We start from the raw sequence: 55,925 nt of genomic DNA on the forward strand, positions 1-55,925 counted from the left end.
GGCGGCGGTCGTCCCGGTGCTCCCTTCCAGCAGCGTCCCGGCGGTCCCGGTCGTCCCGGTGGCGCCGGTGGCGGATTCCAGCGTCCCGGCGGCGCGCCCGGCGGTTTCGCCGGTCGGCCCGGCGGGGGCGGCGGTCGTGGCCGCGGTCCCGGCGGCGGCACGGCGGGAGCGTTCGGCAAGGGCGGCGGCAAGTCCAAGCAGCGCAAGTCGCGTCGGGCGAAGCGGCAAGAGTTCGAGATGCGGTCGGCGCCGGTCGTCGGCGGCGTCAACGTCCAGAAGGGCAACGGCGAGATCATTCGCCTGCGCCGCGGCGCATCGATCGCCGACTTCGCCGACAAGCTCGAGGCGCTCAACGGCTACACGGTCCAGCCCGGCACGCTCGTGACCATCCTCTTCAACCTGGGGGAGATGGCCACGGCCACGGAGTCGCTCGACGAGGCCACGTTCGAGGTCCTCGGAGCCGAACTCGGCTACAAGATCCAGATGGTCTCGCCCGAGGACGAGGACAAGGAGCTCCTCGAAGGCTTCGGTCTCGACCTCGACGCCGAACTCGAAGCGGAGAGCGAGGACGACCTCGAGATCCGTCCGCCCGTCGTCACCGTCATGGGTCACGTCGACCACGGTAAGACGCGGCTTCTCGACGCGATCCGTCAGACGAACGTCGTGGCGGGCGAGGCCGGTGGCATCACGCAGCACATCGGTGCCTACCAGGTGTGGACCGAGCACGACAACATCGAGCGCGCCATCACCTTCATCGACACCCCCGGTCACGAGGCGTTCACCGCCATGCGTGCCCGTGGTGCGCAGGTCACCGATATCGCAATCCTCGTGGTCGCCGCCGACGACGGCATCATGCCGCAGACTGTCGAGGCGCTCAATCACGCCCAGGCGGCCGAGGTTCCGATCGTCGTGGCGGTCAACAAGGTCGACAAGCCCGAGGCCAACCCGGCCAAGGTGCGCCAGCAGCTCACGGAGTACGGTCTGGTCGCCGAGGAGTACGGCGGCGACGTCATGTTCGTCGACGTGTCGGCCCGACAGGGCACCGGCATCCAGGATCTCCTGGACGCTGTGCTCCTGACCGCCGACGCCGGACTGGACCTCACGGCCAACCCGAACAAGGCGGCGCGCGGTGTCGCGATCGAAGCGAAGCTCGACAAGGGCCGCGGTTCGGTCGCCACGGTGCTGATCCAGTCCGGAACGCTCCGCGTCGGCGACGCGATCGTCGCCGGTACCGCCTACGGACGCGTTCGCGCCATGATCGACGAGAACGGCGAGCCGGTCGAAGAGGCCTACCCGTCGCGTCCCGTGCAGGTGCAGGGTCTGAACTCGGTGCCGCGTGCCGGTGACGTCTTCATCGTCACGGAAGAGGACCGCACGGCGCGGCAGATCGCCGAGAAGCGGGAAGCCGCCGAGCGCAACGCCCAGCTGGCCAAGGCGCGCAAGCGTATTTCGCTCGAGGACTTCACCCGCGCTCTCGAAGAGGGCAAGGTCGAGTCGCTCAACCTCATCATCAAGGGCGACGTGTCCGGTGCCGTCGAGGCGCTGGAGGAGTCGCTCCTCAAGATCGAGGTCGACGACTCGGTGCAGCTGCGGATCATCCACCGCGGTGTCGGTGCGATCACCGAGTCCGACATCAACCTGGCCACGATCGACAACGCCATCGTGATCGGCTTCAACGTCCGCCCCGACACCAAGGCCCGCGAGCGTGCGGCCCGCGAAGGTGTGGACGTGCGCTTCTACTCCGTCATCTACAACGCGATCGACGACGTGGAGCAGTCCCTCAAGGGTCTCCTCAAGCCGGAGTACGAAGAGGTCCAGTCGGGTGTCGCCGAGATCCGCGAGGTGTTCCGCTCCTCCAAGTTCGGAAACATCGCCGGTGTCATCGTGCGCTCGGGAACCATTACCCGCAACGCCAAGGCCCGCGTCATCCGCGACGGCGTCGTCATCGCCGATGGCCTGGCCATCGAGTCGCTGCGTCGTTTCAAGGACGACGTCACCGAGGTCCGTACCGACTTCGAGGCCGGTATCGGGCTCGGCAAGTACAACGACATCCAGGTGGGCGACGAGATCGAGACCACCGAAATGGTCGAGAAGCCGCGCGGCTGACCACCCCGGTCGCTCGGCTATGGCTTCCGGATTCGGATGCCCGCCCTCGGCAAGAGTGGGGCCCCGGCCCCAATTGCCTCGGTCGGGCATCCGAATCCTCCAGCCTCCGCCGAGCGCCGCGATGTATCTCGCCGGGCAGGCGGGGCGAGTGGAAGAAGGAGAAGGAAATGGCTTCGGAACGTCAGGCTCGACTGGCTGACCGCATTCGCGTGCTCATCGCCGAGCGTCTCGAGAAGGGGCTGCGCGACCCGCGGCTCGGGTTCGTGACCATCACCGACGTGCGCGTCACGGGCGACCTGCAGCACGCGTCCGTGTTCTACACGGTGTACGGCTCCGACCAGGAGCGTGCCGACTCCGCCGCTGCCCTGACCGCGGCAACGGGAATGCTCCGCAGCGAAGTCGGTCGCAAGCTCGGTGTGCGGCTCACTCCGACGCTGGAGTTCATCCACGATGCGCTTCCGGAGAACGCCGGTCACATCGAAGACCTCCTCCGCGAGGCGCGGGAGCGAGACGCTGCGGTGGCGGGAATCGCGACCGGCGCCAGCTACGCCGGCGATGAGGACCCCTACGTCAAGCCGCGCGAGGCCGACGAGGACTGATCCGTCCCGCGTCAGCGCGACACGGACTCAGCGCGACAGCTCGCGGCCCCACGCGGTCGCCCGGTCGAGTTCGCCGGGCTCCAGCGGGCCGCTCTTGCCGGTCACGAAGAAGTCCACGTTCTCCGCGGGAACGGTGGCGTGTTGGCGGACCGCTTTCGCTGCGGCTGCTGCCGCCGACCCGCCCCAGCGGCTGTGACCCTGCTTCGTGCCGAACGTCGCGATGCGGGGCACCGGAAGCGGCGTGGGCAGGGAGTCCAGCCACTCGCGGATGCCCGTCGGAGTTCCCGCGCCGCCGTCGGTCTTGGCTGCCTCTCGGGTCGCCGGGCGCGACATCGAGAATGCGTGCGTCGGTCCGCCCACGAGGAGCAGATCGATGTCGTCCGGCAACGTCCTCGGGGCTTCGGCGACCGGTACGACCGTGGCCGATCCCGTCTCCCGAAGACCGGCCGCGACCGCCTCGGCCACCTCGAGCGTGTTCCCGAACTGAGACTCGACCACGATGAGGGTTCTCATGCCGCGCAGGTTACGCCCTACCTCGGCGGCATCGATGGCTCACGGGCCGGGAAAACCAGCCGACGGAGCTCAGCGCGGGAGCCGCGCCACCCCGCCCTCCACCTCGATCAAGCCGTCGGCTACGAGGGAGTCGATGGCGCGGTCGCGCTGACCGGCGTCGGGCCAGTCCGTCGCGAGTTGGTCCAGCGGGTGGGCGTCCGGCGCCGCATCGCGCAGCGTCTTCAGCACCGCGCCGCGGGCCTGACGGTCGCTCCCTTCGTACCGCGCCTGCTTGCGGCGGGTGTCGCCGGTATCGGGGTAGCCGGCGGCGCGCCAGGCGCAGAATGCGGCGAGCGGACACCGGTCGCAGTGGGGCACTCGCGCGGTGCAGACGACGGCCCCGAGCTCCATGGCGGCTGCATTGACGACGGCTGCCGCTGTGTCGTCGTCGGGGAGGATCGCGGTCATCGCGGCGAGATCGCCGCGGCTGGGCGGGCCGGGCTGTGCGCGCCCGTCGACAGCGCGAGCCAGCACCCGCCGCGTGTTCGTGTCGACAACGGGATGTCGGTCGCCGTAGGCGAAGACCGCGACCGCCCGCGCCGTGTAGTCGCCGATCCCGGTCAGCGCGAGGAGGGCGTCCACGTCGCGCGGCACGACACCGCCGTGTCGTGAGGTGATCTGCACCGCGGCTCGGTGGAGCCACAACGCCCGACGGGGGTAGCCGAGGTTTGCCCATTGCATCACCGCGTCCGCGGGTGGCGCGGCGGCCAGTGCCGCCGGAGTCGGCCAGCGGTCCAGCCACGCCTCGAGTCGGGGAATGACGCGGGCGACGGGCGTCTGCTGCAGCATGAACTCGCTGACCAGCACGCCCCACGCCCCGAAGCCCGGAGCGCGCCACGGCAAGTCTCGCGCGTGATCCCGGTACCACGCGATCAGCGGCGTCGCGAGGTCGGGCATCCTCTCAGCCTACGTCCCGTCGCCTAGGCTGGTCGGGTGCGCCTGCCCGTCACCCCCGCTGCCACGCTGTGGCGTGCCCTCCGCGACGAAGCCCGCCGCACGTACCCGCGCGGGCGCGTGATGATCGCCGTGGACGGCGAAGACGGCGCCGGCAAGACGCGCTTCGCCGACAACCTCGCGGCGGTGTTCCGCGAGGACGGATCGGCGGTCTTCCGCGCGTCGATGGACGACTTCCACCGCCCCCGCGCCGAACGCTATGCCCGGGGCCGCACCTCGCCCGAGGGTTTTTACCGTGACTCATACGACGAGGCGACCTTCCGGCGTGTGCTGATCGACCCGTTCCGCTCCGGGGCAACCCCCGACGCGGGCTTCCAGCTGGCCGCGTTCGACCTCGTGCGTGACGAGCCCCGCCCCGCCGAGTGGGTCACCGCTCCCCGCGACGCCGTGCTCATCGTCGACGGGATGTTCCTGCACCGTCCGGAACTGCGCGGCATCTGGCACTGGTCGATCTGGCTCGATGCCCCTCTCGACGTTCGATATGCCCGCATGGCGGAGCGGGACGGAACCGATCCCGACCCGGCGGCCGAGAGCAACCGCCGCTACCGCGAGGGTCAGGAACTCTATCTGAAGGACGCCCGCCCCCGCGCTGCCGCATCGGTGATCGTCGACAACACCGACCCCGCCGCCCCGTCCCGCGTCTACCAGGACTTCTGTTGAGCGCCTCGACGGCCGGGGAGCGAAGTGTGCCGCGGGGCATCGCCCTCGTGGACAAGCCCGGCGGCATGACCAGCCACGACGTCGTCGCCCGCGCGCGTCGCGCGCTCGACATCCGCAAGATCGGCCACGCGGGCACGTTGGATCCGATGGCCACGGGGCTTCTCGTCCTCGGAGTGGGAAGCGCCACGCGCCTGCTCACCTTCATCGTCGGACTCGACAAGACCTACGAGGCCACCATTCGCCTCGGGGTGAGCACCGACTCCGACGACGCCGACGGCGCCGAGACCGCGCGGGCGTCCGCCGAGGTGGTGGCCGCGGTCTCCGATGACGCGATCGCTGCGGGCGTCGCGACGTTGACCGGGAGGATCTCCCAGGTGCCCAGCAGGGTGTCGGCCATCAAGATCGGGGGGAAGCGGGCCTACGACCTCGCCCGCTCCGGCCAGGACGTCGAGTTGGCGGCGCGCGAGGTCACCGTGTCGCGCTTCGCCGTCTCCCGCGTCCGCCGTGACGCTGATGCCGGCACGATCGACCTCGACGTGAGCGTCGACTGCTCCAGCGGCACCTACATCCGCGCCCTTGCGCGGGACCTCGGTGCTCACGCGGGGATCGGTGGGCACCTCACGGCGCTCCGCCGCACGCGGATCGGACCGTTCGCGGTGGCGGACGCAGCGACCGACGTCACCGCTGACCTGCCGCTTCTCGACGAGGCGGACGTCGCTCGACGCGTGCTCGGTGCGCTCGAGGTCTCCTCCGACGAGGCACGAGACCTCCGCCACGGGAAACGGCTGCTCGGCGCCGCCGATCGCATCCCGGGCCCCATCAGCGCCGCGATCGACCCCTCGGGGCGACTGGTCGGGATCCTCGAACGGCGGGGGAGCGACCTCAAGAGCCTCATGAACATGCCCGAGGAGGCCGGATGATCCTGTGGTTCACGCTCGTCCTGATCGGCGTGGCGGTCGTGGTCGGGCTCGTGTGCGTCGTCGCGGGACTCGCGGGCAGACGCCCCGGCGATGTGACCGTCGGCGGGCTCGCACTGATCCTCCTGCTCCTGATCGCGCAGGTCGTCATGAGCATCATCGCTCCGTTCGCCGGTAACCCGGCGACGGGAAGCCCGCTGGAGTTCTGGGTCTACCTGGTGTCGGCTGTTCTCCTCCCTCCCGCCGCCGTCGCCTGGGCGCTGCTGGAGCGCAGCCGCTGGAGCACGGTGATCATGGGCATCGCGGCCCTCGCAGTGGCGGTGATGGTGTGGCGCATGCAGGTCATCTGGACCGTGCAACTGGCGTGATCGCCCGCGCATTCTCCGGACCGGGCCTGTGACGCCCACGGCAGCGACGCCCGCCTATCATTGACTGGTCATGTCTTCGTCGCGCCCCCGAATGACCGGAATCGGTCGTGTGCTCGTCGTCGTGTACGCCATCATGGCGCTCGCCGCCACGGGCCGTTCGTTCGTGCAGATCGTGCAGGACTTCTCGGCCGCCCCCGTCGCCTATCTCCTTTCGGCGGCGGCCGCTGTCGTCTACATCCTCGCGACCGTCGCGTTGGTGAAGTCCGGGTCCCGCGCCTGGTACGTCGTCGCCTGGGTGGCGATCTGCTTCGAGTTGGCGGGGGTCGTGGTCGTCGGGACCTTGAGTCTCGTGGTTCCCGAGCTGTTCGCCCACGACGCCACGGTGTGGTCAGGGTTCGGCTACGGCTACTTCTGGGTGCCGCTCGTCCTCCCCGTTCTCGGCCTGTGGTGGCTCGCCCGAGGCGGGAGAGAGACGTCCGCCGAGCCTGAGCTGGTTGAGGAGAGGTCGTCCTGGTGATCGTCTTCCATGATGTCGCCGAGGTCCCCGCAGACTTCGGCCGGACGGTCGTCGCGATCGGCAAGTTCGACGGCGTGCACTCCGGACACCGCGCCGTGGTCGCCCGTGCTCGGATCGAGGCGGCGGGCACCGATGCCCGCGTCGTCGCCGTGACCTTCGACCGCAACCCGCTCAGCTTCCTCAGCCCGGAGCGCTGTCCCGAGCCCCTGTCGAGCCTCGTTCAGAAGCTCGACCTCCTCGCGGACGAAGGCGTCGATGCGACGCTCGTGCTGCGTTTCGACGCGGAGCTGGCCGGTCTCGGGGCGAGGGAGTTCGTCGAGCGCGTGCTCGTCGAGGGGCTTCGCGCCGTGACCGTCATGGTGGGCGACGACTTCCGCTTCGGTCGGGGCGGGGAGGGCGATCCGGACTTCCTCGCACGGATGGGCGCCGAGCACGGTTTCGCCGTCGACGTCGTCGGAGACGTGCAGGGGGCCGGGCGTCGGGTCTCGTCCACCTGGGTGCGCGAATCTCTGCGATCGGGAGACGTCGAAGGTGCGGCGCGGCTGCTGGGTCGAGCTCACACGATGCGCGGGCGCGTGGTGCACGGGCTCCAGCGCGGGCGCGAGCTGGGATATCCGACCGCCAATCTGTCGGCCGACGCCGAAGGCTTCGTTCCCGCTGACGGGGTCTATGCGGGCTGGCTCGTCGACGAGGGCGCGCCGGGAGAGGCAGGGCACGCCGTGACCCGGTATCCGGCGGCCATCTCCGTGGGCACCAACCCGACCTTCGACGACGTCGAGCAGCGGCAGGTCGAGGCGTACGTGCTCGACGAGAGCGACCTCGATCTCTACGGGCACCGCGTACAGGTGCAGTTCTCGCAGCGCATCCGCGGCATGGTCGCCTTCGAGGGCGTGGAGGCCCTCCAGGCGCAGATGGCCGACGACGTGGACCGCACGCGCGTCGCGCTCGGCGTCTGAGTCCGACCCGCTTCGCGCACGGGCGTGGGCCTTTCCTCCCACGCCGCGGCCGGACAGGCGCTACAATCGTCGAGAGGTTTCGTTCCGCCGTCGCCGCAGCTCGCAGAAGCGAGTACCCGCAGCCGGGGGGATCAGATCCCGCCTCACGACGCGGCATCCCGCCGCAGACCCGACCGCCCGATCGTGGCACGACGGGCATCACCGGCTTCGGCCGGTCTCTACGCTCAGGAGGAGCATGCCGACCACGGCACTTTCCGGAACCTCGACCGCCGCCAAGGCAGGCGCGCGCCGTCGTCGGGGATCTTCGGCCCGTCGAGACGACGAGGCCCCCCTCATCCCGATTCTCGCGCGCAAGGTGCGCGAGGTGGAGGCCAAGGCCCAGCGCGGCAAGCTCGGCCCGACCAACCGCGTCAAGTTCCAGGTGATCGCGTTCCTCGTGCGCGAGGAGCGGGCCCGGGTGAAGGCGGAGGCCGAGATCCCCGCCGCGACCCGTGCCGAGCTGCTCAAGCGCCTCGATGGCGTCGCGACGATCCTCGCCAAGACGGCCGCGCGAGACACCTCGCTGATCCAGCTGCTCGAAGTGGACCAGGCCACCTCGCCGGTGGCCCGCCGCATGCGCCGAGACTGGCTGTTGGAGTCGGGCGCCGAGCTTGCCGACGACGAGCTCATCATCACCGACGTCGCGCCGGTGCAGGCTCCTGTCGTGCCCGCCGCCCTGGCCGACCGGCAGGTGGTGCCGCCCCAGATCGAGGCGCGCCGTGAGGCCAACCCCTTCCTGGCGCCCGACCTCGCGCTGCGGGCGCCCGCCGAGGCGCCGCGTCGCCGTCTCGACGGCTGGGAGCTCATGGGTCCCCTCTACAAGGCGTTCGAGATGGGTGCCGGGGGTGGAGCCGCGTCGATGGAGCTTCCGCCGGTGCCCGAGTTCGACCGCCTCTCTCCCAAGGGGCTGGAGATCATGGCGCACCAGTCCCGCTTCCTGGAGGCGGTGCGAGCCGGACATCGGTCGTTCCTGCTGGCCGACGAGCCGGGTCTGGGGAAGACGGCGGAGTCCGTCCTCGCGGCCTCGGTGGCCGACGCCTATCCGCTCCTTGCCGTCGTCCCCAACGTCGTGAAGATGAACTGGGCGCGCGAGGTGGAGCGCTGGACACCGCAGCGGCGGGCGACCGTCATCCACGGCGACGGCGACACGGTGGATGCGTTCGCCGACGTGTTCATCGTCAACTATGAGGTCCTCGACCGGCACCTCTCGTGGCTCGGCTCGTTGGGTCTGCGAGGGATGGTGGTCGACGAGGCGCACTTCATCAAGAACCTCACCTCGCAGCGTTCGCAGAACGTGCTCGCGCTGGCCGGCCGCATCCGTGAGCAGGTCCGCGACCCGCTGATGCTCGCGCTGACCGGCACGCCGCTCATCAACGACGTCGAGGACTTCGACGCGATCTGGCGCTTCCTCGGCTGGACCAACGGCGAGAAGCCCGGTCCGGAGCTCATGGCCAAGCTCGACGCGACCGGCCTCACTCCGGCCGACAAGGCCTTCTACCCCGAGGCGCGCGACGCCGTCATCTCGCTCGGGATCGTGCGGCGCAAGAAGAAGGACGTCGCCGCCGACCTGCCCGACAAGCTCATCGCCGACCTCCCGGTGGAGCTCGACGACGAGTTCGGTCGCTCCATCCGGGCCGCCGAGCAGGAGCTCGGTCAGCGCCTGGCCGCCAAGTACCGCCGGATCATCGAGGCGCGCGGCGACACCGTCGTCCTCGACGACATCGACGAGGACATCGTCCGGCTCGTCGCCCACGGCGAGCTCGAGGAGTCCAAGGCCGCGGGAACCGGTGCCGACAACGTGTTCACGATGGTGCGCAAGATCGGTCAGGCCAAGGCACTCCTGGCGGCCGACTACGCCGTGCAGCTGCAGCGCTCGGTCGGCAAGGTCGTCTTCTTCGCGAAGCACATCGACGTGATGGATGCCGCAGAAGCGCACTTCGCGGCGGCAGGCCTGCGTACCGTGTCGATTCGAGGCGACCAGTCCACCCCGGCCCGCCAGCAGGCGATCGACGCGTTCAACGGGGATCCCGACGTGGCCATCGCCGTCTGTTCGTTGACGGCGGCCGGCGTCGGTCTGAACATGCAGGCCGCCTCCAACGTCGTCCTGGCGGAGCTGTCGTGGACGGCGGCCGAGCAGACGCAGGCGATCGACCGGGTGCACCGGATCGGTCAGGACGAGCCGGTCACGGCGTGGCGGATCATCGCGGCCCACACGATCGACACGAAGATCGCCGAGCTCATCGACTCCAAACAGGGCCTCGCGCAGCGCGCCCTCGACGGCGATCAGCTCGACCCGACCTCCAGCGACTCGGTCCAGTTGTCCGCACTCATGCACCTGCTCCGGCAGGCCTTGGGGGCGTTCTGAGCCCCGCCGTTTATCGACGGCGGGCTCGCTGGCACCGCCACGCATCCGGCGATAGGGTCGGTGCGAGGCAATGGTGCCGCTCGGAACACCCGAATCATCGACACACCCGAAGGATCTCCCCATGAAGATCGGCATCCTCACCAGCGGCGGCGACTGCCCCGGTCTGAACGCCGTCATCCGCGGCGTCGTGCTCAAGGGCACGACCAACTACAACATCGAGTTCGTGGGAATCCGCGACGGCTGGCGAGGCGTCGTCGACGGCGACTTCTTCCCGCTCACGCGCCACGAGGTGAAGGGTCTGTCCAAGGTCGGCGGCACGATCCTCGGCACCAGCCGCACCAACCCCTACGAGGGACCGCGCGGCGGCGCCGAGAACATCGCGAAGACGCTCTACGGGCACCACATCGACGGAATCATCGCGATCGGTGGCGAGGGGACTCTCGCGGCAGCCAACAGGCTGTGGGGCGACGGGATCAACGTCATGGGCGTCCCCAAGACGATCGACAACGATCTGCGGGCGACGGACTACTCGTTCGGCTTCGACACGGCCGTCAACATCGCGACCGACGCCATGGACCGCCTCCGCACCACGGGCGACTCCCACCAGCGCTGCATGGTCGCCGAAGTCATGGGCCGCCATGTCGGATGGATCGCGCTGCATTCGGGGATCGCGTCGGGCGCCCACGTCATCTGCATCCCGGAGGTGCCCATGTCGCTCGACGACATCGCGGCCCAGGTGCAGAAGGCCCACGATCGCGGGCGTGCGCCGCTGGTGGTGGTCTCCGAGGGATTCAAGCTCATCGGTCAGGACGAGGCCTTCAGCGACAAGGGGCTCGACGCCTTCAACCGGCCGCGCCTCGGTGGCATCGGCGAGGTGCTCGCTCCGGAGATCGAGCGCATCACGGGCATCGAGACCCGCGCCACGGTGCTCGGCCACATCCAGCGGGGCGGGTCACCGTCCGCGTTCGACCGCGTCCTTGCGACTCGTCTCGGTCTCCATGCCGCCGATGCCGTGGTCGAGGGTGCGTGGGGCGAGATGGTCTCGATGAAGGGCACCGACATCGTCCGGGTTCCCTTCGCCGAAGCCCTCGGTGAACTCAACACCGTGCCGCTGTACCGCTACGAGGAAGCAGCCGCCCTGTTCGGCTGAGCGGGACCAGCGCCACGCAGGCGATCTCTGCTGCACAGGACTCTCCGCTGGAGAGTCTCCTGTCCAGGAGAGATCGCCTGCGGTGTGTGTGCCCGGCGGCTCCCCACGGCCGCGGCGTCGGCTCCTCCCCAGGGCGGGGCGGGGCGGAGTGTCTGCGTGACGTGCGGACTGCGCACCCACGGGAGTGGAGAGGCCCGCGGGCGGAAGAACTGGCCAACCGCCGCCGATCAGGCAAGATCCGCTGATCAGGTCGCCATGGTGAAGAGGCTCCTGCAGTCCGGAGAACTCCTGCGCACCCGTGCGGACGGGATGGGTCAGTCGGCGACGCCCAGCACGTCCAGGAGCCACGCGAGCTCGAAAGCGCGCTGGTGCCACGCGTTGTACCGACCGCTCACGCCACCGTGGCCCGCGACCATCTCGCACCGCAGGAGCGCGTCGGCGCCCACCTCCCGAAGACGCGCCACCCACTTGGCCGGCTCCACGTACAGCACCCGCGTGTCGTTGAGCGAGGTGGTCGCGAGGATGCGGGGATAGGAGACGCCCTCTCGCACGTTCTCGTACGGGGTGTACGACTTCATGTAGGCGTAGACCTCGGCGTCGTGCAACGGGTCTCCCCATTCGTCCCACTCGATCACGGTGAGGGGGAGAGACGGGTCGAGGATCGTCGTCAGCGCGTCGACGAAGGGCACGTCGGCGAGCACGCCCGCGAACAGCTCCGGGGCGAGGTTGGCCACCGCCCCCATCAAGAGCCCGCCGGCCGAGCCGCCTTCGGCCACGAGGCGGTCAGGCGTGGTCCAGCCGCCGTCGACGAGATGACGGGCGCACGCGACGAAGTCGGTGAAGGTGTTGCGCTTGTGCAGCAGCTTGCCGTCCTCGTACCATTGCCGGCCCAACTCGCCTCCGCCGCGCACGTGAGCGACCGCGAAGACGACACCGCGATCCAGCTCCGAGAGTCGGGCGACCGAGAAGCCCGGCTCGATCGAGTGCTCGTACGAGCCGTAGCCGTAGAGGTGCACGGGGCGCGGGGAGTCACCGGGAGCGCCGAACGAGCGCTTCCAGACGAGCGAGAGAGGGATGCGGGTGCCGTCGTCGGCCGTCGCCCAGATGCGCTCCTGGCCGTAGTCGGCGGGGTCGTAGCCCCCGAGCACCGGCTGCTGCTTGCGTAGCAGCAGCTCGCCGGTGGCGATGACGTAGTCGTAGACGGTCCCGGGCGTCGTGAACGATCCGTACCCGATCCGCAGGAGCGGGGGCGCCCACTCGGGGTTGCCCGCGGTGCCGACGGCGTACAGCGGCTCGTCGAAGGCGATCTCGGAGACCGCCGCGCTCACGTAGTCGAGCACGCCGAGCCGCGGGAGCCCGTCGCGGCGGTAGGACACGACGCCCCAGTCGCGGAAGGCCGCGACATCCAGCAGGCGGCGACCCGGAACGTGGGGGAGGACCACCCGGCGCGCCCCGGAGGGATCGGCGACCGACACCTGCACGAGCTCGAAGTCGAGCGCGTCGTCGTTGTGCAGCACGTAGAGGACGTCTTCGCCGTCGACGATCGCATGCGTCGCGGAGTACTCCACGCCCTCCCGTCGCGGCCAGACGACGCGCGGTTGCGCACGCAGGTCGTCGGCGGGCACCAGGAACTCCTCAGAGGTGATCGAAGACCCCACCTCGATCATGAGGTAACGGTCACTCCGGGTGAACCCGGCACCGACCCAATAGCGCTCGTCCGGTTCGTGGAAGAGGCGCTGGTCACTGTCGGCGGAGGTGCCGATCTCGTGCAGCCAGACCGTGTCGGGACGCCACGCGTCGTCGACCGTCGTATAGACGACGAACCGGCCATCGGGGGAGAACGAGGCACCGGCCGACGTGTTGGTGACGACGTCGTCCAGGTCCGTCCCGGACGCCAGATCGCGGATCCGCAGGGTGTAGCGCTCATCGCCTTCGACATCCACGCCGTAGAGCAGGAGGCGGCCGTCGGTGGAGACCTCGAGGCTGCCGAGGGAGAAGAACTCGTGGCCGTCCGCTTCGACGTTGCCGTCGAGGAGAACCTCCTCCCCGGCGATGGGAACGTCGGCGGCGAGCTCCGGCGGCGTCCAGTCATCGGGCGAGGCGAGGGGCGCCCGGCAATGGATGCCGTACTGCTTGCCCTCCACGGTGCGCCCGTAGTACCACCAGTCGCCGCGGCGCGCCGGGACGGACAGGTCGGTCTCGAGCGTTCGGCCCTTGATCTCGTCGAAGATGCGGGAACGCAGCCCCGCCAGGTGAGCCGTGCGCGCCTCGGTGTAGGCGTTCTCGGCCTCGAGATGCGCGATGACATCGGCGTCGTCCTTCGCGCGGAGCCACTCGTACGGATCGACGACGTCGTCTCCGTGGTGGCTGCGAGTGGTCGGTCGGGCGGGGGCGACGGGAGGCTGCGCGGTGCTCACCGTCCCACGCTAACGGAACGGAAATCACCGGTCGCCCCGTGTTCTGAGATCCCCGCCTGATGTGCGAGGATTTTCCTCGTCCGGTTGCCGGAACCTGAACCCACGGTGAACTCTTCGTTCGCTGCCGCCGACAGTGGTCGGCCCACCCCACTCCTCCTGACGGAAAGCGAACTGTGGAAGCCGCAGTCTTCATCGTCGTGCTGGTGATCGCGCTGGCACTCTTCTTCGACTTCACCAACGGATTCCACGACACGGCGAACGCCATGGCGACCCCGATCGCCACCGGCGCCCTCAAGCCCAAGGTCGCCGTGCTCCTGGCCGCCGGCCTCAACCTGGTGGGGGCGTTCCTGTCCACCGAGGTCTCCAAGACCATCTCGCATGGGATGATCCGTGAGGACGGCATCGACGCGTCGACCTTCCTCCCGATCATCTTCGCCGGCCTCATCGGCGCCATCACGTGGAACATGCTCACGTGGCTTCTGGGCCTTCCCTCCAGCTCGTCCCACGCGCTGTTCGGCGGGCTGATCGGCGCGACCCTGGTCGGAACGATGAGTGCGGCCGCGATCGACTTCGGCGTCGTTCTGAGCAAGGTCGTGCTGCCGGCGCTCATCGCGCCGTTCACGGCGGGAGTCATCGCGTTCGTCGTCACCAAGATCGCCTACGCCGTCACACGGCGGTACGACAACAAGCCCGATGGCCGCGACGGTTTCCGCTGGGGGCAGATCTTCACCTCCTCCCTCGTGGCGCTCGCGCACGGCACCAACGACGCCCAGAAGACGATGGGTGTCATCACGCTGGCGTTGATCACGGCCGGAATGCAGGATCGTGAGCACGCAGATCCGCAGTTCTGGGTCATCTTCGCGTGTGCCTTCACGATCGCCCTCGGCACCTACATGGGCGGGTGGCGGATCATCCGCACGCTCGGCAAGGGCCTCACCGACGTCAAGCCGGCGCAGGGCTTCTCGGCGGAGTCGTCGACCGCGTCGACGATCCTCGCTTCCAGCTTCTTCGGCTTCGCCCTCTCGACGACGCAGGTCGCGTCGGGGTCGGTGATCGGCTCGGGCCTCGGCCGCCGCGGCTCCAAGGTGCGCTGGGGCACGGTCGGGCGCATCGCGGTCGGCTGGGTGCTGACGCTGCCGGCGGCCGGCGCCGTCGGCGCGGCCGCGGCCCTCATCGTCGTCTGGCTCGGCGACATCTGGGGTGTCACGGTGGGCGCGCTGATCGCGCTCGTGATCATCCTGGCGATCTTCGCCCGGTCGCGCCGCAACGCGGTCCACGCCGGCAACGCGATGAGCGAGGTCGCCGACTCCGGCCACGCCGTCAAGGTCAAGCGAAACCCGCCGCCGACGCGCCGCCAGCGCGCGATCCTGCGTGAGCAGGCGCGACAGAAGGCGGAAGAGGAGGCTCGGCAGAAGGCCGAACGGAAGGCGAAGGCGAAGGCCGACGCCAAGAAGGCGGCGGGCGAGAAGAAGAAGGCCGCCGACGACAAGCGCGCCGCCGAGAAGGCCCGCGCCGCCGCATCGAAGAGCCAGGCCCCCGAGAAGGGCTCGCACGGCAAGGGGGGCAAGAAGTGATCGTCCAGATCGACTGGGCCGCGTTCCTCGCGGTCTTCGCCGCTGCGCTCGTGGGTGCCTCTCTCGTCGTCGGTTTCTACGCCATCGGTCTCCGACTGCTCGTCCGTGCCGGCCGTGCACCGGTGGTCGCGCCCGCCGAGTTCACGGACGCCATCACCGTCATCAGCGAGAAGGAAGCCCGCCGCGCCGCCAAGGCCGCAGCGAAGGCCGCGAAGAAGAGCCCGCTCACCGACGGGCAGAAGCGTGTCGCGCTGATCGGTGCGTACGCCTCTTTCGGCGTCTGCGCCCTCGCGGTGCTGGGCGGACTCCTCCTCCTGGTGCTGCACTGATCGCACCGCGCCGGCGCCCCGTGACTGTCCCGGGCGGCTTCTAGGCTGGGAGCATGGACGGCACTGCTGACGACACCGCGCGACGCGACGCGGCACCGACTGGGGCCGCGCGGAGCGGATCGCACCCCGAGGTGCAGTTCGGCCGCCATCCCCGCGCGGCGAGGACCCTCATTCATCTCAGCGACACGCATCTGCTCGCGGGCAACCCTCCGCTGGGAGGCCGGTACGACACCGCCACGAACCTCGAGGCGACCCTCGCTGCGATCGAGCGGACCGGGATCCGCCCCGATGCCCTCGTCTTCACGGGCGACCTGACCGACCTGGGCGAGCCGGAGGCCTACCGCGACCTCCGCCGTCGAGTGGAGCCCTTCGCCGCACGCCTGGGTGCCCCCGTCGTCTGGGTGGCGGGCAACCACGACGAGCGGCCGGCCCTGCGATCCGCGCTCCTCGACCAAGAGGCCTCCGACGCCCCGGTCACCGGGGTGTGGGATCTCGACGGCCTCCGTCTCATCGCGCTCGACACGTCGGTGCCCGGCTGGCACCACGGCGACCTCGACGAGACGCAGCTCGCGTGGCTGCGCGATGTGCTGGCCGAGCCTGCCCCCCACGGCTCGCTCATCGCCCTCCACCACCCGCCGCTGCCCACACACATCCCCTTCTTCGACATCCTCGAGCTGCGCCGGCAGGACGAGCTCGCCGCCGTGCTGCGGGGTTCCGATGTACGCGGCATCCTCGCCGGCCATCTGCATTACTCCACCAGCGGCACGTTCGCGGGGATCCCGGTCAGCGTCGCGGCCGCGACCTGCTACACGATGAACCTGCAGCGCCCGCCGTCAGCGGTCAACGGCATGGACGCCGGCCAGTCCTTCCACCTGGTGCACGTTTATGACGACGTGATCACCCACGCCGTGGTGCCGGTGGTGGCCGCCGAGACCGCCGAGCACTTCTCTCCGGAATGGGTGGCGAAGATGGCCGAGCTGACACCCGAGGAACGGCTGGCAGCCTTCTCTCGAAAGGCGCCGCATCCCCCCGCTTGACCTGGAGTGCACTCGAAGTTCTAGCGTGAGGGCATGACGTTCCTCCACGAAGGACTCTCGATCTCCGAGGCCGCTGCGGCAACCGGATTGTCGACTCACACGTTGCGCTACTACGAGCGCGCCGGGCTCATGCTGACGCCTGTCGACCGGGCGTCGTCGACACACCGCAGATACAGCACGGCGGACGTCACGTGGGTGCAGTTTCTCACCCGGCTCCGCTCCACGGGCATGCCGATCTCGGCCATACGCAGATACACGGAGATGGTGCGGGCGGGGGAGTCGTCGGTGGAGGAGCGCCTCGACCTGCTGCTGCGACATCGCGCGGACGTGCTCGCCCAACTCGACGAGATCACGGCGAGTCTCGCCGCCATCGACCACAAGATCGCCGTCTATCGGCAGAAGGAGACACACGGATGAAGACCATTCACCTCGGCGCCGCAGGCCCTCGCATCGGCCGTCTGGGACTGGGCCTCATGGGCATCAGCGCGTTCTACGCGGGGGCGCGCGAAGACGACGAGGGCGGCGTGCGCACGATCCACCGGGCCCTGGAGCTGGGCGTGAACTTCCTCGACACAGCGGAGATCTACGGTCCGTACGTGAACGAGGAACTGCTCGGGCGCGCGCTCGCCGGGCGGCGCGGCGATGCGATCGTCGCCACGAAGTTCGGCACGATCCGGCACACTGACGGCGATCGGCCGGGGCTCGACGGCTCTGCGGCCAACGTGAGGCTGTCGGTCGAGGGGTCGCTGCGGCGCCTCCGCACCGACTACATCGACCTCTACTATCAGCACCGCATGGACCCGGACACGCCGGTCGAGGAGACCGCGGGCGCGCTCGCCGAGCTCGTGCAGGAGGGGAAGATCCGCGGATACGGGCTGTCGGAGGCGGGGGTCGAGACGATCCGTCGAGCCCACGCGGTGCATCCGGTCACCGCGGTGCAGACCGAGTACTCGCTGTGGAGCCGCGATCCGGAGGCGGAACTGCTCCCCGTCCTGCGGGAGCTCGGGATCGGCTTCGTCCCCTACTCGCCGCTCGGCCGCGGCTTCCTCACGGGCGCCATCCGGTCGGTCGACGATCTGCGCGACGATGACTTCCGCAAGACGAACCCCCGCTTCGTCGAAGGCGCCCTCGAACAGAACCTCCGGATCGTCGAGGTCGTGGAGGAAGTCGCTGCGGAGGCCGAGGCGACTCCCGCTCAGGTCGCCTTGGCGTGGCTTCTCGCCCAGGGTGACGACATCGCTCCGATTCCGGGCACCCGGCGCGTGGAACGCCTCGAGGAGAACGTGGGCGCCGACGCGCTCACGCTGACGGAGGCGCAACTCGGTCGCCTGGGCGCCCTCGACGCCCCCGTCGGTGACCGCTACGCGGACATGACGCCTCTCGGTCGCTGAGTCCGGCCGAGCCACGTCGCCTCGCGCATACCGCCGCGACGTACAGAGGGCGGGACGACGATGTACATGCAGTACATCGTCGTCCCCGTCGGAGCGGGCTAGGCTCGGAGGGACTCCGCCACCCTTCGAGACCCACAAGGACTCCCACCCATGGCTCAGGACGCAATGACGCGCACTCGCACCGAGACCGACTCCCTGGGATCGATGGAGATCCCCGCCGACGCGTATTGGGGGATCCACACCGCCCGAGCGCTCGAGAACTTCCCGATCTCGCAACGACCCATATCCGTGTACAAGGATCTCGTCACGGCGCTGGCGATGGTCAAGCAGGCCTCGGCTCGCGCCAACCGGGAGATCGGCGTGCTCGACGGCGAGCGTGCCGAGCTCATCGATCGCGCCGCCCAGCGGGTCATCGACGGAGAGTTCCACGACCAGTTCGTCGTCGGGGTGATCCAGGGTGGTGCGGGGACCTCGACGAACATGAACGCGAACGAGGTCATCACCAACATCGCCCTGGAGATGGCGGGGCGCGACAAGGGTGACTACGCGTTCCTGTCTCCGATCGATCACACCAACCGGAGCCAGTCGACCAACGACGTCTATCCGACGGCCGTGAAGATCGGTCTGAGCCTTGACCTCAAGACACTGCTGGAGGAGCTCGACCTGCTGCGCCAGTCGTTCCTCGCCAAGGCTGTCGAGTTCCACGACGTCCTCAAGATCGGCCGCACCCAGCTCCAGGACGCCGTGCCCATGACCCTCGGGCAGGAGTTCCACGGCTTTGCCACGACGCTCGGGTACGACCACCAGCGCCTCACCGAGAACGCCTACCTCCTCTACGAGATCAACATGGGCGCCACCGCGATCGGAACGGGCATCACGACGCACCCCGGGTACTCCGCCGCCGTGCTGCGGCATCTGCGGGAGATCACCGACCTGGACCTGGCGACGGCGGCAGACCTCGTCGAGGCCACGAGCGACACCGGATCGTTCATGTCCTTCTCGTCCTCGCTCAAGCGCAACGCCATCAAGCTCTCCAAGATCTGCAACGACCTGCGCCTGCTCTCCTCGGGGCCGCAGGCGGGCTTGGGTGAGATCAACCTGCCCGCGCAGCAAGCCGGGTCCAGCATCATGCCGGGCAAGGTCAACCCCGTCATCCCCGAGGTGGTCAATCAGGTGGCCTTTGCCGTCGCCGGTGCCGACCTCACCGTGACGATGGCGGTCGAGGGCGGCCAGCTCCAGCTGAACGCCTTCGAGCCGGTGATCGCCCACTCGATCTTCCAGTCGATCACCTGGATGCGGCGCGGTATGCGCACCCTCCGCCTCAACTGCGTCGACGGCATCACCGCCAACCGGGACCGTCTGGGCGCGATGGTCGGCTCCTCGGTGGGAGTCGTGACCGCCCTCACGCCGTTCATCGGCTACGCGGCCTCGGCGGCTCTGGCCAAGACCGCGCTTCTGACCCACCGCAACGTCGGCGACCTCGTGGTCGAGGCGGGACTCATGACGCGCGAAGAGGTCGACAAGCAGTTGTCGCCGGCCCGCCTGTCGGGGTTGGAGGCGATCACGCAGGCGATTCCGATCGTCCAGCCCGCCGAGAACGTCGTCGAGGGCTGAGGGCGCGACGGGAGTGATCGCCGCGCCGCCCACTCCGTGCGCGGACTCCCCTTTGCGCGCGGGTTTCCGATGGCGCTAACGTCATCGTTGCCGGTCGACCGGCACGACCCCCGAGGAGAACCGATGACCGATCCCCAGAATCCGCAGCAGCCGCAGACCCCGCCCGCGTACAACGCGCCGCCCGCGGCACCCGCCTACAACGCGCCGCCTGCCGCGCCCGCCTACAACGCCGGTGGGTATCCGGGGCCGGATGCGCCGGTTCCCGGCAAGACCCTCGGCATCGTGGCCCTCGTGGTCGTCTTCTTCGCGTCGGTGATCGGTCTGATCCTCGGCTATGTGGCACGCTCGCAGAGCAAGACGGCCGGCGTCGAGAACACCCCGGCGAAGGTCGCGATCATCCTGGGCTGGATCTTCACCGCGCTCTACATCATCGGTTTCATCGTCGTCGGCATCCTCATCGCGATGGGCGTCGGCATCTGGCAGAACGCGTGCGCCGATCTCGGTTCCGGCGTCTGGGAGCTCACCGACGGCACCACCGTCACCTGCCCCTGACGACGTCTGCACGAAACCCTGACGCCGTCTGCACGAGACGCCGGGCCCACGGGTCCGGCGTCTCGTCGTAGGACGGGTGGCCCGGTCAGCCGACGATACGGCAGTGAGTCGTCAGCGCTCCGATGCCGTCGATCCCGACGGTCACGGTCGAGCGGTCGCGGAGGAAGATCTGCGGATCCCGGGAGTATCCGGCGCCTCCGGGGCTGCCGGTCGAGATGAGCGTTCCGGGAAGGAGCGTCGCCGACTGCGACAGATGTGACACGAGCGTGGCCACGGACCGGATCATCTGGCCCGTCGTGGCATCCTGCACGGTCTGCCCGTCGACGACCGCCCAGATGTGGAGGTCCTGCGGGTCGTCGATCTCGTCGGCAGTGACCACCACCGGACCGGTCGGGGTGAAGCCGTCGAACGACTTGCACCGCGACCACTGAGCTTCCGAGAACTGGATGTCCCGCGCCGTGATGTCGTTGACCACGGTGTATCCCCACACATGGGCCAGCGCATCCTCCTCGGACACGTCCTTGGCGGGGCGCCCGATCAGCACGCCGAGCTCGGCCTCGTAGTCCACCGACTCGCTCAGCGTGCGGGGCCAGGTCGTCGTGGCATCGTGCCCCGTGAGGGAGCCCGGCCACAGGACGAAGACCGTGGGGGCTTTGTCTGCCTTCAACCCGAGTTCGCTGGAATGCGCGGCGTAGTTCAGCCCGACGGCCAGGACGACGGGAGGGCGACTGACGGCGGAGGTCCATCCCACGTCGGCGAGCGGAGTGCCGCGCGTCGCCTCCGCCGCGGCCGCTGCGTCGCGCACTCGATCAAGCAGCGCATCGCCACCGTCGATGAGCGACTGGAGGTCATCGGGGGCGCCATCGAACAGTCCGGCCACGGGGAGGACGTCGTCGTTGCGCACGATGGCGAGGTGAGGAGCGTCGGACGCGGCCGAGGTCACGTGGGCGAAGCGCATCAGTCCAGGCTAGCCGGTGCGGCGCTGATCGCCTCGGATCGCGGTGTCATCGGCCGCGAGGACCGTGCCACCCGAGGCGCCACGCCTAGGCTGAGCAGCATGGCCTTCCCGTCCCCCCTGGCCCAGCCGCCTCACGCCGCGCCGGCACCCCTGCCCGCGGCAGCGCCTCCTCTGTCGGCTCCTTCTGCGGCGGTGCAGCCGCCCGCGCCGCCCCGACGCGGACGCTCCGCGCCGCTCTGGCTGTTCGCGATCGTCATCGTCGCCGCCCTCGCCCTCGCGGCCTACCTCCTGACCTTCCTCGGTGTGGCGGCTTCGGTGGTGGGGATGATCCTTGCCCTCCTTCCTCTGACGGGCGTGCTGTTCGCTGTTCACCTCGTCGATCGCTGGGAGCCCGAGCCCCGCAGCCTCAAGATCGCGGCGGTCGCCTGGGGCGCCGTCATCGCCGTCGGGCTCGCGCTCCTGGTCGACCTCCTCGTGGCACCCGCTCTCGGCGTCATCGACCCGGCGCGTGCCGATGCCCTCTCGGCGGTCATCCAGGCCCCCATCGTGGAGGAGGCGGCCAAGGGGCTGGGGGTCTTCGCCATCTTCCTCGTCGGCCGTCGAGCGTTCGACGGTCCTGTCGACGGCGTGGTCTACGGGGCACTGGTGGGCGCAGGGTTCGCGTTCACGGAGAACATCCTGTACTTCGCGACGAGCCTTCTCGAAGGGGGAGTCGGGGGTATCACGACGACGTTCGCCCTACGGGGGATCCTCTCGCCGTTCGCCCACGTCATGTTCACGTCGGTCACCGGTTATGCCCTGGGTCGCGCGGCGCGAGCGGGCGCGCGACCGGCGGCTGCCCTCGGTCCGTGGATCGCGGGGATGACCGGGGGTATCGTCCTCCACGCGCTGTGGAACGGCTCCGCGGTCTTCGCCGACTTCTTCGCGCTGTACGTGACGCTCCAGGTGCCGTTGTTCGTCGCCTTCGTCGTCGGCGTTCTCCTGCTTCGGCGAGAGGAGTCACGGCTCACGTGGGAGCGGTTGGACGACTATGTCAGCGCCGGGTGGTTCAGCCCCGGCGAGCGCGACATGCTCGCCACCGCCCGGGGCCGACGGGCCGCGGTCGCCTGGGCGCGCACGCTGCCGGGTGACCGCTCCGCCCGCATGAAGGCGTTCATCCGGGAGTCGACGTCACTGGCCGCGGCGCGCCAACGCGCGATCACGGGACGAGACCCACGCGCGATCGACGACGAACGGATCTACCTCGCCCGCGCAGTTGCTGCCCGGGCGACCCTCCTTGGGCCCTGACCGCGACATGTCGTCGGAGCCCCCTCGCGCGCGGACCACGACCGCGGGGATTCGGGACGAAGGAGAAAGTCCCGAAGAAGGACTCAGCGCCCGGTGCCGCGGCGATGCCTGCGTGACTCCCGGGCGCTGAGTTGGCCTACGCTCATTGTCGCGGCGCCCCGTCTGGGCTGTCAAGAGGGGGCGCCCGTCGCCGTCGACCGCTCCTGGCGTGCTTGGATAGGGGGATGACTGACGACCGCACCAAGCCCGAGTTCGACGCCCCGTCCGGCCCCGCACCGTCGGAGCTCGTCATCCGCGACATCATGGTCGGAGACGGCCCGGAGGCCGCCGCGGGCGACACCGTCACCGTCCACTACGCGGGGGTCGAGTACGACTCCGGCGAAGAGTTCGACTCCTCGTGGGGCCGAGGCGAGAGCATCCAGTTCCCGCTCCGTGGTCTCATCCAGGGCTGGCAGGACGGGATCCCGGGCATGAAGGTCGGCGGCCGGCGTGAACTCGTCATCCCGCCGCACCTCGCATACGGTCCTGCCGGCAGCCACTTCCTCGGCGGCAAGACTCTGATCTTCATCATCGACCTGCTGGCCGTCGGCTGACGACGCTGGCTGAGGAGGGGGTGGTGCTCGCGGCACCACCCCCTCCTCGCGTCTGCCGCGGGGCCATGACGGAGCCGCAACCGTCGTCGCGAGTTTTTTTGCATGCATGGGAATAGATCGCGTCGGCGCGCGTTTCATCCCGCACACGACCTCTGTCACGAAGGGCAAGAACCAATGACCGAATCCACCGCTTCCGCCACCATCGACATCCCCGGCTACAAGGCCGGTACGTGGGTGCTCGACCCCTCCCACAGCGAGGTGTCCTTCAGCGTCCGCCACATGATGATCTCCAAGGTGCGGGGCACGTTCGCCGTGAAGAGCGCCACGATCATCGCTCCGGAGAACCCGCTCGAGGCCCGCGTCGAGGCCACGGTCGATGTGGCGTCGATCGACACGAAGGACGAAGGCCGCGACAACCACCTCCGCTCCGCCGACTTCTTCGACGCGGAGACCTACCCCACGCTCGAGTTCGTCTCGACCGGTGTGCGCTACGAGGGCGGCGACTTCCTCGTCGACGGCGACCTGACCATCCGCGGCGTCACCAAGCCCGTCACGTTCGAGCTGGAGTTCGGCGGCTTCGGTAACGACCCGTGGGGCAACTACAAGGCCGGCGCGACCGCCAAGACGGTCATCAACCGCGAGGACTTCGGTCTCACGTGGAACGCCGCACTGGAGACCGGTGGGGTGCTCGTGGGCAAGGACGTCACGATCACGCTCGACCTTCAGGGATCGCTTCAGGCCTGACAGCGACGCCGCTCAGAGCGTCCCGACGGGGTGGGTGGCTTCGGCCCCCGCCCCGTCGCCGTGTCGCCGGGTCTCCGCCCCGTGTAGTCTTTCCGCGACCACAGGGCGCGCCCGAGCGCCCGGGAAGCGACTCATGTCCCGCTCCTCCGTTCTGCGCACGCTGGCGATCGCCACGGCGATGGTCGTGGCGCTCGCCGTCGTGCCCCAGACCGCCGTCGCGGAGGACGGCGTCCCTTCGCCGTCGCCGAGCATCAGTCCGGCAGCGACGCCGACAGCACTGCCGACGCCCACCCCTGCCCCGACGGCGACGGCGCCGACGCCGAGCGTGTACGGGTATTTCACGCTGCCGTGGGTGACCGGGGCGGTCTACCAGTCGTGGACGGATGGCACGGTGCGCTCCCTCAGCAGGGCTCAGTGGCAGAAGACGGGAGCGTCATCGCGGGTCGCGCCCATCCGTTACGTGAAGGCCGCGTGGTCGTCCTCCCGGTACGCGCTCGTGACCTTTCCCCACCGTGCCGATGACCGGGCGGTCGATCGTGTCGTGACCCTCACGACCGCCCAGTACGCCAGCGCCGGCAAGCCCCGCGTGACGACCGTCGCCGAGGTGCCGACCTCGACGTACTTCCGCTACGCATCCAGCGGCTCTGACCGCTACGTGCGCACGCCGGACGGAAAGGGCCACAAGCTCACCGCTCGCGAGTACGCCGCCGCCGGCAAGCCGGCGGCGAAGACCGTCTACGGCGGGTACTACCGGCTGAAGTGGAGCAAGAGCGTGTCTTTCGTGGCCCCGGACGGGTCCCGACGGGCACTGTCGAGCGCGCAGTACAAGAACGCGGGCTCTCCGCGGGTCGCCGTCGCTCCGACCGTGTACGTCAAGACGAGGTGGTCGGGCCCGTACGCCCTCGTCACGTGGCCCCACAAGAAGAACGACTCCGCCGTCGACCAGGTGGTCCGCTTGTCGTCGGCGCAGTACACGGCCGCGGGTTCGCCCCGCCTGGCGCTGAGGCCGCGGATCCCGGGCGACTCGTTCGTCCGTCTGGACGTCGGTCGGCAGATCTTCCATCGGTTCCGCGGCTACCTCACCCCGGTCACGGCGACGCAATGGCGCGCGGCCGGCTCGCCCCGCGTGACCACTGTCGCGCCCGCCACGCCCACCTACATCCGGGGCATCCTCATCGTCAACAAATCGTTGCCTCTGCCATCGACATTCGGCAACGGCCTGCGTCCCGAACTCACTTCGGCGTTCGCGAAGATGAAGGCAGCCGCCCGAAAGGCCGGAGTGCCGTTGCGTATCATCTCGGGCTTCCGCTCGTACGCGTCCCAGAAGTCCGTCTATGCCGCCAAAGTGCGCCAGTACGGCTTCGCCACCGCGCAGCTGCGCTCCGCGCGCCCCGGTCACAGCGAGCATCAATCGGGTCTGGCGATCGACGTCAACTCGATCTCGCAGTCGTGGGGCGACACCGCGGCGGGAAAGTGGGTCGCACGCAACGCCCACACGTACGGCTTCATCGTCCGTTACCCGCGCGGCAAGACCGGTGTCACGGGGTACGCCTACGAGCCGTGGCATCTCAGGTACGTCGGTGTGGAGGTGGCGTCGCACCTGTACGCCAAGAAGCTGACCCTCGAGGAGTATCTCGGCGTGCCGTCGGTCTACTGACCCCGTCGGGGGCGTGCGGCGACATCCGCGGCGCACGCCTCAGGGCTCGGGGTGTTCGGCGTCGTACTGACGGAATCGCGGGCTGAGTCGGGCGGCGAGGGCCACGATGCCGATGATCGCCACGCCGCCCAGCAGCGGCGGCACCCACAGCGCTGCGACCGTCGCGAGCGTTCCCGCGTACAGCGCCCCGACGCGCGGCCCGCCGGCGACCACGACGATGAAGATGCCCTGGAGTCGCCCGCGCATGGCATCGGGGACCGCCGCCTGGACCATCGTGTTGCGGAAGATCGAACTGACGTTGTCGCAGGCGCCGGCGGCCGCCAGGGCGAGCATCGACAGCGCGATGACGACGACGTTGGGGTGTCGCTCGTCTACCGGTCCCGTCGCGAAGGCTCCCGCCGCACCGAGCACGAGGGTCGCACCGAACACGCCGATCGCGATGCCGTAGCCGATGATGGCGCGCTCGATGCCCAGGCCGTGGCGACGAACACGGGCGACCGGCCCCGAGAACACGCTCGAGAGGAACGCCCCCGCGGCGATCGCGGCGGTGAGCAGTCCGGTCGTGATCGGGCCTCCTCCCAGCAGCACCGCGCCGAGCGCCGGGAAGAGGGCGATGGGCTGGCCGAACGTCATCGCCACGATGTCGAGGAGGAACTGCAGTCGGATGTTGGAGGCGCGACGGAGGAATCGCCATCCATCGCGGAGGGACGCCAGGCCGGGGCGGACGATCTCTCCTTCGGGGCGGATCGCTGGGAGCGCCCACAGGCCCGCGAAGTTCGCGAGCATGAGGAGGACGTCGATCGAGTAGGTCCACGCGTAACCGGTCAGCGCCACCAGGACACCGGCGAGCGCGGGGCCTCCCATGACCATCAGTCCCATGGTGATTCCGCCGAGCGCGGAGGCCGCCGGGAGCAGCTCGCGGGGGAGGAGGCGCGGGATGATCGATTGGCGGGCGGCCATGACGATCGAATTCGCCGCCGAGTTGACCATCGTCAGGGCGTACAGCCACCACACCGACTCGACGCCGTTCCAGGCCAGGACGGCAAGTCCCGCCGTCGAGGCGAAGGTGACCGAGGCCGCCAGGAGCGCCACGCGGCGACGGTCGAAGGCGTCGGCGAGCATTCCGCCGTAGAGGCCGGCGAGGATCATCGGCACGAGTCCGGCCACGGCGATCATCGCCACGGCGAAGGTCGACCCCGTCAGCGCGAACATGTGCAGCATGACGGCGACGACCGTCAGCTGACCCCCCAGCCCAGCGAGGGTGGAGCCGATCCACATCCGGGTGAATGCGGGGCTGGCGCGGAAGGGGCTGAGATCCAGGAACGCGTCGCGGCGCAGGCGCGCCATCAGTCGGCGAGCTCCAGACGTTTGCGTCGCGAGGTGTGCCCGCGCAGGATGGTCACCCGCCGCGGCGCAACGCCGAAGTGCTCGGCCACGACGCGGACCACTCCCTCGTTGGCCGCTCCGTCCACCGCGCGCTCACGCACGTAGACGACGAGGACGTCGCCGGTGTCGTCGACGAGGGGGCCTTTCCGGCTTCCCGGTTTCACATGGACCTCGAGCTGCACCCCTCGAGCCTACGGCCGGTCCGAGCGGATGAGGCGGGCGCGGAGGCGGCCCGCGCACTGCTAGACTCTTCAGGTTGCCGTTCGATCGGCCGCGGATAAAGAGAGCTCGCGCATCAGGCGTCGGGCGCCGCGCAACGAAGAGAGAGGGGATCACCTATGGCACTGGATGCAGAGGTCAAGAAGGCGATCATCGAAGAGTACGCGACGCACCCCGGTGACACCGGATCCCCCGAGGTGCAGGTCGCGATGCTGACGCAGCGCATCAAGGACCTGACCGAGCACCTCAAGGAGCACAAGCACGACCACCACTCGCGTCGTGGGCTGTTCCTGCTCGTCGGTCAGCGCCGTCGTCTGCTCGGCTACCTCCAGGATGTCGACATCGAGCGCTACCGTGCGCTGATCGAGCGTCTCGGACTCCGCCGCTAAGGCATCGTCGCCAGCGTTCAATCGCTCTAAACTTCTGGGAAGGCCGCCCCCTGGTGTGGGGGCGGCCTTCGTCGTTTGCTGCCCGCCGCGCGTTCGCTGAACATCGCTCGTCGTCGCCGTGCCATGTCGGTCGGCCGGGCGAGAGGCGGTTAGCCTCGAAGAGTGAGTGTGCGTCGCCCGTTGTTCGTGTTCGCCGCGGCGCTGTCCCTCCTTCTGACGGCGTGCGTCGCGGAGCCGGCGTCCGTGACCCCGACCCCCCTCGCGTCGGAGGCATCATCCGCTCTCCCCGAGCGACCGGTCGTGGAGTTCCGAAGCGCGGACAGCGTCTCGATTCCGGGGCTGCGCACCCTCACCGACGGTGACAATGGCTCGCTCGTCTACACCGTCATCCCGCAGATCGAGGGGTATCACCGGCTCAACGAGCGGCTGCGCGAGGTGCGCGAACAGGATACGCGTGATGTCGTGGACACCATCTCCGCCGGCGGGGCCGCCTCGCGTGGCTCAGTCAATGTGAGCTGGCGCACCCTCGGCTCCGCGCCCCGGATCGTGGGATTCCTGATCTCCTCGATCGTCTCCCCGGGCGCCAGCACCGCGGTGCGCGAGCGCTCCGTCTGGTACGACGCGGCGGATGACCGTCTGCTGGGGTGGCGTGATCTCGTCCGCCCGGAAGACCACGACACGGTGATCGACGACGTCCTCGCGCAGCTCCGACGCTACGTCGCCCAGCCCGACCTGGTGAGCGCACAGAGCATCCTCCGCTCCGGTGACCCGGCAGTCGGGTTCACGGCGACCGGAGACCTCATCCTCCAGTTCGACGAGTACGACGTGGCGGCGGGGGCGGAGGGTGCTCCCGCGTTCGCCGTGCCGGTGGCGGAGTCGTCGCTGACCGGGCCGGGGAAGGCCGCCCGCGAGGCGACCCTGCGGCCGCAGCCGCTCGAAGCGGCGCCGGAGCCGCCCCCGGCACCCGAGAAGGTCGACTGCCGGGCCGTCAAGTGCGTCGCGCTGACCTTCGACGACGGTCCGTCGGGGCGGACGACGCCGCGGCTGCTCGACATTCTCGAACGCGAGGACGTCCGGGCCACCTTCTTCGTGCTCGGAACGCAGGCGCAGGCGTATCCGAAGATCCTCCGTCGCATCGCCGCGGACGGGCACGAGATCGGGAATCACAGCTGGTCGCACCCCGATCTCACCAGGCTCGACCCGCAGGATGCCCTCTCGCAGGTGCGGCGAACGTCACGTGCCATCGAGAAGGCCACGGGGCGCGCCCCCGACCTTCTCCGCCCTCCGTATGGCGCCCGCGACAAGAAGTTGGATGCGCTGGCGCGCGGCGAAGGATACGCCGAGGTGCTCTGGAGCATCGACACCCGCGATTGGGAGAACCACTCTCCGAAGAAGATCATCGCTGCCGCGAAGAAGGCCAAACGAGGAGCGATCATCCTCATGCACGACATCCACGCCGACACCGTCGACGCGGTTCCGCACGTCGTCTCGGCGCTGCGCAAGAAGGGCTTCACGCTGGTGACCGTGAGCGACCTGCTCGGGACCACCCACGCGGGCAAGCGGTACTACGGCCGGTACTGAGCGCCGTCACCTGCCCCGTCGAGGGGGAGCGCGACGTCGGGAATACTGTGGACGGCGTTGCGTTTCATCAGATACATTCATCTGCATGAAACGGGCGCGATGCGTCCAGAGAGTGGAACCATGAGCGAGAACACCCCCGACACCTCGGGAATGCAGTTCGGAATCTTCACCGTCAGTGACATCACGCAGGATCCCACGACGGGGCACACCCCGAGCGAGGCCGAGCGGATCCGGGCGACCGTCGAGATCGCGAAGCACGCCGAGGCCGTGGGCCTGGACGTCTTCGCCCTCGGAGAGCACCACAACCCGCCCTTCTGGTCGAGCTCTCCCACGACGACCCTGGCCTACATCGCCGCCCAGACCGAGCGCCTCGTGCTCTCCACGGCGACCACGCTCATCACGACGAACGATCCGGTGAAGATCGCCGAAGACTATGCGATGCTCCAGCACCTGTCCGGCGGACGCATGGACCTCATGCTCGGCCGCGGCAACACCGGGCCGGTCTACCCGTGGTTCGGCAAGGACATCCGCCAGGGGCTGCCCCTGTCGGTGGAGAACTACGCGCTCCTCCACAAGCTCTGGCACGAAGACGTCGTGGACTGGGAGGGCAAGTTCCGCACGTCGTTGCAGGGATTCACCTCCACTCCGCGCCCGCTGGACGGCGTTGCACCGTTCGTCTGGCACGGGTCCATCCGCACCCCGGAGATCGCCGAGCAAGCGGCGTACTACGGCGACGGTTTCTTCGCCAACAACATCTTCTGGCCCGCTGAGCACTACCAGCGCCTCATCACCCTCTACCGCCAGCGCTGGGAGCACTACGGCCACGGCGGACCGGAGACGGCGATCGTGGGCCTAGGTGGCCAGGCGTTCATGGCCAAGAACTCTCAGGATGCCGTGTCGCAGTTCCGCCCGTACTTCGACAACGCCCCGGTGTACGGACACGGCCCCTCGCTCGAAGACTTCTCGGAGATGACTCCGCTCACCGTCGGCTCGCCGCAGCAGGTGATCGATCGCTACGCCGGGATGCGTGAGCTCTTCGGCGACTACCAGCGCCAGCTCTTCCTCGTCGACCACGCCGGGCTCCCGCTCAAGACGGTGCTCGAGCAGCTCGACTTCCTGGGCGGCGAGGTGGTTCCGGCGCTGCGTCGGGAGTTCGCCACGGATCGCCCGGCTGCCGTCCCGGCCGCGCCCACCCACGCCGCTCGCGTGCGGGAGCTGTACGGCGACGGCCCCGCGCGGGAAGCCCGCCCTCGCGCGAACCGCGGCGACAACCTCAGCGGTCCGTCTCCCTACCAGGACACGCCGGCCCCCGCGGGCGCGGCGTTCGGTCTGGGCAGTGCTCGATGAGCGCGCAGAGCACGCCGCGGGCGCGGCGCATCGCGGTGATCTCGGCCGGACTGTCCAACCCCTCATCGACCAGGATGCTCGCTGATCGTCTTGCGGCCGCCACACTCAAGGCGTTGTCCGAGACGACGGGGCCCGACGGTGCGCCGGTGGAGGCGGTCGTCGACACGATCGAGCTGCGCGATCTCGCCCACGACATCACGAACAACCTGCTCACCGGGTTCGCTCCGCCCGCGCTGGAGTCGGCGATCAACGCCGTCGTCTCGGCAGATGCGGTCATCGCGGTCACGCCGATCTTCTCGACGAGTTACTCGGGCCTGTTCAAGTCGTTCATCGATGTGCTCGACCCCGACGCCCTCACCGGCACGCCCGTGCTGATCGGTGCCAACGCCGGAACCGCGCGGCATTCGCTCGCGATCGACTATGCGATCCGGCCGCTGTTCACCTATCTCCACGCCGAGCCGGTGTCGACGGGGGTGTTCGCGGCTTCGAGCGACTGGGGAGCGGCCGCTGACGAAGTCGCCCCGCTCGCGTCGCGCGTGGAGCGGGGAGCGCGGGAGCTCGCCGAAGCGATCGCCCGTCGCACTCCGGCCACCGCGTCCGACCCCTTCGATCCCGCGAGCTACCTCGGCGAAGGCCGATCGTTCGGGCACCTGCTGGGCGGTCTCGCCGGCGAGTGAGCCGCAGCGCGTGAGCCGCAGCGATGACCGGGGTCCCTCAGGAGGCGATCCCGGTCATGCGGTACGCGTGCACGAGGTCGGCGAAGACGACGAAGGGAGCCGCGGCCAGAGCCGGCGTGGTGCCCTCCGCCTCGGGGTGCCACTGCACGGCCAGCACGGGTGCGGACGCATGCTCGATCGCCTCGATCACACCGTCCTGGGCGACGGCCACGACGTGCAGGCCCTCTCCCAGTTCACCGATGGCCTGATGGTGACCCGAGGCCACCGACACCAGCTCCGCGGCCAGTTCCGCCCGCAGGCGTGAGTGCGCGGCCAGCGCCACGTCGTGCCAGTTCCAGGTCAGTTCTCCCTTCGCCCGGGCCGAGGGCACGTGGGCGACACCGGAAGGAGCGAGATCCTCGATCAGCGTCCCGCCGAGCGCCACGTTGATGACCTGCAGACCCCGGCAGACTCCGAGGACGGGAAGTCCGCGGTCCAGGGCGTCCTGAAAGATCGCGAGGTCGAGGGCGTCCTGATCCGCATTCACGTCGTAACAGGCAGACGTGCGGTCGCCGCCGTAGCGGGCCGGGTCGATGTCGCCGCCGCCGGGGAGGACCAGCCCGTCGAAGCCCTCGAGGTCGGCGCTGCGCACGACGACCACGTCCAGGTCCTCGGCCCGCACGAGCTCGGCGACATCGTCGAAGATCGCATTGGCCAGACCCACTCGTGCATCGGCACCATCGGCATCGGACAGTCGGGCGGGCATCGCGATCCGGGGTGCAGTCACCTCCCCATTGTGGGGGATGCGCGCGCGGCTCAGCGCCAGCGGTACTCCGTCTCGGGGCGGCCTTGCCCACCGTGTCGTGCGGCGCGTTCAACCCGCCCCGAGGCGGCGAGGTGCTCGAGATACCGGCGCGCCGACACTCGCGAGATGCCCAGGCGCGTGGCAGCCTCCGACGCCGAGAGCGGACCGGCCTCGCGCACGGCGGAGGTGACGCGCGCGAGGGTGTCGGCGGACAGGCCTTTCGGCACGCGGATCGTCCCGGTGGCACGCGAGGCGGACAGAAGAGCGTCGATCTCCTCCTGCGTCGAGGGGCCGGAGGAGAGCCGTGAGCGTGCGTGATACTCGGCGTACTGCTCCAGGCGCTCCCGGAAGACGCCGAAGGTCACCGGCTTGACCAGGTACTGCGCGACACCGAGCCCGACGGTCTGCCGGACCGCGTCGGCGTCACGCACGCCCGTCACCGCGATGACGTCCACGGTGCTCCCTCGAGCCCTCACATGACGCAGGACGTCCAGCCCGGTCCCGTCCGGCATCGTCATGTCCAGCAGGACGAGGTCGACCGGCGGGCCGCCCAGCAGAGCCGTCACGGCCGCGCGCGCCCCGGTGCACTCGCCGACCACGCGGAACCCCTCCAGCCGCTCCAGATAATGCCGGTGCAGTTCCAGGGTGAGGGCCTCGTCGTCGACGAGGAGGACGTCGATCATGTCGCCTCCGTCGGGAGGACCACCCGGAAGGTGGTCGGAGCGCCCGGGAGGAGTTCCAGGGTTCCGCCGGCGCTCTCCACGACCGATCGCGCCAGCGCGAGGCCCACGCCCCGGCCCTCGACGCCGGCCGGCTTGGTCGAGAAGCCGCGTTCGAACACGCGCTCCCGGAGGGCCTCCGCCACGCCGGGTCCGCTGTCGGCGACCTCCACGAGCAGGTCGTCGTCGACAGTCCGCTCCAGCCGCACCCGCACCCAGCGCGGCGCCGGGGCGCTGGCCGCCGCGTCCAGCGCGTTGTCGAGCAGATTCCCGACCAGAGCCACCTGATCGACCGGCGCGAGCACCGATGCGGGCGCGTCGGGAGCGATCTCGACGACCAGCTCGATGCCCCGCTCGGCCGCTTGCGCCGTCTTTCCGAGGAGGAGCGCCCCCACGGTGGCGTCACCGGCTGTGCGCGCGGCCACGCGGTCGACGAGCGATTGGCTCTGCTGCGCCGACGCGCTGAGGAGTTCGATCGCCTCGTCGGTCCGGCCGAGCTCTAGCAGGGCGACCGCGGCGTGCAGCCGGTTGCCGTGCTCGTGCGTCTGCGCCCGGAGGGCGTCTCCGAGTGTGCGCAGGGACTCTGCCGAGGCGAGAGTGTCGCGAATGGCGCCCGCGGGAAGGTCGCCGGCCACTCGACGTGTGACCCGCCGCGCGAGGACCGCACCGACGATCCCGGCGGCCACCAGCGCCGCCCCGATCCCCGTCGCGGCCGCCAGACGCGGCAGGACGGAGGCGGCGACCGTGTCGACGGTGACCCCCACCGAGACCCATCCGCGCAGCGTGCCGTCGGCTTCCACCGGGACGATCGTTCGCAGAGAGGGGCCGAGCGTGCCGGTGAACTGCTCGGTGAGCATCTCCGGTCGTGGGGGGATGCTGCCCAGGTATCGTCGCCCGATCTCGTCGGGATCGCGGTGGGTGATCCTGATGCCGTCGACGTCCATGACGGTGACGAAGTCGACCCGTGCGTCTGACATGACCGCGGCAGCGAATGGCTGCAGCCGCGCGGTGGCGATATCGCGATCCTCCGCGAGCGCTCTCACCACCTCGGGCGCGTGGGCGATCGTCTGCGCCACCGCCTGGGTGACCCGTTCGGCTTCGGCGCGGGCCGATCGCTGGCTCTCCAGGAGCAGGATCCCCGCGGTGAGGAGGGCGACCACGGACATGGTCGCCAGGAGCGCAAGGAACACCTGCGACGCTGCGCTGCGTCCGCGATCCCTGGCCATGCCTCTCCCTTGCGACTGCTCGGCATCGATTCGTGTGCGACCAATACGACCACAAATCGACGCGTGGAGGCGACGCGGCGACGCTGATCGGACCGACACCGATGGCGGTGTCGCCGAACAACGACCGTTCACCCCACGGAGGCACACATGGCCCTCACCAACTCCTTCCGGCTCCCCGGCTACAACTGGCGCCGCGGCAAGCAGGCCTGGGACAAGCACACCTGGCTCTATGTCTCGGTGATCCTCGCGGTCATCCTCGGAGCTACCGTCGGCCTCGTCTGGCCCGAGTTCGCGGTCGGCCTGGAGCCGTTGGGGAAGGGGTTCGTGAGCCTCATCAAGATGATGATCGCGCCCATCATCTTCTGCACGATCGTGGTGGGCGTGGGATCGATCGCGAAAGCCGCCACCGTGGGCAAGATCGGCGGTCTCGCGCTGGGGTACTTCATGGTCATGTCCACGTTCGCCCTGGCGATCGGTCTCGTCGTCGGCAACATCATCCATCCCGGCGAGGGCCTGAACATGCAGTCGGCCACCTACGACGCCGACTCGCTGGGTGAGGCCAAGACCACCACGGAGTTCGTGCTCGGCATCATCCCGGTGACGTTCTTCTCCGCGTTCACGGGGGAGAGCGTGCTCCAGGTGCTCTTCATCGCGCTCCTGGTCGGCTTCGCCCTGCAGGGGCTGGGCCGCACGGGCGAGCCGATCATGTTCGCGGTGAAGCAGCTGCAGACGCTCGTCTTCCGCATCCTCGGGATGATCCTGTGGCTCGCCCCCATCGGCGCGTTCGGGGCGATCGCCGCCGTGGTCGGCAAGACGGGAGTCTCGGCGATCGTCAGTCTCAGCATCCTGATGGTGGCCTTCTACATCACGTGCATCGTCTTCATCGTCGGGGTCCTCGGCACCCTGCTGTGGCTCGTCGCGAGGATCAACATCTTCAGCCTCATGAAGTACCTCGCCCGTGAGTACCTCCTGATCGTCGGAACCTCCTCGAGCGAGTCGGCCCTTCCGCGGCTGATCGCCAAGATGGAGCACGTGGGCGTCTCCAAGCCGGTCGTGGGCATCACGGTGCCCACCGGCTACTCGTTCAACCTCGATGGGACGGCCATCTACCTCACCATGGCGTCGCTGTTCATCGCCGCCGGGATGGGGGCGCCCATGTCGATCCCCGAGCAGATCGGGCTCCTGGTCTTCATGATCATCGCGAGCAAGGGCGCGGCGGGCGTGACGGGGGCGGGACTGGCGACTCTCGCCGCCGGTCTCCAGGCTTACCGCCCCGACCTCGTGAACGGTGTCGGGGTCATCGTCGGCATCGACCGGTTCATGTCAGAGGGGCGAGCGCTGACGAACTTCACCGGAAACGCCGTCGCCACGGTGCTCATCGGGACATGGACCAAGCAGTTCGACCGTGAGCAGGCCCGCGCGGTGCTCTCGGGCCGCGCTCCCTTCGATGAGTCCACGCTCTCCGGCGACCACCACGATGGGATGTCGTCCGACACGGGCGCGGTCAGCACGCAGGGGCTGGAGGGCGCCGCCCTCGACGAAGCGGCACTCAAGCAAGAGCGCGCCCGGCGCCGCGCCGCGGGCGAGGCCGAATAGACGCGGCCCCGATGCGACGACGGCCCGGGACCGCAAGGGTTCCCGGGCCGTCGTGTGTGCGTGCGGCTCAGCCGCTCTTGCGGCGGAACTCGCGCTTGGTGACGGCGGCATGCGTGCCGTGCACCGCGGAGTCGCCGTCGAGATGCGCCTCGCCGCTGCGCTGCTGGGCGTTCTTCTTGTCCAGCGCCTCCTTGAACTTGCGCTTCAGGTCATCGGACGCCGCGGACGCGGCGGTGTCGTCAGTGCTCATGCCCCCACGATACGCAGGGGAGAGGGTGACTGGTAGGCTGACGGGGGCTGCCTTCGTGCTGCCCGTGCATCTGCGCTGAGCGGGGCACGATCGCAACTACACACCGAGTTCTCAACATCCCCGTTGAGACCCTGGAGCAGGCCGGCAGGAAGCTGGTCCCCTGTGGTGGGTTCCCGTCTCGCACGGTGGCTTTCTACTGGTGGCCAGTGCTGACGATACCGCGGCATGTCGCGCGTCGAGATCTGCCTGTTCCTGCTCCTTCGCACGATCTCGTGCGCGAAACGCGCGTGCGAGTCTAAACAAAGAAGGAGAGACCTCTTGGAAGGTCCTGAAATCACCGCCGCCGAAGCCGTCCTCGACAACGGACGCTTCGGCACCCGCACCATCCGGTTCGAAACCGGCCGGCTGGCCCAGCAGGCGCAGGGCGCCGTGGCCGCCTACCTCGACGAAGAGACGATGCTCCTGTCGGCCACCAGCGCCGGCAAGCACCCGCGCGAAGGGTTCGACTTCTTCCCGCTGACCGTCGACGTCGAGGAGCGCTCCTACGCCGCCGGCAAGATCCCTGGCTCGTTCTTCCGCCGCGAGGGGCGTCCCTCCACCGAGGCGATCCTCGTCTGCCGCCTGATCGATCGCCCGCTGCGCCCGTCGTTCGTCGACGGACTCCGCAACGAGGTCCAGATCGTCGTCACCGTGCTCTCGATCGCCCCCGGCGAGTTCTACGACGCCCTCGCGATCAACGCCGCGTCGCTGTCGACCCAGATCTCCGGCCTGCCGTTCTCCGGCCCCATCGCCGGTGTGCGTCTCGCGCTCATCCCGGGCCACGGCGAGCACGCCGACCAGTGGGTCGCGTTCCCGACCGTGACCCAGCTCGAGGAGGCCGTGTTCGACCTCATCGTCGCCGGTCGCGTGCTGCCTGACGGCGACGTCGCGATCATGATGGTCGAGGCCGAGGCCACCGAGCACAGCTGGAACCTCATCAAGGCTGGCGCCGTCAAGCCCAGCGAAGAGATCGTCGCCCAGGGCCTCGAGGCCGCCAAGCCCTTCATCAAGGAGCTGGTTGCGGCTCAGAACGTCGTGGCGAACACCGCCGCGAAGGAGATCCAGCCCTACCCGGTCTTCCCCGCCTACAGCCAGGAGGTCTACGACTTCGTCGCGGGCCGTGCGTACGACCAGCTCGTGCCGGTGTACCAGATCGCCGACAAGCAGGAGCGCCAGAACGCCGACGACGCCATCAAGGAGGCCGTCAAGGCCGAGCTGCTGGCCGCCGTCGAGGCGGGGGAGCTCCCCGCCGTGGCGACGTTGGAGTTCTCCGCCGCGTACAAGTCGGTCACGAAGCTCATCGTCCGCAGCCGCATCCTCACCGAGGGTGTGCGTATCGACGGTCGTGGCCTGGCCGACATCCGACCGCTCGACGCGGAGGTCCAGGTCATCCCGCGCGTCCACGGCTCGGCGATCTTCCAGCGTGGCGAGACCCAGATCCTGGGCGTCACCACGCTCAACATGCTCAAGATGGAGCAGCAGATCGACTCGCTGTCGCCGGTGACGAGCAAGCGCTACATGCACCACTACAACTTCCCGCCCTACTCGACCGGTGAGACCGGTCGCGTGGGGTCGCCGAAGCGTCGCGAGATCGGGCACGGCTTCCTCGCCGAGCGTGCGCTCGTGCCGGTGCTGCCCAGCCGCGAGGAGTTCCCCTACGCCATCCGTCAGGTCTCGGAGGCTCTCGGCTCCAACGGCTCGACGTCGATGGGCTCCGTCTGCGCATCCACCCTGTCGCTGCTGAACGCGGGTGTGCCGCTGCGCGCTCCCGTCGCCGGTATCGCGATGGGCCTCGTGTCCGACCAGGTCGACGGCCAGACCCGCTACGCGGCGCTCACCGACATCCTGGGCGCCGAGGACGCGCTGGGCGACATGGACTTCAAGGTCGCCGGAACGAGTGAGTTCGTCACGGCGATCCAGCTCGACACCAAGCTCGACGGCATCCCGTCGTCGGTGCTCTCGGCCGCGCTGACCCAGGCCAAGGAAGCGCGCCTCACGATCCTGAACGTCCTGAACGCCGCGATCGACGGTCCCGACGAGATGGCTCCCACCGCGCCGCGCGTGATCAGCGTCCAGATCCCCGTCGACAAGATCGGTGAGCTCATCGGGCCCAAGGGCAAGACGATCAACGCGATCCAGGACGAGACGGGCGCGCAGATCTCCATCGAGGAGGACGGCACCGTCTACATCGGCGCGACCGACGGTCCTTCGGCCGAGGCCGCCCGTGCACAGGTCAACGCGATCGCCAACCCCACCAACCCGGAGGTCGGCGAGCAGTTCCTGGGCACCGTCGTGAAGATCGCCACGTTCGGCGCGTTCATCTCGCTCCTTCCCGGCAAGGACGGCCTGCTGCACGTCAGCGAGGTCCGCAAGCTCGCCGGCGGCAAGCGCGTCGAGAACGTCGAGGACGTGCTCGGTGTCGGACAGAAGCTGCTCGTGCGCATCACGAAGATCGACGACCGCGGCAAGCTGTCGCTGGAGCCGGTGCTCGAGGAGGCTGCCGACCAGGAAGGCTCCGCCGCCGCGAGCGAAGGCCCCGGAGACGCGCCCGCCGAAGGCTGAGTCTCCCGCTGACCGATGCCCGTCCCTCCTCTGTGAGGGGCGGGCATCCGTCGTCCGGGGCAACCCAAAGCGTTATGGAATGTTTACCGCCCGTTCGCCGCAATGAGCGGAAGCCTCACGCACCTGGCCTACTCTCGGAGGTAACGCATCCGGGGATGCGTGAACATCCGGGATTCCGCGGCTCGTCGGGCATCTCGCGCGTACCACGGGTCTCCACGAGGACGAAGGGGGTGCGCGATATGGGCTTCTTCGGAGCAGGGTCTACACCTGCTGTCACGGCGCCGTCCGCCGCGCACCCATCCGCGCCCATCCCCGTTCAGGGCCCGGGTATCGGCCACGGTCTGCGTGTTCCGCTCGGTGAGAGCGGCCTCGACGTCTTTCCGCTCTTCCTCGGCGGGAGCGAGTTCGGCTGGCATGTCGACTCCGGTGCCGCACATGAGATCCTCGACGCCTACGCCGAACGCGGAGGGAACGCGCTCAACACGGCCGACGGCTACAGTTCCGGCCGCAGTGAGCACATCATCGGGCAATGGATGAGCACGCGTGCGGTGCGCGACGACGTCGTGCTGGGGGTCCGCGTCGGCACGGATCCCGACCACCCCGGCCTCGGCCCTGTCAACCTCATCCGGTCGGTCGAGGCGTCGCTGACGAGGCTGCAGACCGATCGCATCGATCTGCTCTACCTCGACGCCACGTCGGATTCGGTCACGCGCCTGGAGGACACGCTCGCGACCGCGGAGTGGCTCGTCGAATCCGGGAAGGTCCGCTCGATCGGCTCGTTCGGTCACACGGCGTCACAGCTCGTGGAGGCGCGCATCATGTCGTCTGCGGGCTATCCGCGGATGACGGTGCTCGACGTCCCGTACAACATCCTGCGCACCCGCGAGTTCGACGGCGACCTGCGACTGGTCGCCGGTGCCCAGGGGATCGCCGTCACCTCCTCGCAACCCCTCGAGCACGGATACCTCACCGGCGCCCATCGCTCGCGAGAGCGCGTCGGCAGTTCCGTGCGGGGCGTGCAGTTGGCCGCCGCGATGAACCGGCGAGGGACGCGGACACTCCGCGTCCTCGACCGCATCGGCGAGGAGCTCTCGGTTCCTCCGGCAGCGGTGGCCATCGCGTGGCTCCTTGCTCAACGCGTGATCGTCGCCCCCATCGTGAACGTCTTCGCCGTCGCGCACGTCGAGGAGATGATGCAGGGGGTCGGCGTGCGCCTCAGTCGCACCCACTTGGCGGAGATCGCGCGCGCATCGGAGTGATGCGTCCGCTCGGGATGACGTCGGTGCCGTGACGTAGGGTGGAGGAACCCCCGCCCCGTTCGGAATCGAGACTCCTGTGACGCGCTATCTCTATCTGGTGCGCCATGGCGAACACCTCGACGCCGAGCACGGCCTCGAAGACGGACCCCTGTCACCACGCGGTCGGCGGCAGGCCGAGCTGCTGGCCGACCGCCTGTCTGCGGTGCCATTGTCCGCCGTGCGTCACTCGCCACTCGAACGCGCGGCCGAGACGGCTCGCGCGGTCGCGCACCGTCTTCCGTCGGTCTCGCCGGAGCCGTCGGCGCTCCTGTTCGACTGCGTTCCGACGGCGATGACCCCCGACACCCCCGGCGTCTACGAGCCGTTCTTCGGTGGAGTGACCGAGGCGGAGTCAGAGGCGGGGGCCGCTCAGATGGCCGACGCGGTCGACGAGTTCCTCGTGCGCAAGTGGAGCGGCCACGAACTTCTCATCACGCACAACTTCGTCATCGCCTGGTTCGTGCGGGAGGTGCTCGACGCGCCGGCGTGGCGGTGGCTCACCCTGACCCAGGCCCACTGCGGCCTGACGGTGCTGTCCCAACGCCCCGGCCGCCCCTGGACGGTCGTCTCGCACAACGACCTCGCACATCTTCCGATGGAGTTGCGCACCGGGCTCCACGAGACTCCCTTGGTCTGAACGATGCCAGAACCGGCAGCCGAGATCCGGCTGGCGGCGGATGACGTCCGCCGTCTCGTGGATGAGCAGCACCCGTCGTTCGTCGGTGAGGTGCGCCTGTTCTCCCACGGCTGGGACAACGACCTCTTCCGGCTCGGGGACACCTGGGCGGTGCGGCTTCCGCGGCGCAGGGCCGCCGCCGGCCTGATCACCCATGAGCAGAGGTGGCTGCCGGAGCTCTCACCGCGATTGCCGGTGCCCACGCCGGTGCCTGCCGCGGTCGGTCTTCCTACGGACGAGTTCCCGTGGCGATGGAGCATTGTGCCGTGGCTGCCCGGTTCGCGCCTGGCCGACCTCTCACCCGGGGAGCGCGATGGCGCGGCCGGAGACGTCGCGGCGACGCTGGCGGCGCTCCACGTGCCGGCCCCGGCGGACGCGCCGCGCAACCCTCACCGCGGGATCGCGCTCCACGAACGTGATGCGCGGACGCGCGAGCTCCTCGCGGGCGACCCGAGTCTGCTCGATCTCTGGCGCGCCGGCGTGGCGGCGCCGCCGTGGCGCGGCGCCGCGGTGTGGGTGCATGGCGATGTTCACCCCGGCAACCTCGTCGGTGAGCGGGGACGCCTGACCGGCGTCCTCGACTTCGGTGACGTCTGCGCCGGCGACCCGGCGTGCGACCTGGCGATCGCGTGGACGGCGTTCACCGCGGTCGGGCGTGTCCGGATGAGAACCGCGCTGGGCGAGCGGTACGACACCGCGACCTGGACGCGCGCGAGAGCGTGGGCGGCCGTGTTCGCGGTTCTGCTCGCGGGGACGCGTGATCCGGGCTTCCGCGAGGTCGCCGCGCACGCCCGAGCCGAGCTCCTCCGAGAGGCCTAGCGGCCACGGCGGCAGGGGCGAGTCTGTTGTACGCCACGGCGGCATCACGCCCGTCGCAGGCGTCCGATCGGGCGGTGCCGTCAGAGCGTCTTGCCTAGCCACACCGTCGCGTTGGGGTTGTCGTTGTACGCGTCGATCGGCGTGTACTCGTGGGCCGTGTAGAGCGAGCCAGCGGCGGTGAGGGTGTGATGAGTGTCGAGCACCATCTCGGCGGCGCCCCATTCCCGGGCCTGATCCTCCAAGGCCGTCAGCAGGAGGTGCCCCCAGCCGCGACCGCGGGTCTGCGGCTGCAGATAGAGGTGCTTGAGCTCGTAGCGCGCTCCCTGCGCGGTATCGGCCAACCGTCGGATTCCGCCGCATCCGACATCGTTCCCCTCGTCGTCGACGACGACGAGGAACACACCCGCCGGGGGAGTGAACGCCGCGGTGTCGGGAAATGTGGGTTGGTACACCTGGCCCGCGGGGAAGGCCTCACCGCGCATGCCGAAGTACTCGGTCAACAGAGCGCGCGACCTCGCATCGTCGGTAGGAAGCTGTTCCAGACTCACCATGACATCGAGGCTACCGGCGACGCACGCCGCGCCGAGCGCCGTAGGGTGGGAGGCATGACGACGAGAGTCGCCCTGGTGGGCGGAACGGGAAAGCTCGGGGCCATCATCCGCGAAGTCATCGACGACAGCGACGACTTCGAGGTGGCGGCCCTCTTGGGCTCCTCGAGCGACCTCTCCGAGATCGACGGGACGGATCTCGTCGTCGACGCGTCCACGCCGGCTGTCTCCATCGACGTCGTCCGATCCGCCATCGACCGTGGGCTGAACGTGCTGGTCGGCACGTCCGGCTGGTCGGCCGAGAGGATCGCGGCGATCCGCCCCCTGGTGGACGCAGCCGGGACCGGCGCCGTCTTCATCCCCAACTTCTCGCTCGGATCGGTCCTGGGATCGGCGCTCGCCGCTGCCGCGGCGCCGTTCTTCCCCTCGATCGAGATCGTCGAGGCACATCGTGAGACCAAAGTCGATTCTCCGAGCGGCACCGCGGTGCGGACCGCGGAGCTGATAGCGGCAGCACGCTCCGAAGCCGGGCCGGTCGAGTCGCCGCACGTGGACCAGCGAGCGCGCGGCCAGCAGGTGGCGAGCGTGCCGATTCACTCGCTGCGTCGGCCGGGGGTGGTCGCCCGGCAGGAGACCGTGCTCTCCGGCGCGGGAGAGACCCTGTCGATCATCCATGACACGGTCGATCCGGCGCGGGCGTACGCGCCCGGCATCCGGGTGGCTCTGCAGGCGGCGCGGGACGCGCGCGGCGTCGTCATCGGCCTCGACAGCTTCATCGACATCGGGCTGCGCGCGCCACGCGCCCGTCCTGCTGCTCCGCTCGACGAGGGTGACGTCCCCGGACAGGTGGCCCGGACCACCGGCGCATGAGCACGCGCATCGGCGTCGCCGTGATGGCGGTGCTCCTGGCCGTCTACATCGTGTTGGCGGGACAGCGCGCGTGGATCCTGCTGACCGCGAAGGAGCCGGTCGCCGTCGCGATGGGGGCGGCCCTCGTTCTGCTTCCGGTGCTGGGCGCGTGGGCGCTGATCCGCGAGCTGCGTTTCGGCCGGCGCGCCGCCGCGCTCGGTCGGCGTCTGGAGGCAGAGGGCGCCCTCCCCGAGGAGGAGATCAGCGTCCGCGCGAGCGGTCGTCCTCTGCGAGAGGAAGCGGACGCGCTCTTCCCCGCGTACCGTGCCGAGGTGGAGGCCCACCCCGACGACTGGCGCGCGTGGTTCCGTCTCGCGCTCGCCTACGACGGCGCGGGGGATCGCACGCGCGCCCGGCAGGCCACTCGCCGCGCGATCGCGCTGGAGCGCTCCGCGCCACGCGGGTGAGGTCACCGAGCGGGAATAGACGCCGCCACCGCATCCTCGACCGTCTCGTGGTGGAACGTGAAACCGGTCTCCAGGAGTCGCCGAGGCTTCACGTCCATGTCGTTCGTGAGGAGCGCCCGGGTGGCGTCTGCGCCCAGCGCGAGGGTGATCGCCCACACCGGCGCGCGCAGGAGATAGGGGCGATTCATCCGGCGGGCCAGTGCGAAGCCGAGATCGTTGGCCGTCGCACGCTGCGGACCGGTCAGGTTCACGGGGCCGGTCACGCCCTGATCGATGACGTGGCGGATGGCCCGCACCTCGTCGTCGAGGGAGATCCAGGGCCACACCTGCGTCCCCGAACCGATCGGGCCCGAGAGCCCGAACCGGGTCAGCAGCATGAGGGGGCCCAGGACGCCGTCCTGATGAACCACGGGCGCCGTGCGCAGCAGCGCGACCCGCGCGTCCGGGCCGGCGTGACGCGCTGCGGTCTCCCATTCCACGCAGAGGTCGGAAAGGAAGCCATCGCCGGGAGGTGACGACTCGTCCAGCGTGTCTCCGGGGGCCGACGGGTAGTAGCCGACGGCCGACGCACAGACGAATGCGGGCGCGTCGGTTCCCAGCGCCCGCACGGCCGCGGCGATGGCCTGCGTCGGCTGGATGCGCGACCACAGCAGTTCGTGGCGGTAGCGCTTGGTCCAGGGGAAGCGGCCGATGCTGGCCCCGTTCAGGCAGACCACGGCCGACGCGCCGGCCAGGACCTCGGGTGCCAGCGGGCGGGAGGTGGGATCCCACGACACCTCGTCCGGCTCGGAGGCCTCCCGACGCACCAGACGGGTCACCGTCGTGCCGTCGGCACGCAACGACGCGACGAGTGCTCGGCCGATCAGCCCGGATGCGCCCGCGACGACCACTCGGCCATCGCCGGGCTCAGGCAAGCGTCGCCTCGAGAGTGATCTCGATCCCGGTCAGGGCCGCCGACACGGGGCATCCCGTCTTGGCTTCCTGCGCGATCCGGGCGAAATCCTCGGCGCTGAGATTCGGCACGACCGCGTTGACGTTCAGGTGTGAGCCCGTGATCCCGGTGCCGGGGATGAAGGTGACCGATGCGGTGGTCTCGACCGACTCGGGCGGCGTCCCGTTCTCCGACAGCGCGTGCGAGAGAGCCATGCTGAAACAGGAGGAGTGCGCCGCGGCGAGGAGCTCCTCGGGAGTGGTCACCGACGTCGACCCTTCGCTCCGGGCCTTCCAGTCGACGGCAAGGGGGCCCTGGTTGGAGCTTTCCAGGGCGATCTCCCCGGAGCCCTCGAACAGGCTCCCCTTCCAGCTCGTGCTCGCTTCGCTCGTGACGCTCATGGGGTCTCCTCGGTGCCGGGATGGGTCGACGGCGGGTTCGCGCGCGACGCTTCCGAGCGTAGACCGGCGGCGAGGGGGAGGGAATGGGGCTAGGCGGGAACCCGCGGGGCGAGCACGCGGTCCAGCTCCAGTTCCACGACACCTCGGCTCGGCGCGCCACCGAACCGGGTGTGGATCGTCCCCCGGCCGTCGAGAACGAACGTCGTCGGGGTCTGCAGCACGTGGAAGTGCTGCGCGATGTCGGGGCGATCGGTCAGGTCGACATCCAGGTGCAGCACGCCCGCGCGCTCCCGGGCGATCTCGCCCAGCGTCCGGTGGACTCCGGGGCAGCGTCCGCAGGTCTGCGTGCTGAACTGCAGGAGCGTGGCCCGTTCGCCGAGGGCCGTGGCGCCCAGTCGTCGCGGGTCCACGATCTCGTCGGGATTGCGCCGACGGGGGCGATTCTGCTGCCAGCGGAGGAACAGGCCGACCCCGACGGTGGCAGCCAGCAGGGCGCTGAGCACGAGGAGGGCGTCGACCACGGTCACAGCGGACCATCGTATCCGCATGAATCCACTCCGGCGAAGCTCAGGGCCGTGTATGACTCCCCGCGACACCTGTCGCGCGGCGGTTGCGCACCGCCTCGGTGTCCTCGGGCGGCGGTAGGGTGGCAGGCGTGACCGCCGCCTCCGTTCCCACGCCGTACGAAGATCTCCTGCGGGATGTGCTCGCCGAAGGGGTCCACAAGAGCGATCGAACGGGCACGGGCACCACGAGCGTGTTCGGGCGGCAGATCCGCTTCGACCTGTCGCAGGGGTTTCCGCTCATCACCACCAAGCGCGTGCACTTCAAGTCGATCGCCTACGAGCTGCTGTGGTTCCTCCGTGGCGAGTCGAACGTGAGCTGGCTGCAGGAGAACGGCGTCACCATCTGGGACGAGTGGGCCGACGAACGCGGCGAGCTCGGACCGGTCTACGGCGTCCAGTGGCGTTCCTGGCCCACCGCGTCGGGGGAGACGATCGACCAGATCACCCAGGTCGTCGAGCAGATCCGCACCAACCCGGACTCGCGCCGTCTCATCGTCTCGGCCTGGAACCCCGCAGACATCCCCGACATGGCCCTCGCGCCGTGCCACGCGCTCTTCCAGTTCTACGTCGCCGATGGCCGGCTCTCGTGCCAGCTCTATCAGCGCAGCGCCGACATGTTCCTCGGCGTCCCGTTCAACATCGCCTCCTACGCGCTGCTGACGCTCATGATCGCGCAGCAGACCGGTCTGGAGCCGGGCGACTTCGTCTGGACCGGTGGCGACTGCCACATCTACGACAACCACCGCGAGCAGGTGCGCGAACAGCTCTCGCGCGAGGCGTATCCGTATCCGACGCTGCGGCTCGCGCGCCGGCCGGAGTCGATTTTCGACTACCGGTTCGAGGACTTCTTGGTCGAGGGCTATCAGCACCACCCACCGATCCGGGCGGCCGTCGCGGTATGACGGCCGACGGCTCCGATGCGGTCGGTGCGCCCGGCCCACACGACCCGCAGAGACGCTCGGCGCGTCTGGGGCTCATCTGGGCCGAAGCGCACGATCGCATCATCGGCGCGGGCGGCGGCATGCCGTGGCACGTGCCCGAAGACCTCGCACACTTTCGTGAGGTCACCCTCGGCTCGCCCGTGATCATGGGACGGCGCACCTGGGAGTCCTTTCCTGATCGCTTCCGACCGCTCCCCGGCCGCCGGAACATCGTCGTCACGCGCGACGAGGCGTGGGAGGCGCCCGGCGCCGAACGCGCCGCTTCGCTCCCGGCGGCGATCGCGCTCGCCGGCGAGGGCGAGGTCTGGGTGATCGGCGGCGGGCAGCTGTATCGCGAGGCGATCGTCCACGCCGACGTGCTGGAGGTCACCGAGCTCGACCTCGACGTCGACGGAGACACGCGCGCGCCCGCCCGAGACGACTGGCATGTCGCGTCGCGGTCGCCGTGGCAGGAGTCCCGCACCGGTGTGCGCTACCGCTTCGTCACCCTCGATCGCGCCACGGACGGCGAGGGCTCGCGATGAGCCGAACGGCCCTGGTCACCGGGGCCAGCTCGGGTCTCGGTGCCGAGTTCGCGCGGCAACTCGCCGCGACCGGAGCCGACCTCGTCCTCGTTGCCCGCGATCGCGGGGCGTTGGAGACGCTCTCGGCGGAGCTCGGCCGCGACCACGCCGTCTCGTGTGAGGTGCTCACCGCCGACCTCACGACCCGCGAAGGTCTGGATGCCGTCGCCGCGCGGCTGCGCGAGCCCGAACGCCCGGTCGGTGTGCTGGTCAACAACGCCGGCTTCGGTCTCGATCTGCGCTTCGAGCGCAACGATCCCCTGCAGGAGGAGCGCCACCTCGACCTCCACGTGCGTGCGACGATGCGCCTCACTCATGCGGCGCTCGGCGCCATGCTGTTGCGGGGCGGCGGCAGGATCATCAATGTGGCCTCTGTCGCCGCGTTCCTTCCGCGCGGCACGTACGGTGCCGTCAAAGCGTGGGTGGTCTCCTTCAGCCGGTGGGCGAACATCACCTACTCCTCGCGAGGCGTCAGCGTGACGGCCGTGTGTCCCGGCTTCACGCACACCGACTTCCACGCGCGGATGGGTCTTGCCGCAGGAGAGGAGGGCGTGCCGCCCTTCCTGTGGCTCGACGCAGGCGATGTCGTCCGAGCCGGTCTGCGCGACGCCGCCCGCGGCCGTGCGGTGTCGGTGCCGTCGCTGCGCTACAAAGCGCTCGTGACGGCGGCGCGGCTGCTGCCATCACGGCTCGTGGCCCGCCTCGCGGAGGCCGGTCGCTGACCTGCTGACGAGACCGCGCCGGGAGCGAACCGATAACCTGGGACGCATGACGCACACGGGTAACCCTTTCGGACAGGTGCTCGTCGCGCTCGTCACCCCGATGACGGCCGACGGCGAGGTCGACTGGCCCGCCGTCGAGAAGCACATCGATGACGTGATCGCCGCCGGCGCCGACGGCATCGTCGTCACCGGCACGACCGGTGAGACCAGCACCCTGACCGATGCGGAGAAGCTGCGTCTGGTCGAGGTGGGCAAGTCCGTCTCGGCGGGCCGGGCCAAGATCATCACCGGCGGTGGCTCGAACGAGACCGCCCACGCGATCGAGCTCTACCGCGCGAGCGAGAAGGCCGGCGCCGACGGCATCATGATCGTCACGCCCTACTACAACAAGCCCACCCAGGCCGGGATCCTGACGCACTTCCGCCTCGTGGCCGACGCCACCGATCTCCCGGTGATCCTCTACGACATCCCCGGCCGCACCGGGGTGCCCATCAAGTACGAGACGATCCTCCGGCTGGCCAAGCACCCCAACATCCTGGCGATCAAGGACGCGAAGGGAGACTTCAGCGAGGTCAGCCGTGTCCTGAACCAGACCGACCTCATGTACTTCTCCGGCGACGACGCGAACGTGCTCCCGCACCTCTCCATCGGCGCGTCCGGGCTCATCGGGGTCACGGCGAACATCGCCCCGGCGCCGTACCGCACCATCGTCGACGCGGTCAATCGCGGCGACCTCGCGGCCGCGACCGCCGCGCACCGCAAGCTCGAGCCGCTCGTGCGGGCGGTCATGACCCACGTGCCGGGAACGGTGAGCGCCAAGTACATCCTCCACGGCCTCGGCCGTATCTCCAGCCCGAGAGTGCGGCTGCCATTGGTCGGCCCGGAGGAGTGGGAGGCCGCGGTGATCGAGGACGAGCTCGCCCTCGTGCACGACGTCGACGGCGCCGACTTCTCCAACTTCCGTCCCGACCGCAATGCGGCGGCCGGCGGTGCGCTGCCCAAGGTGCACGGCACGACGCGCTGATCCCCGCACGACCCACAACCGAACACCGGACGCCTCCACGGCGCCCCGAACCGAGAGGTCCCGACTGTTTCTCAGCCGCGACACTCGGACACCTGTGAAAGGCCACTGATGCCCACGAACGTCTTCGAGCCGGCTGCGCTCGAGCCCGGAACCCTGCGCGTGACCCCCCTGGGCGGTCTCGGAGAGGTCGGGCGGAACATGACCGTCTTCGAGTTCGACGGCAAACTCCTCGTGGTCGACTGCGGCGTGCTCTTCCCCGAGGAGCACCAACCCGGCGTCGACCTGATCCTTCCCGACTTCGAGCCCCTCAAGGGGCGCCTCGACGACATCGTCGGCGTCGTCCTGACCCACGGACACGAGGACCACATCGGTGCCGTGCCGTACCTCCTCAAGCTCAAGTCGGACATCCCCCTCCTCGGGTCCGGGCTCACCCTCGCGCTCGTGGAGGCCAAGCTCAAGGAGCACCGCCTCAAGCCCTACACGCTCACGGTCGCCGAGGGACAGCGTGAGCAGGTCGGGCCGTTCGAGCTCGAGTTCGTGGCGGTGAACCACTCGATCCCCGACGCCCTCGCCGTCGCGATCCGCACCCCCGCGGGCCTCGTGCTCGCCACCGGCGACTTCAAGATGGACCAGCTTCCGCTCGACGGGCGGATCACGGACCTCCGCGCCTTCTCGCGGCTGGGGGAGGAGGGCGTGGACCTCTTCCTCGTCGACTCCACCAATGCCGACGTCCCGGGCTTCACACCGCTGGAGCGGTCGATCGGCCCCGTCCTCGACCAGGTCATCGCGAAGGCGCCGCGGAGGGTGATCGTCGCGAGCTTCTCCAGCCACGTGCACCGCGTGCAGCAGGTGCTCGATGCCGCGCACGCGCACGGACGACGGCTCGCCTTCCTCGGCCGCAGCATGGTGCGCAACATGACGATCGCCGAGGAGCTGGGCTACCTCAACGTCCCCTCCGGCGTCCTCATCGACTACAAGAAGGCCAAGGACCTCCCCGACGATCGCATCGTCTACATGTCGACCGGGTCGCAGGGAGAGCCGATGGCGGTGCTCTCGCGCATGGCCAACCTCGACCACGCCATCGAGCCGGGTCCCGGCGACACGGTCATCCTCGCCTCGAGCCTCATTCCCGGCAACGAGAACGCCGTCTACCGCGTGATCGACGGCCTGACCAAGCTCGGCGCGAACGTCGTGCACAAGGGGAACGCGAAGGTGCACGTCTCTGGCCACGCCGCCGCGGGCGAACTCCTCTACTGCTACAACATCCTGCGTCCCCGCAACGTCCTCCCCGTCCACGGCGAGTACCGGCACCTCATCGCCAACGCGAAGCTCGCGCAGGACACGGGGATCGCTCCCGACCGCACGATCATCGCGGAGAACGGCACGGTGGTCGACCTCAAGGGCGGCGTGGCGCGGGTGGCCGGTCAGCTGGACCTCGGCTTCGTCTACGTCGACGGCTCGACCGTCGGGGAGATCACCGATGCCGACCTCAAGGACCGTCGCATCCTCGGTGAGGAAGGGTTCATCTCGGTCATCGTCGTCGTCGACGCGGCGACGGGACGAGTCATCTCGGGCCCCGAGATCCACGCGCGAGGCTTCGCCGAGGACGACTCGGTGTTCGAGTCGGTCAAGCCGAAGATCGCCGCGGCGTTGGCCGAGGCGGCGCAGTCGGGCGTGCGCGACACTCATGCGCTCTCGCAGGTCGTGCGACGCACGATCGGACGCTGGGTCAACCAGTCGCTGCGCCGTCGTCCGATGATCGTGCCCTTGGTCATCGAGGCCTAGCCCTACAATCGGGGCCATGGTCGCCACGTTCCGTCTGCGAGCCGCCGCCGCGGGCGACGGTGCTTTCCTCGCCGACATGGTCGTGGAGGCGGCGAACTGGCGGGCGGAGGGGTTTCGGCCCAAGCACCAGATCCTCGAGAGTCCCGAGTACGCGCGGTACCTGGCGGGGTGGATGCGTCCGGGTGATGCCGGCCTCATCGCCGTGGACGGGCAGGAGGTCCCGATCGGCGCGGCTTGGTATCGGATGCTCCCGCGCACCGACCCCGGGTTCGGGTATGTCGCGACAGGCGTTCCCGAACTCATCATCGGCGTACGCCCGATCTGGCGTGCGCACGGTGTGGGGCGCGCCCTGCTGCAGGGCCTGTGTGATCAGGCGCGCGCGGCCGGGTTCGCGCGGCTGAGCCTGTCGGTGGAACGCGGCAACTTCGCCCAGACGTTGTATCGCAGTGAGGGGTTCGCGGTCACCCAGGCCGGTCATGGTCGTGACACGATGGTCAAGCGCCTGCGCTGAGGGTGCCGGCCCCGGGCGCGTGAGCGTCGCGCCTCTGCCGCGTCGCTACGCCGGAACGTCGGTGGCGCGCCGTACCGTGGAGGAATGGCCAGGAGCACGAAGCCGACTTCGAGCGCGCGCGCGTCCGCGAAGAGCTCGGGTCCGTCGCGCGCCAAGAAGCCCGATCCCGCCCCCCGGCGCTACGTCGACGATGTCGACCGGCCGCCTCTCGCCGTCCGGGCATGGCTCGGGCTCGCGCACGTGGTCGGTGGCATGTTCCGTGCATTCGGGCCCGAGACGCTCGAGAAGGACCAGCGCCGAGACGGGTTCCCGTTCCTCCTCGTGCTGCTGGCCGCCGCCGGTGCCGTCGTGGAGTGGTTCCTCATCGGCACCGAGGTGGGCACCTCGATCAGTGCCTACACCGTCGGGTTCCTCGTCGGGCGTGTCGCCTTCATCCTTCCCGTGCTCCTTCTCCTCCTCGCGGGCTGGCTGTTTCGCCATCCGTCGTCGGTGCACGACAACGGCCGTATCGGAATCGGGTTCGGCATCTTCGTGCTCGCGATCGCGGGGTTCTGTCACGTGCTGGGCTCCCGTCCCCAGCCCAAGGCGGGTCTTCCCGCCCTCAGCGAAAGCGGTGGGCTTTTCGGCTGGATGATCGGCGAGCCGCTGACCTTCCTCACGCCGATCGGGGCGGCGGCCGTGCTCGGGCTGCTGGCCGTTCTCAGCGTCCTCATCATCACCAAGACGCCCCCGAACCGCATCGGGCAGCGGCTGGGCGACCTCTACGCGTGGATGTTCGGAGCCGAGCGCCCGGAGCGGGCCGCTCCCACGGCGGGCCCTGACGCTCCGACGGTCGCCTTCACGGAGGACGAGGAGAGCGACGCCGCGCTTCCGTGGTGGCGACGAAACAAGTCGGGCCGAGAGGAAGACGTCGACGGCCACCTCGGCGCTGACGACCTGACGGCGCTGCTCACTCCGGCGACCACGGGCGGCTTCGACCAGGCCGTCGCGACCCCCGTCCCGCCGACCGCCGCGGAGGCGCCCACCGAGGTCATCGACCCGTCGGTGGTTGCGGGGGCGCAGCGCGCGGCGCGGAAAGCAGACACCGGGATCCGAGAGGATGCCGACGAGGTCCACGACGACGGTCTCCTCCCGGGCCTGTCGGGCCTCGGCGGCGACTACGACGGCCGGCCGCCGGCGCTCCCGTATCGACTCCCTTCGGTGGAGGCGCTCGCGGCGGGCACACCGCACAAGGCTCGCTCCGAGGCCAACGACGCCGTCGTGCGCGCCATCATGGGGGTGTTCGAGCAGTTCTCGGTCGACGCGCGCGTGACCGGGTTCTCGCGGGGACCCACCGTCACGCAGTACGAGATCGAGCTCGGCCCGGGGGTGAAGGTCGAGCGCATCACGGCGCTCACCAACAACATCGCCTACGCTGTCGCCTCCAACGAGGTCCGCATCCTTGCCCCGATCCCCGGCAAGAGCGCGATCGGTGTGGAGATCCCCAACACGGACCGCGAGATCGTCACCCTCGGAGACGTGCTGCGCTCTCCCGCCGCGGCTGCGCAGACCCACCCGATGACGATCGGTGTCGGGAAGGACGTCGGCGGAGGGTACGTCGTGGCGAACCTCGCCAAGATGCCGCACCTTCTCGTGGCCGGTTCCACCGGGTCGGGCAAGTCGAGCTTCGTCAACTCGATGATCACGAGCCTGCTCATGCGCGCCAAGCCCAGCGACGTGCGGATGGTCCTGATCGACCCGAAGCGGGTGGAGCTCACCTCTTACGCCGGTGTGCCGCATCTGATCACCCCGATCATCACCAACCCCAAGAAGGCGGCCGAAGCCTTGCAGTGGGTCGTCAAAGAGATGGACATGCGCTACGACGACCTCGCGTCGTTCGGCTTCCGTCACATCGACGACTTCAACAAAGCGGTCGTCGCCGGGGAGATCACCCTCCCAGCGGGCAGCGAACGCGTCCTCAAGCCGTATCCGTACCTCCTCGTGGTCGTCGACGAGCTCGCCGACCTGATGATGGTCGCCCCTCGCGATGTCGAGGACTCGATCGTTCGCATCACCCAGCTGGCTCGCGCGAGCGGGATCCACCTCGTGCTGGCCACCCAGCGCCCCTCCGTGGACGTCGTGACCGGTCTGATCAAGGCCAACGTGCCCTCGCGTCTCGCCTTCGCGGTGACGAGCGTCACCGACTCCCGAGTCATCCTCGACCAGCCCGGCGCCGACCGCCTGATCGGGCAGGGCGACGGTCTCTTCCTGCCGATGGGAGCCTCGAAGGCTCTGCGTGTGCAGGGGGCCTGGGTCGCGGAGAGCGAGATCGAGAAGGTGGTCTCGCACGTCAAGAAGCAAGCGCAGCCCGAGTACCGGTCCGATGTCCAGGCGGTCGCCGAGAAGAAGGAGATCGACGCGGACATCGGCGACGATCTGGACCTGCTCCTCGCCGCCGCCGAGCAGATCGTCTCGACCCAGTTCGGGTCGACGTCGATGCTCCAGCGGAAGTTGCGGGTCGGGTTCGCCAAAGCCGGACGGCTGATGGATCTCCTCGAGTCCCGGGAGATCGTCGGCCCGTCGGAGGGATCGAAGGCCCGCGACGTGCTGGTGACGCCGGACCAGCTCCCCGCCGTTCTCGCGCGGCTCCGCGGCGAGGAGCCTCCCGCGGAGGCTCCGGCACCCGACGGCTACGGCAAGGACGCGGTGGACTCCCAGTTCGACGGCTATGAGGTCGTCGACGGCGACCGCGGCTCCGAGGACGCCTGGGGTCTGACCGGTCGCGACTGAGGACGTTGCGGCCCTCGACGCGGCGCATCGGAGGGCCGGTCGCCTCGACTAGGCTCGGCGCGTGGCGATTCCCCGGCAGCTTCCCAACGCGATCACCATCGTGCGCATCCTGTGTGCGCCGGTGTTCCTCTGGATGCTCCTGGCGGACGCCGGCGCCGACGGGGGACTGCGCTGGGCCGCCGGCGCCCTCTTCGTCGTGGCCATCGCCACCGACGGCATCGACGGATACCTGGCCCGGCGACACGACATCGTGACCGATCTCGGCAAGCTCCTGGACCCCATCGCCGACAAGGCGTTGACGGGGTGCGCATTCGTCGGGCTGTCGCTGCTGGGCGAGCTGGACTGGTGGGTGACGATCCTCGTGCTCGTCCGGGAGGTGGGGATCACGGTTCACCGCCTCCTCGTCGCCAGCGACCATGTCGTCGCCGCCGCGTGGATGGGCAAGCTCAAGACGGTCGCGCAGGCGGTCGCCTTGTCGTTGGCGCTGTTGCCGTTGTGGACGGTGGTGGGGGAGTGGATCCACGTGGTGAATGCCGTGGCGATGGTGATCGCGGTGGCACTCACGATCGCCAGCGGGATCGACTACGTCGTCGCGGAGGTTCGGGGGTCCCGCTCCGCGCGGAGAGGGGAACGATGACGAGCCGTCGAGAGGCCCGTGCCGCCCGCCAGGCCGCGGAGATCGAAGACCTCGAGAACACTCTCGTCTCGGTCGGACGTGTCCCGGACGTCGAGCGTGTGGTGGCGCGGCTGAGCGAGCTCGGCTGGACGCTCGCTGTCGCCGAGTCGCTCACCGGAGGTCTCGTCGTCTCCACGATCGTCGATGTCGCCGGAGCCTCGGCGGTGCTCCGTGGCGGCGTGGTCGCCTATGCGACCGACGTCAAGCAGAGTGTCCTCGGCGTCGACCCGACGCTCCTCGCCGCTCACGGGCCGGTGCATCCGCGCGTCGCGCAGCAGATGGCCGAGGGGGTGCGGCGGGCTCTCGCCCACGGCGAGCAGCCCGCCGACGTCGGCATCGCGACCACGGGAATCGCCGGCCCGGTCTCGCCCGACGGTCAGCCGGTCGGCACCGTCCATCTCGCCGTCTCGACGCCGCTGGGGTCGCGCGTCGAATCGCTGGTCCTGTCGGGTGACCGCGCACAGATCCGGGCGGAGGCGGCAATGCGTGCGCTCCGCCTGACTCTCGACGTGTTGTGAGTCCGGGGGAATAGACGGTGTTTCGTCCCCGTTACACCTGAGCGATTCCCACCCTTTCTCCAGCACGCGAGGTCTAGGGTGACAACGAGGTGCGGTACTGTTATCCACCCGTGAGTGCGGAATCATCGTCTGAGAAGGGGGCCCGACATGATCCTGGTTCGTCAAGAGATCGGTGACGTCCTTCGTGATCTGCGCTTGCAGAAGGGCAAGACCCTTCGCCAGGTCGCGGGCCGTGCGAGCGTCGCGCTCGGGTACCTCAGCGAGGTGGAGCGCGGACAGAAGGAAGCGTCGAGCGAGATTCTCGCCGCGGTGGCTGACGCGCTCGATGTGCCGATCTCCTCCATCATGCGCGAGGTCGGCGATCGGATTTCGGTTCTCGAGGGTCTGCAGACCTTCCCGGACGTCGTGCCCGACGATCTCGCATCGCTGGGCGGCGACTACGCGCAGCCCGAGCTCTCGCTGCGCTGACACCGATGCGGCGGAGCGAGTTCGCGCGCGCGGTGGAAGCCGAGTTCGGGCCCCGTGGCGACTCGTTGGTCTCCGATCTCACCCTCCCTGGCGTGGGCTATCGCACCGCCGACCAGGCTCTTCGAGACGGCATCGATCCTCGAGAGGTCTGGCTGGCGTTGTGCATCGAAGCGGATGTACCGGTCGCACGACGACACGGCGTCGGCCGGATCGAGCGTCGGCGCTGAGTTCGGACGGCTCGTCGCCCGTACCGCGTGTCGCGTCGAACATGTGTTCTATCCGGCGTAGTGTCCTGCACAGGAAACGTCTCTTCGGGGTTGTCCCCCGCTTCGCCTGAACTGCCGAGGAATGTCGGTGGCCCTTCGTAGCGTGGACGGCGTCATCGAGACACCTACGCCTTGTCGTAGTGCTCCCCTCGTCGAGAGGAGGCGCGACAGCCTACAGGCGACGGAAGCGCGAACACGAAGGAGCATGTCATGCCATCACCCGCCGACCGCGAGAAGGCCCTGGAATCGGCCCTCGCCCAGATCGACCGGCAGTTCGGAAAGGGCTCGGTCATGCGGCTGGGCAGCGACGAACGCGCCCCGGTCGAAGTGATCCCCACCGGATCGATCGCGCTCGACGTCGCCCTCGGTGTGGGCGGACTCCCGCGGGGTCGCATCATCGAGATCTACGGACCCGAGTCCTCGGGAAAGACCACGCTCACCCTTCACGCCATCGCCAACGTGCAGCGGGCCGGTGGAATCGCGGCCTTCGTCGACGCAGAGCACGCGCTCGACCCCGACTATGCACAGAAGCTGGGAGTCGACATCGACCAGCTCCTCGTCTCGCAGCCCGACACGGGGGAGCAGGCGCTGGAGATCGCCGACATGCTGGTGCGCTCCGGGGCGATCGACCTCGTGGTGATCGACTCGGTGGCCGCGCTCGTGCCCAAAGCCGAGATCGAGGGTGAGATGGGAGACTCGCACGTGGGTCTTCAGGCTCGACTGATGTCGCAGGCGCTGCGCAAGCTCACCGGTGGTCTCAACCAGACCAACACCACCATGATCTTCATCAACCAGCTGCGCGAGAAGATCGGCGTCTTCTTCGGATCGCCGGAGACCACCGCCGGTGGCAAGGCGCTGAAGTTCTACGCCTCGGTGCGGCTGGACATCCGTCGCATCGAGACACTCAAGGACGGCACCGAAGCGGTGGGTAACCGCACGCGAGTCAAGGTCGTCAAGAACAAGATGGCACCGCCGTTCAAGCAGGCGGAGTTCGACATCCTGTACGGAGTGGGGAT

General features: G+C 69.4%; 57 protein-coding genes (1 of these 57 running past the window's edge). 43 read left to right on the forward strand and 14 right to left on the reverse strand.

Features of this window, described 5'->3' with window-relative positions; all coding sequences use genetic code 11:
• Together infB and rbfA are read left to right on the forward strand one after the other, a co-directional pair.
• Positions 1 to 2,106: translation initiation factor IF-2 (gene infB / locus AVP41_RS07595; RefSeq protein ID WP_067162908.1), on the forward strand; the 2,106-nt coding region annotated here is incomplete at its 5' end.
• Between the two features lie 167 nt (positions 2,107 to 2,273).
• Positions 2,274 to 2,705, forward strand: coding sequence for a 30S ribosome-binding factor RbfA (rbfA, locus tag AVP41_RS07600; protein WP_067162910.1), 432 nt, complete (start codon positions 2,274 to 2,276; stop codon positions 2,703 to 2,705).
• Positions 2,706 to 2,732: 27 nt separating this feature from the next.
• Here the strand turns inward: rbfA and AVP41_RS07605 are convergent, their stop codons facing one another.
• Both AVP41_RS07605 and AVP41_RS07610 read right to left on the reverse strand, forming a co-directional pair.
• Positions 2,733 to 3,218, reverse strand: a complete 486-nt coding sequence (locus AVP41_RS07605) for a flavodoxin family protein (protein ID WP_067162912.1) — start codon at positions 3,216 to 3,218, stop codon at positions 2,733 to 2,735.
• A 69-nt stretch (positions 3,219 to 3,287) separates the two neighbouring features.
• Entirely contained in the window at positions 3,288 to 4,154 is an 867-nt protein-coding gene (locus AVP41_RS07610; RefSeq protein WP_067162915.1) for an adenine glycosylase, read from the reverse strand.
• Positions 4,155 to 4,190: 36 nt separating this feature from the next.
• Between AVP41_RS07610 and AVP41_RS07615 the strand changes: the two genes are divergently transcribed.
• From AVP41_RS07615 to AVP41_RS07645, 7 genes are all read left to right on the forward strand, one after another.
• Positions 4,191 to 4,871 (forward strand): uridine kinase, encoded by a 681-nt coding sequence (locus AVP41_RS07615; protein WP_067162917.1) that lies wholly within the window; start codon positions 4,191 to 4,193, stop codon positions 4,869 to 4,871.
• Positions 4,868 to 5,791, forward strand: a complete 924-nt coding sequence (truB, locus tag AVP41_RS07620) for a tRNA pseudouridine(55) synthase TruB (RefSeq protein WP_269454413.1) — start codon at positions 4,868 to 4,870, stop codon at positions 5,789 to 5,791. The genes AVP41_RS07615 and truB overlap by 4 nt, the downstream gene beginning before the upstream one ends.
• Positions 5,788 to 6,156: a hypothetical protein gene (locus AVP41_RS07625; RefSeq protein WP_067162920.1), complete on the forward strand. Its 369-nt coding sequence runs from the start codon at positions 5,788 to 5,790 to the stop codon at positions 6,154 to 6,156. The genes truB and AVP41_RS07625 overlap by 4 nt, the downstream gene beginning before the upstream one ends.
• 70 nt (positions 6,157 to 6,226) lie before the next feature.
• Positions 6,227 to 6,673, forward strand: coding sequence for a hypothetical protein (locus AVP41_RS07630; protein ID WP_067162922.1), 447 nt, complete (start codon positions 6,227 to 6,229; stop codon positions 6,671 to 6,673).
• Positions 6,670 to 7,629 (forward strand): bifunctional riboflavin kinase/FAD synthetase, encoded by a 960-nt coding sequence (locus tag AVP41_RS07635; RefSeq protein ID WP_067162924.1) that lies wholly within the window; start codon positions 6,670 to 6,672, stop codon positions 7,627 to 7,629. The genes AVP41_RS07630 and AVP41_RS07635 overlap by 4 nt, the downstream gene beginning before the upstream one ends.
• 235 nt (positions 7,630 to 7,864) lie before the next feature.
• Positions 7,865 to 10,033: a DEAD/DEAH box helicase gene (locus AVP41_RS07640; RefSeq protein WP_067162926.1), complete on the forward strand. Its 2,169-nt coding sequence runs from the start codon at positions 7,865 to 7,867 to the stop codon at positions 10,031 to 10,033.
• Between the two features lie 121 nt (positions 10,034 to 10,154).
• The gene (locus AVP41_RS07645; RefSeq protein WP_067162928.1) at positions 10,155 to 11,183 is read left to right on the forward strand and encodes a 6-phosphofructokinase; all 1,029 of its coding nucleotides are present in this window, start codon (positions 10,155 to 10,157) and stop codon (positions 11,181 to 11,183) included.
• Between the two features lie 314 nt (positions 11,184 to 11,497).
• On the opposite strand, the gene AVP41_RS07650 is transcribed toward AVP41_RS07645, so the two are convergent.
• Complete coding sequence (locus AVP41_RS07650; RefSeq protein ID WP_067162931.1) at positions 11,498 to 13,600, reverse strand: S9 family peptidase; 2,103 nt, start codon at positions 13,598 to 13,600, stop codon at positions 11,498 to 11,500.
• A 173-nt stretch (positions 13,601 to 13,773) separates the two neighbouring features.
• Here AVP41_RS07650 and AVP41_RS07655 point away from each other — a divergent pair, with 173 nt between their 5' ends.
• The 7 genes from AVP41_RS07655 to AVP41_RS07685 all read left to right on the forward strand — a co-directional run bounded on the left by AVP41_RS07655 (position 13,774) and on the right by AVP41_RS07685 (position 20,097).
• Positions 13,774 to 15,174, forward strand: coding sequence for an inorganic phosphate transporter (locus AVP41_RS07655; RefSeq protein ID WP_067162933.1), 1,401 nt, complete (start codon positions 13,774 to 13,776; stop codon positions 15,172 to 15,174).
• The gene (locus AVP41_RS07660; RefSeq protein ID WP_067162935.1) at positions 15,171 to 15,503 is read left to right on the forward strand and encodes a peptidase; all 333 of its coding nucleotides are present in this window, start codon (positions 15,171 to 15,173) and stop codon (positions 15,501 to 15,503) included. Before AVP41_RS07655 ends, AVP41_RS07660 begins: the two co-directional genes overlap by 4 nt.
• A 53-nt stretch (positions 15,504 to 15,556) precedes the next feature.
• Positions 15,557 to 16,540 carry a phosphodiesterase gene (locus AVP41_RS07665; RefSeq protein ID WP_067162938.1) on the forward strand — a complete coding sequence of 328 codons (984 nt, stop codon included), beginning with the start codon at positions 15,557 to 15,559 and terminating at the stop codon, positions 16,538 to 16,540.
• Positions 16,541 to 16,573: 33 nt separating this feature from the next.
• A complete protein-coding gene (locus AVP41_RS07670; protein WP_067162940.1) occupies positions 16,574 to 16,957 on the forward strand; it encodes a MerR family transcriptional regulator in 384 nt (127 codons plus the stop codon).
• A complete protein-coding gene (locus tag AVP41_RS07675; RefSeq protein WP_067162943.1) occupies positions 16,954 to 17,931 on the forward strand; it encodes an aldo/keto reductase in 978 nt (325 codons plus the stop codon). The genes AVP41_RS07670 and AVP41_RS07675 overlap by 4 nt, the downstream gene beginning before the upstream one ends.
• Positions 17,932 to 18,081: 150 nt before the next feature.
• A complete protein-coding gene (locus tag AVP41_RS07680) occupies positions 18,082 to 19,545 on the forward strand; it encodes an aspartate ammonia-lyase (RefSeq protein WP_067162945.1) in 1,464 nt (487 codons plus the stop codon).
• A gap of 123 nt (positions 19,546 to 19,668) precedes the next feature.
• Positions 19,669 to 20,097, forward strand: a complete 429-nt coding sequence (locus tag AVP41_RS07685; protein WP_067162948.1) for a DUF4190 domain-containing protein — start codon at positions 19,669 to 19,671, stop codon at positions 20,095 to 20,097.
• Positions 20,098 to 20,182: 85 nt separating this feature from the next.
• On the opposite strand, the gene AVP41_RS07690 is transcribed toward AVP41_RS07685, so the two are convergent.
• A complete protein-coding gene (locus tag AVP41_RS07690; protein WP_067162951.1) occupies positions 20,183 to 21,055 on the reverse strand; it encodes a fumarylacetoacetate hydrolase family protein in 873 nt (290 codons plus the stop codon).
• 99 nt (positions 21,056 to 21,154) lie between these two features.
• Between AVP41_RS07690 and AVP41_RS07695 the strand changes: the two genes are divergently transcribed.
• From AVP41_RS07695 to AVP41_RS07710, 4 genes are all read left to right on the forward strand, one after another.
• On the forward strand, positions 21,155 to 22,342 hold the full coding sequence (locus AVP41_RS07695; RefSeq protein ID WP_067162953.1) for a PrsW family intramembrane metalloprotease: 1,188 nt from the start codon (positions 21,155 to 21,157) through the stop codon (positions 22,340 to 22,342).
• 224 nt (positions 22,343 to 22,566) lie between these two features.
• The gene (locus tag AVP41_RS07700) at positions 22,567 to 22,935 is read left to right on the forward strand and encodes an FKBP-type peptidyl-prolyl cis-trans isomerase (RefSeq protein ID WP_067162955.1); all 369 of its coding nucleotides are present in this window, start codon (positions 22,567 to 22,569) and stop codon (positions 22,933 to 22,935) included.
• Between the two features lie 174 nt (positions 22,936 to 23,109).
• Complete coding sequence (locus AVP41_RS07705; RefSeq protein WP_067162957.1) at positions 23,110 to 23,679, forward strand: YceI family protein; 570 nt, start codon at positions 23,110 to 23,112, stop codon at positions 23,677 to 23,679.
• Between the two features lie 133 nt (positions 23,680 to 23,812).
• Entirely contained in the window at positions 23,813 to 25,336 is a 1,524-nt protein-coding gene (locus AVP41_RS07710) for a M15 family metallopeptidase (protein WP_067162960.1), read from the forward strand.
• A 39-nt stretch (positions 25,337 to 25,375) separates the two neighbouring features.
• Here AVP41_RS07710 and AVP41_RS07715 read toward each other — a convergent pair whose 3' ends face one another.
• A complete protein-coding gene (locus AVP41_RS07715) occupies positions 25,376 to 26,683 on the reverse strand; it encodes an MFS transporter (RefSeq protein WP_067162962.1) in 1,308 nt (435 codons plus the stop codon).
• A complete protein-coding gene (locus tag AVP41_RS07720) occupies positions 26,683 to 26,904 on the reverse strand; it encodes a DUF167 domain-containing protein (protein WP_067162965.1) in 222 nt (73 codons plus the stop codon). Before AVP41_RS07720 ends, AVP41_RS07715 begins: the two co-directional genes overlap by 1 nt.
• A gap of 156 nt (positions 26,905 to 27,060) precedes the next feature.
• Between AVP41_RS07720 and rpsO the strand changes: the two genes are divergently transcribed.
• The 4 genes from rpsO to AVP41_RS07740 all read left to right on the forward strand — a co-directional run bounded on the left by rpsO (position 27,061) and on the right by AVP41_RS07740 (position 30,935).
• Complete coding sequence (rpsO, locus tag AVP41_RS07725; protein ID WP_067162967.1) at positions 27,061 to 27,330, forward strand: 30S ribosomal protein S15; 270 nt, start codon at positions 27,061 to 27,063, stop codon at positions 27,328 to 27,330.
• Between the two features lie 162 nt (positions 27,331 to 27,492).
• Complete coding sequence (locus AVP41_RS07730; RefSeq protein ID WP_082829111.1) at positions 27,493 to 28,911, forward strand: polysaccharide deacetylase family protein; 1,419 nt, start codon at positions 27,493 to 27,495, stop codon at positions 28,909 to 28,911.
• Positions 28,912 to 29,061: 150 nt separating this feature from the next.
• Entirely contained in the window at positions 29,062 to 30,258 is a 1,197-nt protein-coding gene (locus AVP41_RS07735) for a CE1758 family FMN-dependent luciferase-like monooxygenase (protein WP_442922785.1), read from the forward strand.
• Positions 30,255 to 30,935, forward strand: coding sequence for a CE1759 family FMN reductase (locus AVP41_RS07740; RefSeq protein WP_067162975.1), 681 nt, complete (start codon positions 30,255 to 30,257; stop codon positions 30,933 to 30,935). Before AVP41_RS07735 ends, AVP41_RS07740 begins: the two co-directional genes overlap by 4 nt.
• 37 nt (positions 30,936 to 30,972) lie before the next feature.
• Here AVP41_RS07740 and AVP41_RS07745 read toward each other — a convergent pair whose 3' ends face one another.
• Genes AVP41_RS07745 through AVP41_RS07755 form a run of 3 tightly spaced genes read right to left on the reverse strand, consistent with a single transcriptional unit; the run spans position 30,973 to position 33,664 of the window.
• The gene (locus AVP41_RS07745; protein ID WP_157532428.1) at positions 30,973 to 31,701 is read right to left on the reverse strand and encodes a gamma-glutamyl-gamma-aminobutyrate hydrolase family protein; all 729 of its coding nucleotides are present in this window, start codon (positions 31,699 to 31,701) and stop codon (positions 30,973 to 30,975) included.
• Positions 31,702 to 31,730: 29 nt separating this feature from the next.
• Complete coding sequence (locus AVP41_RS07750) at positions 31,731 to 32,402, reverse strand: response regulator (RefSeq protein WP_067162980.1); 672 nt, start codon at positions 32,400 to 32,402, stop codon at positions 31,731 to 31,733.
• Positions 32,399 to 33,664 (reverse strand): sensor histidine kinase, encoded by a 1,266-nt coding sequence (locus AVP41_RS07755; protein WP_067162981.1) that lies wholly within the window; start codon positions 33,662 to 33,664, stop codon positions 32,399 to 32,401. The genes AVP41_RS07750 and AVP41_RS07755 overlap by 4 nt, the downstream gene beginning before the upstream one ends.
• 147 nt (positions 33,665 to 33,811) lie before the next feature.
• Here AVP41_RS07755 and AVP41_RS07760 point away from each other — a divergent pair, with 147 nt between their 5' ends.
• Positions 33,812 to 35,260 (forward strand): cation:dicarboxylate symporter family transporter, encoded by a 1,449-nt coding sequence (locus tag AVP41_RS07760; protein ID WP_067162984.1) that lies wholly within the window; start codon positions 33,812 to 33,814, stop codon positions 35,258 to 35,260.
• A gap of 67 nt (positions 35,261 to 35,327) precedes the next feature.
• On the opposite strand, the gene AVP41_RS07765 is transcribed toward AVP41_RS07760, so the two are convergent.
• Positions 35,328 to 35,510: a DUF5302 domain-containing protein gene (locus tag AVP41_RS07765; RefSeq protein ID WP_067162986.1), complete on the reverse strand. Its 183-nt coding sequence runs from the start codon at positions 35,508 to 35,510 to the stop codon at positions 35,328 to 35,330.
• A gap of 318 nt (positions 35,511 to 35,828) precedes the next feature.
• On the opposite strand from AVP41_RS07765, the gene AVP41_RS07770 reads away from it, so the two are divergent.
• The 4 genes from AVP41_RS07770 (at position 35,829) to AVP41_RS07785 (ending at position 40,904) form a co-directional block, all read left to right on the forward strand.
• A complete protein-coding gene (locus AVP41_RS07770) occupies positions 35,829 to 38,111 on the forward strand; it encodes a polyribonucleotide nucleotidyltransferase (protein WP_067162988.1) in 2,283 nt (760 codons plus the stop codon).
• Between the two features lie 239 nt (positions 38,112 to 38,350).
• The gene (locus AVP41_RS07775; protein ID WP_067162992.1) at positions 38,351 to 39,370 is read left to right on the forward strand and encodes an aldo/keto reductase; all 1,020 of its coding nucleotides are present in this window, start codon (positions 38,351 to 38,353) and stop codon (positions 39,368 to 39,370) included.
• A gap of 76 nt (positions 39,371 to 39,446) precedes the next feature.
• A complete protein-coding gene (locus AVP41_RS07780) occupies positions 39,447 to 40,046 on the forward strand; it encodes a histidine phosphatase family protein (RefSeq protein ID WP_067162994.1) in 600 nt (199 codons plus the stop codon).
• 3 nt (positions 40,047 to 40,049) lie between these two features.
• Positions 40,050 to 40,904 carry an aminoglycoside phosphotransferase family protein gene (locus AVP41_RS07785; RefSeq protein ID WP_067162996.1) on the forward strand — a complete coding sequence of 285 codons (855 nt, stop codon included), beginning with the start codon at positions 40,050 to 40,052 and terminating at the stop codon, positions 40,902 to 40,904.
• An 80-nt stretch (positions 40,905 to 40,984) separates the two neighbouring features.
• On the opposite strand, the gene AVP41_RS07790 is transcribed toward AVP41_RS07785, so the two are convergent.
• Positions 40,985 to 41,455: a GNAT family N-acetyltransferase gene (locus AVP41_RS07790; RefSeq protein ID WP_067162998.1), complete on the reverse strand. Its 471-nt coding sequence runs from the start codon at positions 41,453 to 41,455 to the stop codon at positions 40,985 to 40,987.
• A 54-nt stretch (positions 41,456 to 41,509) separates the two neighbouring features.
• Between AVP41_RS07790 and dapB the strand changes: the two genes are divergently transcribed.
• Both dapB and AVP41_RS07800 read left to right on the forward strand, forming a co-directional pair.
• Positions 41,510 to 42,322: a 4-hydroxy-tetrahydrodipicolinate reductase gene (gene dapB / locus AVP41_RS07795; RefSeq protein ID WP_067163000.1), complete on the forward strand. Its 813-nt coding sequence runs from the start codon at positions 41,510 to 41,512 to the stop codon at positions 42,320 to 42,322.
• A complete protein-coding gene (locus tag AVP41_RS07800; protein WP_067163002.1) occupies positions 42,319 to 42,768 on the forward strand; it encodes a hypothetical protein in 450 nt (149 codons plus the stop codon). Before dapB ends, AVP41_RS07800 begins: the two co-directional genes overlap by 4 nt.
• Before the next feature lie 2 nt (positions 42,769 to 42,770).
• On the opposite strand, the gene AVP41_RS07805 is transcribed toward AVP41_RS07800, so the two are convergent.
• The 3 genes from AVP41_RS07805 to AVP41_RS07815 form a co-directional block, all read right to left on the reverse strand.
• Complete coding sequence (locus AVP41_RS07805) at positions 42,771 to 43,682, reverse strand: TIGR01777 family oxidoreductase (protein WP_067163004.1); 912 nt, start codon at positions 43,680 to 43,682, stop codon at positions 42,771 to 42,773.
• Complete coding sequence (locus tag AVP41_RS07810) at positions 43,675 to 44,100, reverse strand: OsmC family peroxiredoxin (RefSeq protein ID WP_067163007.1); 426 nt, start codon at positions 44,098 to 44,100, stop codon at positions 43,675 to 43,677. The genes AVP41_RS07805 and AVP41_RS07810 overlap by 8 nt, the downstream gene beginning before the upstream one ends.
• 89 nt (positions 44,101 to 44,189) lie before the next feature.
• Positions 44,190 to 44,627 carry a TlpA family protein disulfide reductase gene (locus AVP41_RS07815; protein WP_067163009.1) on the reverse strand — a complete coding sequence of 146 codons (438 nt, stop codon included), beginning with the start codon at positions 44,625 to 44,627 and terminating at the stop codon, positions 44,190 to 44,192.
• Between the two features lie 119 nt (positions 44,628 to 44,746).
• Between AVP41_RS07815 and AVP41_RS07820 the strand changes: the two genes are divergently transcribed.
• From AVP41_RS07820 to recA, 12 genes are all read left to right on the forward strand, one after another.
• Complete coding sequence (locus AVP41_RS07820) at positions 44,747 to 45,568, forward strand: thymidylate synthase (protein ID WP_067163012.1); 822 nt, start codon at positions 44,747 to 44,749, stop codon at positions 45,566 to 45,568.
• Positions 45,565 to 46,131 carry a dihydrofolate reductase gene (locus AVP41_RS07825; RefSeq protein WP_082829112.1) on the forward strand — a complete coding sequence of 189 codons (567 nt, stop codon included), beginning with the start codon at positions 45,565 to 45,567 and terminating at the stop codon, positions 46,129 to 46,131. The genes AVP41_RS07820 and AVP41_RS07825 overlap by 4 nt, the downstream gene beginning before the upstream one ends.
• Positions 46,128 to 46,892, forward strand: coding sequence for an SDR family NAD(P)-dependent oxidoreductase (locus AVP41_RS07830; protein ID WP_067163014.1), 765 nt, complete (start codon positions 46,128 to 46,130; stop codon positions 46,890 to 46,892). The genes AVP41_RS07825 and AVP41_RS07830 overlap by 4 nt, the downstream gene beginning before the upstream one ends.
• A 46-nt stretch (positions 46,893 to 46,938) precedes the next feature.
• Entirely contained in the window at positions 46,939 to 47,916 is a 978-nt protein-coding gene (dapA, locus tag AVP41_RS07835; protein ID WP_067163016.1) for a 4-hydroxy-tetrahydrodipicolinate synthase, read from the forward strand.
• A 108-nt stretch (positions 47,917 to 48,024) separates the two neighbouring features.
• The gene (locus tag AVP41_RS07840; protein WP_067163018.1) at positions 48,025 to 49,701 is read left to right on the forward strand and encodes a ribonuclease J; all 1,677 of its coding nucleotides are present in this window, start codon (positions 48,025 to 48,027) and stop codon (positions 49,699 to 49,701) included.
• 16 nt (positions 49,702 to 49,717) lie between these two features.
• Positions 49,718 to 50,212 carry a GNAT family N-acetyltransferase gene (locus AVP41_RS07845; protein WP_067163021.1) on the forward strand — a complete coding sequence of 165 codons (495 nt, stop codon included), beginning with the start codon at positions 49,718 to 49,720 and terminating at the stop codon, positions 50,210 to 50,212.
• Positions 50,213 to 50,296: 84 nt separating this feature from the next.
• Positions 50,297 to 52,981 (forward strand): FtsK/SpoIIIE family DNA translocase, encoded by a 2,685-nt coding sequence (locus AVP41_RS07850; protein ID WP_067163023.1) that lies wholly within the window; start codon positions 50,297 to 50,299, stop codon positions 52,979 to 52,981.
• Between the two features lie 61 nt (positions 52,982 to 53,042).
• Positions 53,043 to 53,618, forward strand: a complete 576-nt coding sequence (gene pgsA / locus AVP41_RS07855) for a CDP-diacylglycerol--glycerol-3-phosphate 3-phosphatidyltransferase (RefSeq protein WP_067163025.1) — start codon at positions 53,043 to 53,045, stop codon at positions 53,616 to 53,618.
• A complete protein-coding gene (locus AVP41_RS07860) occupies positions 53,615 to 54,175 on the forward strand; it encodes a CinA family protein (RefSeq protein WP_067163027.1) in 561 nt (186 codons plus the stop codon). Before pgsA ends, AVP41_RS07860 begins: the two co-directional genes overlap by 4 nt.
• Positions 54,176 to 54,322: 147 nt before the next feature.
• On the forward strand, positions 54,323 to 54,643 hold the full coding sequence (locus tag AVP41_RS07865) for a helix-turn-helix domain-containing protein (RefSeq protein WP_067163029.1): 321 nt from the start codon (positions 54,323 to 54,325) through the stop codon (positions 54,641 to 54,643).
• A 5-nt stretch (positions 54,644 to 54,648) separates the two neighbouring features.
• Positions 54,649 to 54,870 (forward strand): DUF3046 domain-containing protein, encoded by a 222-nt coding sequence (locus tag AVP41_RS07870; protein ID WP_067163031.1) that lies wholly within the window; start codon positions 54,649 to 54,651, stop codon positions 54,868 to 54,870.
• Positions 54,871 to 55,119: 249 nt separating this feature from the next.
• Positions 55,120 to 55,925, forward strand: partial view of a recombinase RecA gene (recA, locus tag AVP41_RS07875; protein ID WP_067163034.1) — the 5' portion only. The gene runs 241 nt beyond the window's last position; 806 of the gene's 1,047 nt are visible here — the first part of the coding sequence; its start codon is at positions 55,120 to 55,122; the stop codon falls past the right edge of the window.

This window comes from Microbacterium sp. TNHR37B (genome assembly GCF_001620065.1).
GTDB lineage: Bacteria > Actinomycetota > Actinomycetes > Actinomycetales > Microbacteriaceae > Microbacterium.

Bases quoted from the DNA above. Each gene is read 5' to 3' on its own strand.
- AVP41_RS07710 (WP_067162960.1), top strand. From the start codon at position 23,813: ATGTCCCGCTCCTCCGTTCTGCGCACGCTGGCGATCGCCACGGCGATG.
- dapB (WP_067163000.1), top strand. From the start codon at position 41,510: ATGACGACGAGAGTCGCCCTGGTGGGCGGAACGGGAAAGCTCGGGGCC.
- AVP41_RS07800 (WP_067163002.1), top strand. From the start codon at position 42,319: ATGAGCACGCGCATCGGCGTCGCCGTGATGGCGGTGCTCCTGGCCGTC.
- AVP41_RS07670 (WP_067162940.1), top strand. From the start codon at position 16,574: ATGACGTTCCTCCACGAAGGACTCTCGATCTCCGAGGCCGCTGCGGCA.
- AVP41_RS07700 (WP_067162955.1), top strand. From the start codon at position 22,567: ATGACTGACGACCGCACCAAGCCCGAGTTCGACGCCCCGTCCGGCCCC.
- AVP41_RS07695 (WP_067162953.1), top strand. From the start codon at position 21,155: ATGGCCTTCCCGTCCCCCCTGGCCCAGCCGCCTCACGCCGCGCCGGCA.
- AVP41_RS07840 (WP_067163018.1), top strand. From the start codon at position 48,025: ATGCCCACGAACGTCTTCGAGCCGGCTGCGCTCGAGCCCGGAACCCTG.
- AVP41_RS07790 (WP_067162998.1), bottom strand. From the start codon at position 41,455: ATGGTGAGTCTGGAACAGCTTCCTACCGACGATGCGAGGTCGCGCGCT.
- AVP41_RS07775 (WP_067162992.1), top strand. From the start codon at position 38,351: ATGGGCTTCTTCGGAGCAGGGTCTACACCTGCTGTCACGGCGCCGTCC.
- AVP41_RS07640 (WP_067162926.1), top strand. From the start codon at position 7,865: ATGCCGACCACGGCACTTTCCGGAACCTCGACCGCCGCCAAGGCAGGC.
- AVP41_RS07785 (WP_067162996.1), top strand. From the start codon at position 40,050: ATGCCAGAACCGGCAGCCGAGATCCGGCTGGCGGCGGATGACGTCCGC.
- AVP41_RS07705 (WP_067162957.1), top strand. From the start codon at position 23,110: ATGACCGAATCCACCGCTTCCGCCACCATCGACATCCCCGGCTACAAG.
- AVP41_RS07765 (WP_067162986.1), bottom strand. From the start codon at position 35,510: ATGAGCACTGACGACACCGCCGCGTCCGCGGCGTCCGATGACCTGAAG.
- AVP41_RS07850 (WP_067163023.1), top strand. From the start codon at position 50,297: ATGGCCAGGAGCACGAAGCCGACTTCGAGCGCGCGCGCGTCCGCGAAG.
- AVP41_RS07825 (WP_082829112.1), top strand. From the start codon at position 45,565: ATGACGGCCGACGGCTCCGATGCGGTCGGTGCGCCCGGCCCACACGAC.
- AVP41_RS07610 (WP_067162915.1), bottom strand. From the start codon at position 4,154: ATGCCCGACCTCGCGACGCCGCTGATCGCGTGGTACCGGGATCACGCG.
- AVP41_RS07845 (WP_067163021.1), top strand. From the start codon at position 49,718: ATGGTCGCCACGTTCCGTCTGCGAGCCGCCGCCGCGGGCGACGGTGCT.
- AVP41_RS07665 (WP_067162938.1), top strand. From the start codon at position 15,557: ATGGACGGCACTGCTGACGACACCGCGCGACGCGACGCGGCACCGACT.
- AVP41_RS07625 (WP_067162920.1), top strand. From the start codon at position 5,788: ATGATCCTGTGGTTCACGCTCGTCCTGATCGGCGTGGCGGTCGTGGTC.
- AVP41_RS07860 (WP_067163027.1), top strand. From the start codon at position 53,615: ATGACGAGCCGTCGAGAGGCCCGTGCCGCCCGCCAGGCCGCGGAGATC.
- AVP41_RS07680 (WP_067162945.1), top strand. From the start codon at position 18,082: ATGGCTCAGGACGCAATGACGCGCACTCGCACCGAGACCGACTCCCTG.
- AVP41_RS07870 (WP_067163031.1), top strand. From the start codon at position 54,649: ATGCGGCGGAGCGAGTTCGCGCGCGCGGTGGAAGCCGAGTTCGGGCCC.
- AVP41_RS07645 (WP_067162928.1), top strand. From the start codon at position 10,155: ATGAAGATCGGCATCCTCACCAGCGGCGGCGACTGCCCCGGTCTGAAC.
- AVP41_RS07685 (WP_067162948.1), top strand. From the start codon at position 19,669: ATGACCGATCCCCAGAATCCGCAGCAGCCGCAGACCCCGCCCGCGTAC.
- rpsO (WP_067162967.1), top strand. From the start codon at position 27,061: ATGGCACTGGATGCAGAGGTCAAGAAGGCGATCATCGAAGAGTACGCG.
- AVP41_RS07810 (WP_067163007.1), bottom strand. From the start codon at position 44,100: ATGAGCGTCACGAGCGAAGCGAGCACGAGCTGGAAGGGGAGCCTGTTC.
- AVP41_RS07755 (WP_067162981.1), bottom strand. From the start codon at position 33,664: ATGGCCAGGGATCGCGGACGCAGCGCAGCGTCGCAGGTGTTCCTTGCG.
- AVP41_RS07760 (WP_067162984.1), top strand. From the start codon at position 33,812: ATGGCCCTCACCAACTCCTTCCGGCTCCCCGGCTACAACTGGCGCCGC.
- AVP41_RS07675 (WP_067162943.1), top strand. From the start codon at position 16,954: ATGAAGACCATTCACCTCGGCGCCGCAGGCCCTCGCATCGGCCGTCTG.
- AVP41_RS07715 (WP_067162962.1), bottom strand. From the start codon at position 26,683: ATGGCGCGCCTGCGCCGCGACGCGTTCCTGGATCTCAGCCCCTTCCGC.
- AVP41_RS07690 (WP_067162951.1), bottom strand. From the start codon at position 21,055: ATGCGCTTCGCCCACGTGACCTCGGCCGCGTCCGACGCTCCTCACCTC.
- AVP41_RS07830 (WP_067163014.1), top strand. From the start codon at position 46,128: ATGAGCCGAACGGCCCTGGTCACCGGGGCCAGCTCGGGTCTCGGTGCC.
- dapA (WP_067163016.1), top strand. From the start codon at position 46,939: ATGACGCACACGGGTAACCCTTTCGGACAGGTGCTCGTCGCGCTCGTC.
- AVP41_RS07750 (WP_067162980.1), bottom strand. From the start codon at position 32,402: ATGATCGACGTCCTCCTCGTCGACGACGAGGCCCTCACCCTGGAACTG.
- AVP41_RS07740 (WP_067162975.1), top strand. From the start codon at position 30,255: ATGAGCGCGCAGAGCACGCCGCGGGCGCGGCGCATCGCGGTGATCTCG.
- AVP41_RS07605 (WP_067162912.1), bottom strand. From the start codon at position 3,218: ATGAGAACCCTCATCGTGGTCGAGTCTCAGTTCGGGAACACGCTCGAG.
- AVP41_RS07865 (WP_067163029.1), top strand. From the start codon at position 54,323: ATGATCCTGGTTCGTCAAGAGATCGGTGACGTCCTTCGTGATCTGCGC.
- rbfA (WP_067162910.1), top strand. From the start codon at position 2,274: ATGGCTTCGGAACGTCAGGCTCGACTGGCTGACCGCATTCGCGTGCTC.
- AVP41_RS07735 (WP_442922785.1), top strand. From the start codon at position 29,062: ATGCAGTTCGGAATCTTCACCGTCAGTGACATCACGCAGGATCCCACG.
- AVP41_RS07630 (WP_067162922.1), top strand. From the start codon at position 6,227: ATGTCTTCGTCGCGCCCCCGAATGACCGGAATCGGTCGTGTGCTCGTC.